Origin of the sequence: Streptomyces sp. NPDC051664, assembly GCF_044453545.1 — a bacterium.
Taxonomy (GTDB): Bacteria; Actinomycetota; Actinomycetes; order Streptomycetales; family Streptomycetaceae; genus Streptomyces.
On the sequence record NZ_JBITCU010000046.1, the window covers coordinates 1 to 43118 of the forward strand.

Annotated in this window: 46 protein-coding genes, 1 tRNA gene and 4 pseudogenes; 15 read left to right on the forward strand and 36 right to left on the reverse strand. The window is 66.8% G+C overall.

Translation table 11 applies throughout. The features are described from left to right. Positions 1-164 precede the first annotated feature (164 nt). Positions 165-710: a hypothetical protein gene (locus ACIA8E_RS38265; RefSeq protein ID WP_399305812.1), complete on the reverse strand. Its 546-nt coding sequence runs from the start codon at positions 708-710 to the stop codon at positions 165-167. Positions 711-1717: 1007 nt separating this feature from the next. Between ACIA8E_RS38265 and ACIA8E_RS38270 the strand changes: the two genes are divergently transcribed. Then, positions 1718-2008: a CPCC family cysteine-rich protein gene (locus tag ACIA8E_RS38270; protein ID WP_399305815.1), complete on the forward strand. Its 291-nt coding sequence runs from the start codon at positions 1718-1720 to the stop codon at positions 2006-2008. A gap of 217 nt (positions 2009-2225) precedes the next feature. On the opposite strand, the gene ACIA8E_RS38275 is transcribed toward ACIA8E_RS38270, so the two are convergent. The 3 genes from ACIA8E_RS38275 to dcd form a co-directional block, all read right to left on the reverse strand. Further along, the gene (locus tag ACIA8E_RS38275) at positions 2226-2951 is read right to left on the reverse strand and encodes a nucleotidyltransferase domain-containing protein (protein ID WP_399305818.1); all 726 of its coding nucleotides are present in this window, start codon (positions 2949-2951) and stop codon (positions 2226-2228) included. 101 nt (positions 2952-3052) lie between these two features. Beyond that, positions 3053-3562 carry a phosphoribosyltransferase gene (locus tag ACIA8E_RS38280; RefSeq protein WP_399305821.1) on the reverse strand — a complete coding sequence of 170 codons (510 nt, stop codon included), beginning with the start codon at positions 3560-3562 and terminating at the stop codon, positions 3053-3055. A 9-nt stretch (positions 3563-3571) separates the two neighbouring features. Beyond that, positions 3572-4147: a dCTP deaminase gene (gene dcd / locus ACIA8E_RS38285; RefSeq protein WP_030977663.1), complete on the reverse strand. Its 576-nt coding sequence runs from the start codon at positions 4145-4147 to the stop codon at positions 3572-3574. A gap of 477 nt (positions 4148-4624) precedes the next feature. Between dcd and ACIA8E_RS38290 the strand changes: the two genes are divergently transcribed. Further along, a tRNA-Gly gene (locus ACIA8E_RS38290) sits at positions 4625-4698 on the forward strand. A 51-nt stretch (positions 4699-4749) separates the two neighbouring features. On the opposite strand, the gene xerC is transcribed toward ACIA8E_RS38290, so the two are convergent. From xerC to ACIA8E_RS38355, 13 genes and pseudogenes are all read right to left on the reverse strand, one after another. Continuing rightward, a complete protein-coding gene (gene xerC, locus ACIA8E_RS38295) occupies positions 4750-5898 on the reverse strand; it encodes a tyrosine recombinase XerC (RefSeq protein ID WP_399305921.1) in 1149 nt (382 codons plus the stop codon). Between the two features lie 33 nt (positions 5899-5931). Beyond that, the gene (locus ACIA8E_RS38300) at positions 5932-6141 is read right to left on the reverse strand and encodes an excisionase family DNA-binding protein (RefSeq protein ID WP_399305825.1); all 210 of its coding nucleotides are present in this window, start codon (positions 6139-6141) and stop codon (positions 5932-5934) included. Continuing rightward, positions 6134-7297, reverse strand: coding sequence for an AAA family ATPase (locus ACIA8E_RS38305; protein ID WP_399305828.1), 1164 nt, complete (start codon positions 7295-7297; stop codon positions 6134-6136). Before ACIA8E_RS38305 ends, ACIA8E_RS38300 begins: the two co-directional genes overlap by 8 nt. After that, on the reverse strand, positions 7294-8196 hold the full coding sequence (locus ACIA8E_RS38310) for a bifunctional DNA primase/polymerase (protein WP_399305830.1): 903 nt from the start codon (positions 8194-8196) through the stop codon (positions 7294-7296). The genes ACIA8E_RS38305 and ACIA8E_RS38310 overlap by 4 nt, the downstream gene beginning before the upstream one ends. An 89-nt stretch (positions 8197-8285) precedes the next feature. Further along, a complete protein-coding gene (locus ACIA8E_RS38315) occupies positions 8286-8636 on the reverse strand; it encodes a hypothetical protein (protein ID WP_399305833.1) in 351 nt (116 codons plus the stop codon). Between the two features lies 1 nt (position 8637). Beyond that, complete coding sequence (locus ACIA8E_RS38320) at positions 8638-9249, reverse strand: hypothetical protein (protein WP_399305836.1); 612 nt, start codon at positions 9247-9249, stop codon at positions 8638-8640. 11 nt (positions 9250-9260) lie between these two features. After that, positions 9261-9449, reverse strand: a complete 189-nt coding sequence (locus tag ACIA8E_RS38325) for a hypothetical protein (RefSeq protein WP_399305839.1) — start codon at positions 9447-9449, stop codon at positions 9261-9263. 39 nt (positions 9450-9488) lie between these two features. Beyond that, complete coding sequence (locus ACIA8E_RS38330; RefSeq protein ID WP_399305841.1) at positions 9489-9740, reverse strand: hypothetical protein; 252 nt, start codon at positions 9738-9740, stop codon at positions 9489-9491. A 140-nt stretch (positions 9741-9880) separates the two neighbouring features. After that, positions 9881-12132 (reverse strand): annotated as a pseudogene (locus ACIA8E_RS38335) (cell division protein FtsK). Positions 12133-12229: 97 nt separating this feature from the next. Then, positions 12230-12616 carry an RRQRL motif-containing zinc-binding protein gene (locus ACIA8E_RS38340; RefSeq protein ID WP_399305843.1) on the reverse strand — a complete coding sequence of 129 codons (387 nt, stop codon included), beginning with the start codon at positions 12614-12616 and terminating at the stop codon, positions 12230-12232. Then, positions 12616-13263: a GGDEF domain-containing protein gene (locus ACIA8E_RS38345; RefSeq protein ID WP_399305846.1), complete on the reverse strand. Its 648-nt coding sequence runs from the start codon at positions 13261-13263 to the stop codon at positions 12616-12618. The genes ACIA8E_RS38340 and ACIA8E_RS38345 overlap by 1 nt, the downstream gene beginning before the upstream one ends. Continuing rightward, positions 13260-14273: a DUF2637 domain-containing protein gene (locus ACIA8E_RS38350; RefSeq protein ID WP_399305924.1), complete on the reverse strand. Its 1014-nt coding sequence runs from the start codon at positions 14271-14273 to the stop codon at positions 13260-13262. Before ACIA8E_RS38350 ends, ACIA8E_RS38345 begins: the two co-directional genes overlap by 4 nt. Next, complete coding sequence (locus ACIA8E_RS38355; RefSeq protein ID WP_399305849.1) at positions 14273-14566, reverse strand: hypothetical protein; 294 nt, start codon at positions 14564-14566, stop codon at positions 14273-14275. Before ACIA8E_RS38355 ends, ACIA8E_RS38350 begins: the two co-directional genes overlap by 1 nt. A 167-nt stretch (positions 14567-14733) precedes the next feature. Here ACIA8E_RS38355 and ACIA8E_RS38360 point away from each other — a divergent pair, with 167 nt between their 5' ends. Together ACIA8E_RS38360 and ACIA8E_RS38365 are read left to right on the forward strand one after the other, a co-directional pair. After that, entirely contained in the window at positions 14734-15090 is a 357-nt protein-coding gene (locus tag ACIA8E_RS38360; RefSeq protein WP_399305853.1) for a GntR family transcriptional regulator, read from the forward strand. 158 nt (positions 15091-15248) lie between these two features. Next, on the forward strand, positions 15249-16496 hold the full coding sequence (locus ACIA8E_RS38365) for an XRE family transcriptional regulator (protein ID WP_399305856.1): 1248 nt from the start codon (positions 15249-15251) through the stop codon (positions 16494-16496). Between the two features lie 206 nt (positions 16497-16702). On the opposite strand, the gene ACIA8E_RS38370 is transcribed toward ACIA8E_RS38365, so the two are convergent. Together ACIA8E_RS38370 and ACIA8E_RS38375 are read right to left on the reverse strand one after the other, a co-directional pair. Then, positions 16703-17479, reverse strand: coding sequence for a macro domain-containing protein (locus tag ACIA8E_RS38370; RefSeq protein ID WP_399305927.1), 777 nt, complete (start codon positions 17477-17479; stop codon positions 16703-16705). A gap of 100 nt (positions 17480-17579) precedes the next feature. After that, complete coding sequence (locus ACIA8E_RS38375) at positions 17580-18506, reverse strand: TIR domain-containing protein (RefSeq protein WP_399305859.1); 927 nt, start codon at positions 18504-18506, stop codon at positions 17580-17582. A 440-nt stretch (positions 18507-18946) separates the two neighbouring features. Between ACIA8E_RS38375 and ACIA8E_RS38380 the strand changes: the two genes are divergently transcribed. Continuing rightward, a complete protein-coding gene (locus tag ACIA8E_RS38380; protein WP_399305862.1) occupies positions 18947-19504 on the forward strand; it encodes a hypothetical protein in 558 nt (185 codons plus the stop codon). A gap of 630 nt (positions 19505-20134) precedes the next feature. Here the strand turns inward: ACIA8E_RS38380 and ACIA8E_RS38385 are convergent. After that, the gene (locus tag ACIA8E_RS38385) at positions 20135-20776 is read right to left on the reverse strand and encodes a hypothetical protein (RefSeq protein WP_399305865.1); all 642 of its coding nucleotides are present in this window, start codon (positions 20774-20776) and stop codon (positions 20135-20137) included. A gap of 325 nt (positions 20777-21101) precedes the next feature. On the opposite strand from ACIA8E_RS38385, the gene ACIA8E_RS38390 reads away from it, so the two are divergent. Further along, complete coding sequence (locus tag ACIA8E_RS38390) at positions 21102-22040, forward strand: hypothetical protein (RefSeq protein ID WP_399305867.1); 939 nt, start codon at positions 21102-21104, stop codon at positions 22038-22040. A gap of 671 nt (positions 22041-22711) precedes the next feature. Next, complete coding sequence (locus ACIA8E_RS38395; RefSeq protein WP_399305929.1) at positions 22712-22804, forward strand: DUF6233 domain-containing protein; 93 nt, start codon at positions 22712-22714, stop codon at positions 22802-22804. Between the two features lie 137 nt (positions 22805-22941). Here the strand turns inward: ACIA8E_RS38395 and ACIA8E_RS38400 are convergent, their stop codons facing one another. The 3 genes from ACIA8E_RS38400 to ACIA8E_RS38410 all read right to left on the reverse strand — a co-directional run bounded on the left by ACIA8E_RS38400 (position 22942) and on the right by ACIA8E_RS38410 (position 25175). Continuing rightward, positions 22942-23313, reverse strand: a complete 372-nt coding sequence (locus ACIA8E_RS38400; protein ID WP_399305870.1) for a hypothetical protein — start codon at positions 23311-23313, stop codon at positions 22942-22944. A 788-nt stretch (positions 23314-24101) separates the two neighbouring features. After that, positions 24102-24683 (reverse strand): PIN domain-containing protein, encoded by a 582-nt coding sequence (locus ACIA8E_RS38405; RefSeq protein ID WP_399305872.1) that lies wholly within the window; start codon positions 24681-24683, stop codon positions 24102-24104. A 45-nt stretch (positions 24684-24728) separates the two neighbouring features. Beyond that, positions 24729-25175, reverse strand: a complete 447-nt coding sequence (locus ACIA8E_RS38410; RefSeq protein WP_399305875.1) for a helix-turn-helix domain-containing protein — start codon at positions 25173-25175, stop codon at positions 24729-24731. Between the two features lie 688 nt (positions 25176-25863). Here ACIA8E_RS38410 and ACIA8E_RS38415 point away from each other — a divergent pair. Further along, the gene (locus ACIA8E_RS38415; protein ID WP_030988248.1) at positions 25864-26079 is read left to right on the forward strand and encodes a DUF6243 family protein; all 216 of its coding nucleotides are present in this window, start codon (positions 25864-25866) and stop codon (positions 26077-26079) included. A gap of 498 nt (positions 26080-26577) precedes the next feature. Here the strand turns inward: ACIA8E_RS38415 and ACIA8E_RS38420 are convergent, their stop codons facing one another. Beyond that, entirely contained in the window at positions 26578-26820 is a 243-nt protein-coding gene (locus ACIA8E_RS38420; protein ID WP_399305878.1) for a PepSY domain-containing protein, read from the reverse strand. A 149-nt stretch (positions 26821-26969) separates the two neighbouring features. Between ACIA8E_RS38420 and ACIA8E_RS38425 the strand changes: the two are divergent. Beyond that, a pseudogene (locus ACIA8E_RS38425) lies at positions 26970-27221 on the forward strand (transposase); the annotation flags it as partial. Positions 27222-27659: 438 nt separating this feature from the next. Here ACIA8E_RS38425 and ACIA8E_RS38430 read toward each other — a convergent pair. The 3 genes and pseudogenes from ACIA8E_RS38430 to ACIA8E_RS38440 all read right to left on the reverse strand — a co-directional run bounded on the left by ACIA8E_RS38430 (position 27660) and on the right by ACIA8E_RS38440 (position 30137). Then, positions 27660-28433: a polysaccharide deacetylase family protein gene (locus ACIA8E_RS38430; RefSeq protein ID WP_399305881.1), complete on the reverse strand. Its 774-nt coding sequence runs from the start codon at positions 28431-28433 to the stop codon at positions 27660-27662. A 273-nt stretch (positions 28434-28706) separates the two neighbouring features. Then, positions 28707-28892: pseudogene (locus ACIA8E_RS38435) on the reverse strand (site-specific integrase); the annotation flags it as partial. Positions 28893-28910: 18 nt separating this feature from the next. Next, on the reverse strand, positions 28911-30137 hold the full coding sequence (locus ACIA8E_RS38440; protein WP_399305884.1) for a PP2C family protein-serine/threonine phosphatase: 1227 nt from the start codon (positions 30135-30137) through the stop codon (positions 28911-28913). Between the two features lie 688 nt (positions 30138-30825). On the opposite strand from ACIA8E_RS38440, the gene ACIA8E_RS38445 reads away from it, so the two are divergent. Together ACIA8E_RS38445 and ACIA8E_RS38450 are read left to right on the forward strand one after the other, a co-directional pair. Further along, positions 30826-31431, forward strand: coding sequence for a DUF5994 family protein (locus ACIA8E_RS38445; RefSeq protein WP_399305887.1), 606 nt, complete (start codon positions 30826-30828; stop codon positions 31429-31431). Positions 31432-31478: 47 nt separating this feature from the next. Beyond that, positions 31479-31982: a DUF5994 family protein gene (locus tag ACIA8E_RS38450; protein WP_399305890.1), complete on the forward strand. Its 504-nt coding sequence runs from the start codon at positions 31479-31481 to the stop codon at positions 31980-31982. Positions 31983-32295: 313 nt separating this feature from the next. Here ACIA8E_RS38450 and ACIA8E_RS38455 read toward each other — a convergent pair whose 3' ends face one another. From ACIA8E_RS38455 to ACIA8E_RS38475, 5 genes are all read right to left on the reverse strand, one after another. Continuing rightward, complete coding sequence (locus tag ACIA8E_RS38455) at positions 32296-33411, reverse strand: ice-binding family protein (protein ID WP_399305892.1); 1116 nt, start codon at positions 33409-33411, stop codon at positions 32296-32298. Between the two features lie 539 nt (positions 33412-33950). Beyond that, the gene (locus ACIA8E_RS38460) at positions 33951-34076 is read right to left on the reverse strand and encodes a hypothetical protein (protein WP_399305895.1); all 126 of its coding nucleotides are present in this window, start codon (positions 34074-34076) and stop codon (positions 33951-33953) included. A 324-nt stretch (positions 34077-34400) separates the two neighbouring features. After that, positions 34401-34595, reverse strand: coding sequence for a hypothetical protein (locus tag ACIA8E_RS38465; protein WP_399305898.1), 195 nt, complete (start codon positions 34593-34595; stop codon positions 34401-34403). Between the two features lie 64 nt (positions 34596-34659). Next, a complete protein-coding gene (locus tag ACIA8E_RS38470; protein ID WP_399305901.1) occupies positions 34660-34881 on the reverse strand; it encodes a helix-turn-helix domain-containing protein in 222 nt (73 codons plus the stop codon). Beyond that, positions 34881-35372: a DUF2975 domain-containing protein gene (locus ACIA8E_RS38475; protein ID WP_399305904.1), complete on the reverse strand. Its 492-nt coding sequence runs from the start codon at positions 35370-35372 to the stop codon at positions 34881-34883. The genes ACIA8E_RS38470 and ACIA8E_RS38475 overlap by 1 nt, the downstream gene beginning before the upstream one ends. Before the next feature lie 585 nt (positions 35373-35957). On the opposite strand from ACIA8E_RS38475, the gene ACIA8E_RS38480 reads away from it, so the two are divergent. Further along, positions 35958-37631, forward strand: a complete 1674-nt coding sequence (locus ACIA8E_RS38480) for a PP2C family protein-serine/threonine phosphatase (protein ID WP_399305907.1) — start codon at positions 35958-35960, stop codon at positions 37629-37631. Then, positions 37628-38095 carry a response regulator gene (locus tag ACIA8E_RS38485; protein ID WP_399305909.1) on the forward strand — a complete coding sequence of 156 codons (468 nt, stop codon included), beginning with the start codon at positions 37628-37630 and terminating at the stop codon, positions 38093-38095. The genes ACIA8E_RS38480 and ACIA8E_RS38485 overlap by 4 nt, the downstream gene beginning before the upstream one ends. Here the strand turns inward: ACIA8E_RS38485 and ACIA8E_RS38490 are convergent. The 4 genes and pseudogenes from ACIA8E_RS38490 to ACIA8E_RS38505 all read right to left on the reverse strand — a co-directional run. Then, on the reverse strand, positions 38077-40365 hold the full coding sequence (locus tag ACIA8E_RS38490; protein ID WP_399305912.1) for an ATP-binding protein: 2289 nt from the start codon (positions 40363-40365) through the stop codon (positions 38077-38079). The genes ACIA8E_RS38485 and ACIA8E_RS38490 overlap by 19 nt on opposite strands. 184 nt (positions 40366-40549) lie before the next feature. Beyond that, a complete protein-coding gene (locus tag ACIA8E_RS38495; protein ID WP_399305932.1) occupies positions 40550-40864 on the reverse strand; it encodes an Ig-like domain-containing protein in 315 nt (104 codons plus the stop codon). After that, positions 40865-41332 (reverse strand): hypothetical protein, encoded by a 468-nt coding sequence (locus tag ACIA8E_RS38500; RefSeq protein WP_399305915.1) that lies wholly within the window; start codon positions 41330-41332, stop codon positions 40865-40867. Positions 41333-41589: 257 nt separating this feature from the next. Continuing rightward, positions 41590-42064: pseudogene (locus tag ACIA8E_RS38505) on the reverse strand (helix-turn-helix domain-containing protein); the annotation flags it as partial. 220 nt (positions 42065-42284) lie between these two features. Between ACIA8E_RS38505 and ACIA8E_RS38510 the strand changes: the two are divergent. After that, positions 42285-42956, forward strand: coding sequence for a DUF4097 family beta strand repeat-containing protein (locus ACIA8E_RS38510; protein WP_399305918.1), 672 nt, complete (start codon positions 42285-42287; stop codon positions 42954-42956). Between the two features lie 12 nt (positions 42957-42968). Beyond that, a partial coding sequence (locus tag ACIA8E_RS38515; RefSeq protein WP_399305935.1) for an ATP-binding cassette domain-containing protein occupies positions 42969-43118 on the forward strand: 150 nt, incomplete at its 3' end.

The window sequence follows — 43118 nt, forward strand, 5'->3', positions numbered from 1 at the left end:
CGCACGACGGCGCACCTCAAGCGGGTACTGGGAAGGACGTGCCATGACTCGATCCTCTCAAATGATCGAGTCCCTACCGAACCCGGAACGGTTCAGTGTGTGGGCCGAAGGCGGACGGGATGGGAGCTGGGGCGAGTGGTGGGCTGAGGGGCGTCAGCCGTCGGCTAGGCGGGAGGCGCGAAAGGGTTCCCGTTGGGCGTTGATTGACTGTCTCGCCGCGTCCGCGGTGACGGGACAGGAGTCCAATCCGGTCCGCGGTGCGCCAGCCACCATCGTTCGATGGTGTGGAATTTCTCCTCGAACCTGCGATCCCAGCCGAGGGCCCCAGTCATGGGTGCCCGCAGACGGGTACGGCAACCGCTGGCCTCATAGATCACGACGGTCCGCTGCCCCAGGGAAGACTCGGTGTGGACGCCTTGCACGTCGGACCACGGGATGATCTGGCGGCGCAGATTGTGCACGACGGCCGCCGATGGTGTGAGGGTGACCCCGTAGCGCGGGAAGACGATCATTGCCAATAACGGCATGGCGATCCACAGCCAAAGCGGGTTGGCAGCCCCAAGGCTGAACGGATCCCTTCTCATCCCGTCCAAGATCTCGGTGACAACACCGAGGACAGCAGCGGGCAGAAGGGGCAGCGCGCACTGGAAACGGGTCCGCCGGTAACGGATGCGCTCCGGCGGCGAAGCCTCGGCCTGCGCTTGCTTCACCAAACCCCACCCCACTGCACCGTGCAGCCGCCGCTGCGCATGATCGCCGATGCAGCATGTCGGAGCCCAGTCGCTCTGTCTAGATCCTCCGCGCAGCGTGCCCCCTGCGTGCCCGTTCAGCGGGAGACGAGCGGGGAACCACGGCTGGATGGGCACTCCCCCGCAGATCAACGACGCCGCAGCTCAGCAGGCGTCCGCGTACGGGGTCTTCCAAACTGGTGCACCGGTCGTCATTGAGGCTGCGCCTCAAGTGCGCTCGCATCTGGTGGAGGACGCAAGCGCCTGCCAGGATCAGGCTGTGAACGAGCCTTCGATTACCGCGAGATTGAGTAGAGCCCTCGACTGGGCAGGGCTGCCCCTGTCCGGCCTCCTTCTTTGGATCGGCGTCAGGGACTACCGCGCCGGCGGGTCCGTGGGTTGGCCAATTGGCGGAGCACTACTGGTTCTGGTCAGCCTTTGGGTGGTCTATCGCGGGATGCCTCGCCGGAGCAGTAAGACGACCGAGTCACCGTAGGCGTACAGCAGCTCCGTACCGCAACCCCAGCAACCGCCCCCGGCCGGTACCGTCTCTACGGGGCCTCGAGGCGGCCGGAATGGCCGTCGCTGACCGATCCGGCTAGAGCTACGGATCAGAAGGTGTCCGTGCCACAACCGCGCCAGATCGGGCGGGGAGTCACGGGGAACTGCGGCTACTGACGGTGGCCGATGCCAATAGCCGCCGAGTGATCTCACCGGCATCGAGCCCGAGAACTGTTCCGTCGCGGCTAACTGATCCGGTAAAGCCTGGGACTTTAAGGTGTGCCCGATCCGTGCCCGACAGGTCGGTAAGCCACGGTCAACAGCGGGTGCCAAAGCGAGCCCTAAGGTTCCCTCTGGCACCCATTGCCGCTGGTCAGGTCGCCAACCATGCCCATAGGCCCGGTGATTCCCAAGCTCATGGCTCCGCTGGCTGGGCAGCTCGTATCCATCCGCTCGCGATCGACGGCGATGCCAGGCAGGATGCCGTGATGAACACTCCGTTCCTCAACATCCAGGGGAAGGCCGAGGACGGTCCGCACCCCTGTCCCTGCTGTGGCTTCCTGACGCTCGGCGAGCGCAGCAACTTCGAGATCTGTCCGGTGTGCTTCTGGGAGGACGACGGGCAGGACGACCACGATGCGGACCGAGTTCGAGGCGGCCCCAACGGTCGGCTGAGCCTCACGGAAGCACGGAGGAACTTCCACGCGATGGGTGCTTGCGACGAGCGATGTACCCCGTTCGTACGCGCCCCACTGCCGACCGAACACCCCACGGTCTGACATCACCAGCTGACATCAACGTCGCCAGACGACAACGGATCACAGCGACTGAAGCTGGACCACGGACCGCCCAGCGAGCACAAGTCCGAGCCAGCCGCACGGATGAGGGATCGAACTCCTAAAGCGAGTGTCGCCGAGGTGCCTTCTACATGCGGCCGGCCAGACGGCAACATTGAGTGTGGGACGTCCGCCCAGAGCTCGAAATGTGGCTCGCGGATCAGGTGTGCCAGGGGAGTGCGTATCCTTCGCGCAGCGGTCCGCCGAGCAGATCGAGAACTTGCTCGGCTGCAGTCGCCAACGGTGCGGGGTCGGCGCGATCGGCGACGGCTTGATGGCCATCCAGCAGAGCCTTGCCACGTACCGGGTCCGCACTCAGCAGTCGGCGGGGCAGCCACTTGCCAATGCCCGTCCAAGCACCGTGGTGGGCAGTGAGCAGGTGTGCCGCCTCGCGCAGGGTGAAGTCGGCGAGGGAAAGCTGTTCATACCGATTGGCCGGCGGGGTGTCGACCAGGTCGTCCATGTAACAGGTGAGGCCGTAGCGACTTCGTTCCCTTTCAGCCGGCGTAAGGGGAGGAGGACCGCCCGCGAGCACCGCGCGGGCCTGTTCGCACGTTCGAGACAGGTGGCCGTGCGGGTCCATCAAGGGCAGGCCCTGGTCATAGATGAAAAGGAGCGTGCCTCGGCGGCGTGCCCTGTCCCACTCGAAGAGTTCCGGCACGTCCGCAAGGGTGGTCAGGAACAGCTCGGCGAGACGGCCCTCATGACGTATCACCTCACGGCGGCTAGTGTCCGAGTCCGGCAGAAGGACCGCCACGTCGAGATCACTGCTTGAGGTAGCGCGACCCTGGGCAACCGAGCCTCCTAGCACGGCACCCAGTGCGTGCGGGAAGCGCGTAGTGACCAACCGAAGAGCCTGGGCGGCAAAAGTGCCTTGATCATCCATGGCCGCTCATCGTGCCATCCCCAGAGGATGCCGACTAGGGGCCGATACGCCACGTAGTTCGCATCGAGGGGCTCGCTCGCTACTGAGGGGGTGGGCGCTGGTCAGAGCGCTTCCTTGTTCTCCCTGGGCGCCTCTCCCGACTTATGTACTGGAGGCAAGACACTCCACGGGAAGTTGATCCAGCGATCGGTCTTCTTCCACACGTACTCGCACTTCACGAGCGACTGCGACTTCTCGTAGATGACCGCGCTGCGCACCTCGGCAACGTGATCGATGCAGAAATCGCGGACCAGCTTCAGCGTCCTGCCCGTATCGGCGACGTCGTCGGCGATCAGGACTTTCTTGTCCGAGAAATCAATGACATTCGGAACGGGCGCCAGCATGACCGGCATCTCCAGGGTCGTCCCGACCCCGGTGTAGAACTCCACATTCACCAGGTGGATGTTCTTGCAGTCCAGCGCATACGCCAGCCCGCCCGCGACGAAAACCCCGCCCCGCGCGATGCTGAGCACCACGTCCGGTTCGTATCCGTCGTCGGCCACGGTCTGCGCGAGCTCCCGCACGGCATGACCGAACGCCTCGTACGTCAGGTTCTCTCGTACGTCATTCATGGTCCGGCATCACACCTGAGTCCGATGGAAGTTCATGAACGAACGCGAGGCCGTCGGCCCACGCTGCCCCTGGTAGCGCGACCCGTACCGCTCCGAGCCGTACGGGAACTCCGACGGCGAACTCAGCCGGAACATGCACAGCTGGCCGATCTTCATTCCCGGCCACAGCTTGATGGGCAGCGTCGCGAGATTCGACAGCTCCAGGGTCACATGCCCGGAGAACCCGGGATCGATGAACCCGGCCGTCGAATGCGTCACCAGCCCGAGCCGGCCGAGCGAGCTCTTGCCCTCCAGCCGCGACGCAAGATCGTCGGGCAGCGAGATGACCTCGTACGTCGAGGCGAGCACGAATTCGCCGGGATGCAGGATGAACGCCTCGTCCCCGTCCGGCTCGACCGTGCGGGTCAGGTCCGCCTGCTCGACGGCTGGGTCGATATGCGGGTAGCGGTGGTTCTCGAACACCCGGAAGTAGCGGTCGAGCCGCACGTCGATGCTCGAGGGCTGCACCATCGACGGATCGAACGGATCAATGCGGACCCGCCCGGCGTCGATCTCGGCCCGGATGTCCTTGTCTGAGAGAAGCACGTCCCGAGGATACGCAGAACGCGCGGGCCCGCCCCAACCGGACCGCCCCGCGCGCTCTGACACAACCGTCTGCCGACGCCTCTACCGCTCCTCGAACACCACCGGAACGGCATGCCGCAACCGGGCGCAACGCGGACAGCGGATAAGCCTCCCGGGACCGATCCGACCGGTCCCGAGCTGCTGCAGCGGGAACGAAGCGGTAGCGAAAATGTGCCCTTCGGCACAGCGGACGACGGTGCGCTCCATGGAGTCCATCAAGTCCCTTCCCCAACAAGCCTTGGACGAGAAAGCCACATTAGGGGATGAACAGGACGCCACTCCAGGCGGCACTCCGACTGCGTACGCTACGCCCCAACTCCCGCCCCCGGCAGCCGCATCCACACCTCGGACACGACACCCAGGCCCCCGGCTCACGCACCGGCGGCCTGCCATGGGGTAGAGTGTGCGACGATGAGCGTTGATCGACCAGCGCTCCGCGCGGGTGTAGTTTAATGGTAGAACATGAGCTTCCCAAGCTCAGAGCGCGAGTTCGATTCTCGTCACCCGCTCCATACAAAAGCCCCAGGCCAGCGGCCCGGGGCTTTCTTGTTGTCTAGACCGATCTAAGCGTCGCGCACCACCTCCGCACCACCTTGACCGTCTTTCCGCTGTTCAGCGCCCTTTCCCCGAGCGGCCCGGACCATCTTGTCCAGCCCGCGCGCCACCTCTTTCTGCCGCTCGTGATCCGAGTGCTGATAGATCAGCGCGGCCTTCTCGGACGACTGTCCTGCACGAACCATCGTGTCCTTGAGCGTTGCCCCTGAGCGCGTGGCGAGGGTGTGCCCGGTGTGACGAAGGTCGTAGAAGCGAAAGCTGTCGGGCATGCCCACCGTCCGTCGCGCCTTCCGCCACTTCCGCCCAAAGGATGAGCGGCGGAAGGGCGCTCCCTGCTCACCTACGAAGAGCAGTCCCTCCGGTCCCTTCTCCGCGTACCAGTCGAGATGCCTCCGCAGATCCAGGTGCAGAAAGGCCGGCAGGACGACGTACCGCTTGCCCGCCTCGGACTTGGTGTCGCCCACGGCGCGCTCCCCGGTGTTCAGCTCCGGTGCTGCCTTGCGAACCCGGACGGTCATCGCGTCCAGGTCCACGTCCTTGCGGCGGAGCTCCGCCTGTTCCTCCGGCCGCAGCGGACCGTAAGCGCCGAGGTAGACCATGAGGCGCCACCGAATGCCGACCGCCTCCGCGAGTGCATCCACTTGTTCCACCGTGGCGATCTCACGCTCGGCAGGCGACTCCTTGCCTGCGCCGCGGATGCGGCAGGGGTTGCGGCGGATCAGTTCGTCGTCGGCGGCGGTTTCGAGGATCGCTTTCAGCAGCCGGTACGACTTGGCCACGGTCGTTGCCCCGGTTGCCTTGCGTCGCTCTGCCCGCCACTCCCTGACCTTGGGAGCAGTGATCTGATCGAGGTCGACGCCCTCGAATCCCGGAAGGATGTGCAACCGCAGCAGTCGCCGGTAGAGCTCGTCGGTCGTCGCTGCAAGTTCCCGTTCGTCCACCCACTTCAGTGCGTACTCCCCGAAGTTGACTGCTCCCGCATCGGGGTCTCGCCAGTTCCCACGGGTGAGGTCAGCTTCCACCTGCGACAGCCAGACTTCAGCGTCCGTCTTCGTAGCGAAGGATTCCGGTGCTCGGCGCCGCTCCCCCGTCGAATCGAGGTACGAGGCGGTCCAGCGACCGGAGCGGTACTGCCGTACCGCTCCAAAGCGCCGCATGCTCTTGCCCTTCTTCGGACCCTTCTTCGGCACTTATGCAGCCCTCCTTGCACAGCGACGGGGACGGACCGGCTCGACAGTGTTGGCCTTGATGTACGCGAAGAGGACGCTCTCCGCGATGCGGACGTGCGCGCCCACCTTTACGAAGGTGATGCGCCGCTCGGCAACGAGCCGTCGGGGGAAACGCTCGGTCGTACCCAGAAGGTCAGCCACTTCAGGGATGGACAGATACCTCTCACGCAAGACGCTCTCCTTGCTGTGTTGGGCCGGAACCGGACAGCCCGGACAGCTCCTCTTCTGACTGTCCGGGTAGTTCTTGCTGGTCAGATGGGGTGACCGGACAGTCGGACAGCTGGGACACCTCCGGTGTGGCCTGTGTCCGCGTCTCGGTGTCCGGGAAGTACCGTCCGCCGCTGCCCTTGGTGACCTGTCCGTCAGCAGCCATGCGCGAGCACGTCCGGCGCACGGTGTCCGCATCGGTGCCCGGGAGCGCTTCCGCGATGTCACGCGGCTTGGCACCTGGGTTTGCCCGCACGTACCGCAGGATCGCGGCCCGGGTGTCGCCCACCGTGTGATCGGACGCCGGACCATCGAGCAAATGCCAGGCTCCGGACGCCTCTTGAAACTGCAGCGCATATTCGGCTTCGCTCACATCGCGGCCGGTGACGTGCAGGATGCCGTCGGCCTGTCCGCGGGCCCGCTTGAGGACGAGCGTGGCGTCTGCCGCGCCTGCGATGCCGTTGGTGCCGGAGACCTCAGTAAGGAAGTCCTCGGAGGCCATCTTGCGGACGTGGTGGACCAGGACGACAGCGATGCCGTAGTGATCCGCGAGCCGCTTCGCGTAGCCGACAGAGACGTAATCCGCGTCGTAGGCCGACACACCCTGCGGGGCCTGTCCGCGCATCTTGGCGAACACGTCGATGACGACCATTCGCGCGTCGGGATTGCGCTCCAGCCACTGCGCGATGGCTTCGCTACCGCCCTGAGGAAACGGAGGACATTCGGTCACCAATGTGAGCCCTGACGGTGCGGGCTGTCCGCCCAAGAGCTTGCCCATGCGGCTCTTCAGGCGGCGTGGTGTGTCCTCCAAGGCGAGGTAGAGCACCGGGCCGCCGCCGACAGGCACGGAGTCGAAAGCCTGTCCGCCGGCAGCCACAGACAGACCGAGTCCGAGGGACAGCCATGACTTGCCGACCTTGGGCGGTCCCGCGAGTAGCGTCACGCCTTCGGCGATGATGCCGGGAACGGCCCATTTCGGCTCGGGAAACTCAGTCGCCATGAGCTGATCAGCAGTCCACGAAGTGCGGGGCCGCTCCCGTACCTGCGACGTCGCAGGTACGGGCTGAGGTCCACTCGGAACGGAGTACAAGTGCAGCGGAGGAATCGGGTTGGCGCTCATGCCGCCACCGTCCGAGGCCGCTTGGCACCGGCGCGCAGACCGGATTCGATGGTGCGCAGCGCCTCACGCTGATCTTGTCCGACCTGCAATGCGGCAGCGGTGAGCCAACCGGTCACTTCGGCTTCGCCCAACTCTCCCCCAGCAACGAGTTGACCGAGGGCGACGGCGGCGACGTAAAGCGCGTTGTTGTGCCTGTGCGGCCCAGAGCCGGTGACGCGCTCCAGTTCCCCATTGACCGCGGACCGCAGCCACTTGCCGCGTCGGTCGGTCGAGAGATCTACGATCACGCGCTTCTGAGGCGGGAGCGGCGCGGGCCGCAGCAAATCCGTGAGCCAGTCCGGGAGAACAACAACGGGAACGTTCCTGGTGATCTCATATGGGTGGTTGTTGATGACGCTGCCGGGACCGACGACGTAGCCGCCGCCAGCACGTGTGTCCACCTTCCAACCGAGCTTGCCCGCACTGTTTCGCAGCTCCACTCCTGCGGGCGCTGCGAAGTACAGGTGAGATCCGCCGCTGGCAGTTCCCACACCAAACGTGTCCGGCGCGAACAGGGATTCGTCATGCTGCTCTCGCAGCATGCGGAACACGTCGGCTCCGTCCCGGACACCGCCTTCGGCCCATTCGACCGGCGGCACGTCGTTCGCGCCCTTGCTCGTGTCGAGGTCGACAACGACCAGACCGGAGGGCCCGGTGGCGATGCCGACGTTGTACGGGGCGTACGTCCAGCAACGGCGGATCCGCTCGCGATCGGTGGTGGCACGGCATTCCCACTCGGTAACCGCCGGACGCTTGTCTCCAGGGCGGAGCGGGAAGACGCTCCAACCCCGCTCCGCCGCATCGAGCGCGGCACGCAGCAGGCGTGCGCGAAGGCGTCCAATGCTCTCGGGATGGGTCATGCTGGGTGTCTCCTGTTCTGTCTTCGGATGGGCAGGGAGAACCGCGGCGGCGGGCGACCTTGCTGGGGAGTCCCGCCGCCGCGGCGTTGCTACTGGTGCTTGGCCCAGTGGGTGTACTGCTGGCGCACGTAGTGGCGCGGGTCGCAGATGACGGTGGTGTCGGCCAGGTCCATCAGGCGTCGGGCTGCTTCCGTGGCCACCTCACTCGCGTCACCCGGGGTCCCGGCGCGTTCGTCGTCGAGGGCGATGCGGTCGAGGACTGCGGCCTTGCGGAGCCAGAACTCCCGGCCCAGCGCAGTGCCGAACGGCTTGTCGGCCGCGGTCTGTGCGGTCCACCCGATCTCGCGGATGATGCTCGGGGCGAGCGTGTAGGCAGCTTCCGGTGTCGGCCAGTCGCCTGGTTCCGGGTGGTGCTCGGTGCTCGGGTGCAGCTGTTCCATCTCAGTGCTCCTTGGTGATGTCGAGGGCGGGGAGTTCGGGCAGTCCGGCGCGCGTGAGCGCAGCGGGGTCGTAGCCGGGAAGGGCCTCGCGGTAGATGAGGGCTTGGGCGAGCGCGGTGGCGTAGGCGGCTCCTTCGCGGGCGACCTCGATTTGTGCTCCGGCGCGCAGGGCTTCGACGCGTTCGGTGTGGGCGTGCTCTTCGCGCCGCACCGTTTTCTGCCGGTTATGGGCCACGGTGTCGCGGCGGTCGGTGCGCCAGTACCGGGCCGCGATGCCGTACGCCACGGCGGTGGCCAGCACCCAGAGCAGGAGCGGCAGGGACAACCCGTCGGCGTATCCGGCGACGCCTGCGAGGGCGAGGCCCCCGGAGGTGGTGAACGCGGTCGCGGCGAGAACTCCGTCACCTCCACCCCGTCCGGCGGCGGCGAAGGCGCCGGCCGTTGCGGCTCCGGCCGCGAGGACGACTATCAACGCGGCGTTGCCGACGGAGTGTTCGGCGCCGTTGGCGTTCCAGATCCGCCCGAGGATGAGCACGGTGGATGTGGCGACGGCCGGGGCAACTTTCGGGGCCGCGAGGGCGACCCAGTGGTGTTGAACGAGTGGTTCATTCATGGCGGGGTCTCCTACAGGTTGGGGATGGCGTCGATGACGGCGGTGGTGAGTTCGTTGATGGGTCCGGAGGCGCCGGTGGAGGCGAGGAAGAACCCGAACATGACGGCGATGAACGCGGCGCCGTAGCCGAGGGTGTTGGAGCGGAGCAGGAAGAACAGGACCAGTCCGAACAGCAGGACCAGCGAGACGGTGACGGCCACGACGGGCCCCTTTCCGGTGTGGTGATGCGGGACGGTGGGTTAGCGGGTGCCGTCGCGGTGGAGGCGGGCGGCGACGTTGTAGAGGTGGCGGCCGACGCGTATCCGCTTGCCGGTGGCCTTGCAGCGGCGGCAGTCCTTGCCGCGCTTGGTGCGGCCCTTGCGGTCGGTCTTGGTGGCGTGGCCGAAGCCGTGGCACTTGCGGCAGTTCCCGAACGGCGAGGCCGCACACAGGGATGCGTAACTGAGGGTGACGAAGAGGAGGAGTGCGCTAGCCAGCAGGGCAGGGGTCATGGCGGGGCCTCCGGGCCTGTTTCAGGGGTTTTTGCAGGTGGACCGCTATGCGCTAGCGGCCTGATCAGATGCCAGATGGGCCGCTATCGGGGCTGCTATCGATAGCAGGGTGTGGCGCTATCGATAGCAGCTCCCGCGGGTCAGCTCGCGTCCCGATTTCCGTTACGCTCCGCAACCACAGCGGTGATGTCGTCGCGCTTGATGCCGCGCTTGTTGACGAACTTGCCGTCGATGCGGCGGCCCACCTGCCCGGCCGCGATGCCGTACGGCTTGAGTGCTGCGGTCAGGTGCGCGGTCTGCTCCTCACCGGACATACGGACCCAGTCGCCGTAGCGCTCCGGCCGCAGGTCTGCGAGGCGTTCGACCACGGTCTCGTTCCACACCTTTGACTCGTCCGCGGGGATGACCGCGAGGATGTCCGGCAGCAGCGAGTCCGCGGCGCCCTGACTGGCCTCGAACGTCTCCCCGGCCGCGTGGCCGGTGAGGGTTCCGGCGGCTTCGCGCAGGCGGCGGGCCCGAAGCCCGATCACCTCGGCGGTGGGAGCGTCGACGTAGACGGACGAGACGATCCTCGCGTCGGAGCCTTCACCGACGAAGTAGTGGATGCCCTTGTCCTTCCAGCTGAACATCGTGGCCCGGATCCCCCGCTTGTAGCTGGACGTACCGAGCACCATGTCGTTCTCCAGCTGCCCCATGACTTTCAGGCACCACCGGGCCGACGCGTTCGCGCTGATCCCGGTGGGCAGGGCCTTGGCGTCCGGGCGCTGCGTGGCCAGGAGCAGGACGATGCCGGTGGCGGGGCCGCGCTTGACCAGGTCGGTGCAGATTTCTTCGAACTCCCCGCCGTGCTTGGGGTGCTCGAACCACACCTGGCACTCATCCACGCCGATCACGATCGGGTGCAGTCCGAGCTTGGGCTTGTTCGCCAGCTCGGACGTCACCTTCGACTCCGGGCAGATGTCCCGCGGCAGGGACCGGATCATCTTCGCCCTGCGGCGGAGTTCGGTGCGCAGTTCTCGCAGGTCAGCGAGCGCGTACTCGATGTCCTCGTCGTCGTCTCCGGCCCGGTGGCGGTGCGAGACGCGCTCGCCGACGGGGTCGAGGTCGCCGGTTCCCTTGAGGTCGTAGGTGTGCAGCTCGGCCCGGGTGTCGAGGGCTGCGATGAGCAGGAGCAGGCGCAGGAGGAATGTCTTGCCCATCCTCGGGATGGCGCCGATGACGCCTGCGATGTACATCAGGGTGATGTCGACCCAGCGTCCGCGCTGGTCAGTGCCGAAGGAGACCGGCTTGAACAGGTCGACGGAGCCGCCCTCGGTCAGGGGCCATGCGGGCTTGGTGGCGGTCGACATGTCCTGATCACCGACCCACAGCACCAGGCGCCCGGTGTGCTCGTCCGGGACCCCTTCGGGCCACACGCAGCCGAGCGGGCGGCGCAGACCGGAGGCGAGCTTGTCGCGGCGCTCGATCACGTCGGTGACGGTCACGCCATAGGGGAGGTCGCCTTCCGCACGCCAGCCGGGGCCGTCGCGGGTGATCGGGGCGGTGAACGTGAACCCGTCCCGCCCCTTGCTCTGCACCTGGTTGATCGCCGTGATGCCCAGCGCGCCGAGGGCCCGCAGCACGATGTCGGACGTGAGTTTCGGTGCCTTGGTCATCTCCACAGCCCGGGTGATGACCGGGGCGTCGGCCTGCGTGCCGGCCGAGCCGAGCGCCATCAGCACCGCCCCGACAGACAGAGCCTGCAGCCAGCCGGGGGCGAGCACGTAGATGGCGAGCGCGGCACCCAGCCCGACGAACATGGCCAGCACCGTGATCAGAGTCCGCAGCCTCACCCGGCCGTCCCGCTGCCGGGACAGCTTCAGATACTCGGCAGCGTCCTCGCGCCGGACCGAGGCAAGTCGGACCGGCTCGCCCTCCCGGTCGGCTACCCACCGCATCGTGCCGCCCACGAACTTCGCCGCACCCCGCGGCGACTGGAAAGCGAGGCGGGCGGCGTAGTACGGGGACCGCAGCGCGTGATACCCGGCCAGGTGCCCGTAGTGGCCTGCGGCCCACCGTGTGGCGGTCCGTAGCTCGGTGGTGGAGCGCAGCCAGAGCGGCACGATGGCGCGGCGCTTGGTGCCCATGAGTCGGCCCAGGAAACCGGGGCCGACCGGCTGCGGACCGGCTGCGGACCGTCGACCATTGCCCGCTCGGTCGGGTCGCCCGACTCATGCCCCGACTCACCGGGGCAGGAGTCGGCCGACGGGCCGGTGCGCGGGTCGGCCGACTCGGTACGGGCCGACCGCACCCTGTCGAGGTCGACCACATCCGCATCGGAGTCGGACCCAGGGTGGGTGGCCATGTCGGCTTCGAGTCGGTTGAAGAGTTCGTTCTCGTCGTCGTGATTCACTGACTGTCCTTCCCGGACAACTGGGGTTGGAAAGGGGTCCGGACGGCGCTTTGGACGGCCTACCGTCCGGACCCCGCTTTGGTGGGCGCTGTGCAGTTCAGGCGGCGCGCTGTTCTTCGGGGTAGGCGCAGGCTGGGCACATGCCGAGCGAGGTCGGAATGCAGTACCCGGCATCCGTGCGGCACTTGGGGCAGGTTCGGCGGGCGGTCATCGCTTTGGCGAGTGCGGCGGTACGGCCCGGTGTCATGGGGCGTACGGGCTTGGCCAGGTCGAGGCGGTAGAGGTAGGCGACCGACACCCCGGCTTTGCGGCGGCGGGAGCGGCGCATCACCTGCGCGGCGACAGGCTGACCACCGGGTCGCAGTCCGCGGGCGCGGAGCTGGCGGCGGGTGGCGTAGCCGTCGGGGGCGTACTTCCACGGGAAGGTCGGTATGCCGTGCAGGGTGCCGGTCGGGTCGTAGCACTTGCCGAACGTCGGGGACATCAGGCCGCCACCCCAGGGGCCGCATCGGCACCGGAGCCGCGGCGGCCGGCACGGCGTCCGGACCAGGTGGCGAAGAGCCTGCCGAGCCCGGCTCGGCGTACCCCCGCCCGGCCCTGCTTGGCCGCGTACATGGCCTCATCCGCCCGGCGGAGCAGCCCAGACAGGTCCTCGCCCGGGTGGTCGGCGGCGCGGACCCAGCCGAGCGACACCGTGGTCTGCACCGCCGGGTCAAGGCCGTCCGCGGGACGGGCGAGCACCCCGTGCAGGACCGCGAGCAGGTCGGCGGCGGTGCCGTGGTTGTCGATGACGACCGCAGCGAACTCGTCACCGCCGAGCCGTCCGGCAACCCCGTGCCGGCCGACGTAGTGGGTCAAGCGGTCCGCGGTCGCCTTCAGCAGCGCATCCCCGGCTGCGTGGCCGAAGCGGTCGTTGATCTGCTTGAAGTGGTCGACGTCCGCGAGGGCCACGACCGCTTGCGGGTTCTTGAGCAGGGTGGTGGCGCGGCGGGTGAAGCCGTCGCGGGTGCGGAGCCCGGTGAGCGGGTCACGGCGGGCGGTGTGTAGTCGGCGGAACATCCACACCGTGTGGACGGACCATCCGGCCACGAGCGGACCGGCAGCGGCAAGGGTCGTTAAGAGGCTGCTCATGCCGCCACCGCCCCGGTGCGGTCGCCGTTATCGTCCTGCTCGGTGTCGGTTTCGAGGCCGTGCAGCGGGGTGGCTGCGGCCCGTTCGGCCTTGAGGGTGTCGCGCAGGGTGCGGGCGGTGGCCTGCGAGACGTGTACCGCGGTGCGGATGCCGTCCGCAGTCAGCGCCGCGTCCGGCCAAGCGGTGGTGATCTCCCGCGCCTCGGCCAGGACCTGCTCCGGGGTCCGTTTGCCCTTCGCCTTGCTCTGGGTGCGGCGCGCGGGCCGCTTCGCGGACGGCTTCGGCTTGGCCTCGGGGCCGCCGTTCTGCTCCGGCTGCGGCTTCTCGGTGGGCGGCTCTGCCTCACTCGGAGGATTGGCCTCCCCGAGCTTCATCAGCACCCGTTCCGGGCGGGGCGTCTTCGACCGCCACAGGCGGCCGTGTCGCTCGCGCAGCTCGGCGCGGGCCAGCTGACGTTCCCGCTCCCGGGACAGCGCATCGGCGTAGGAGGTGATCTCCCACAGCGTCATCCGGCGCCACAGGGCGAATGTAGAGGGAAAAGCGAGCAGCCAGCGTGAGGCGCGAATCTTGTCCATGCGGCGGCCGGTCACCGCGCCGATCCGTACCGCGTAGATGTGGGCGCCGATCTCGGAAAACACCACCCACAGCAGCGGCATCGTCCCGTGCGCGACCTTCGCCCATGTGCCGTGGCCGGCCGAGACGTTCAGGCCGCAGGTCACCAGGGTGAGGACCCAGGGCACGAACCGCACCCAGGCCAGCGCCATGTCCATCCGGATCAGCAGCAGGTTCGCCACCGAGAACACCGGGATGGACACGTCCATGCCGACCGGCACCATCCACGGCTCACTGAACCCCCACCGCAACGCAGCAGCGGACACCGCGTCGAACGAGGAGATCAGACCCAGCGCGCCAACACCCGCCGCAGCGAGAGCGCCTAACCCGGCCAGTCCCATCTCCGGGCGGGTCAGCGGCGGAACCACCGGCCGATCCGCGGACTGCGTGGTGGGCATCATGCTGCTGCCGCCTTCCGGGACGGCCGACGGCGGCCGACCGGCCGCGGCAGCGGGATCACGTTGAACAGCTCCGGCGCGAATGCCTCGATTGCCTCGGCAGCGACCCGGCTCACGCGGTCGGGCAGGTCAGGGTTATCGGCGAGGATGTCGCGGGCCGCGTCCATGCGGGCCGCCCGCTCCATCTCGCTCTCGCCCTCCACCCCGAGCCACAGCTCAACCGGGGTGCCCAGGGCCAGTTCCACAAAGTCGGTGTCCGAGACGACCTCGTGGCCGCCGATGAATGCGCGCATTGAGCGCTCCTGAGAGTCGAAGTAACAGGGAGAGGGTCAGGCGGCGGGCGACCTTGCTGGGGAGTCCCGCCCCCTTCGATCTGAAACTAGCATGCACCAGTGCGCGCTAGTGCACAACCCTGCGCGACACAGCGCTGTAGTGCGCGCTAGTGGTTACCCTCAAAGGCATGAGCGTTGTGTCGCGCGACCCAAGACCGAAGCCCGTGGTACTGGCGCATGTCATGCGCGGCCGCATCGAGAGCGGCAAGTACCCCGACGGCAAGCTGCCGACTACTCGCGAGCTGGCCCAGGAGTTCGGGTACGCCGGACAGACCGTGCGAGACGGCCTCGGACTCCTCGTACAAGAGGGACTGATCTTCTCGGCGGGGAACCGCGGATACTTCATTGCTGGTGACAGCGAAGCGCCGCCGACTCGTAAGACGTCGGGCGTAGACGAAGAGATCAAGAAAATGCGCCTCCAGATTCAAGCTCTAACCGCCCGGGTGAAGGCACTCGAAGAGGGCTCCCACTCGGGTGGTGCGTGATCTGGCATAACCATGCAGCGCACAGGGGCTGTGATTTAAGTGACAGGAGGGGGGTCAGGGATGTGGGCAGGGGACATCTCAGGCGTCACCGCGTTGTCCTCTTGCCTGTCCCCCCTGCTAGCGGACCAGACTCGCGGTAGTCACTCGGAGGAGGACACATGAGCGACGAAAGGCCCGTGTGGGCACAGCGGATCGCGGCTGAACGGACGGCGCGTAGCTGGTCGCAGCTCGACGCGGTGAAGGCCATGCGGGCCCACGCTCCTACGGAACTGCCGGCCGACGACAGCATGGTTCGCCAGTGGAAGCGCTGGGAGGCCGGAACGAAACCGGGAGACTTCTACCAGCCGATCATCGCAGCCATGTTCGGCACAGTGACACACGCGATCTTCCCCATCCCGGGCCGTAGGAACGGCAATCGGGAAATTCTGGTGGCCAGCGGCATGGAAACGCTCGAAATCGTTAGCCGACTGAACAAGTCAGATGTCGATAACGCCACCCTTGAAGCACTTCGCATCACGACGGACCGCCTATGCTCCGAATACCCTTACATGCCGAGCGAGCAGCTCCTCATCGAGGGTCGACAGTGGCTGAAGCGAGTAGTTGACCTTCACTCAAAAAGCCTCACCTTGGCCCAGCACCGTGAGGTACTCGCACTCTCCGGTTGGCTCGCGCTACTTGTGGGCTGCGTCGAGTACGACACCGGCGCCAGGCATGCAGCCGAATCAACCCGGCGCGCTGCCCTGTCCCTAGCTTCCGAGGCCGACCACGCCGAGGTAGCAGGCTGGGGACACGAGATGCGCGCTTGGTTTGCCCTCACCACCGGCGACTACCGTGGCGTCATCGCGGCGGCACAGGCAGGCGCCCAGGTAGCGCCTCATCACAGCGTCGCCGTACAACTCGCAGCGCAGGAAGCGAAAGCTTGGGCACGGCTGGGGGATCGCCGGCAGGTCGAGGTCGCTCTCGACCGTGGCCGACGTCTTCTCGAAGGGATGCCCCATCCCGAGAACCTCGATCACCACTTTGTCGTAGACCCAGCGAAGTTCGATTTCTACGCCATGGACTGCTACAGGCTGGTCGGCGAAGACAAGCTCGCACAGACTCTCGCCGGCGAAGTACTCCGGGCAGGCACCGACTTCGACGGCACGGAGCGGTCTCCGATGCGCAACGCTGAAGCACGGGTGACGCTCGGAGTAACTGCCGCACGCAGTGGTGACCTTGACCAAGCGCTGATTCACGGTGAACGCGCGCTTCAGGGGCCGCGGCAGTCTGTGCCTTCGCTCATCATGACCAGCCGAGAACTCGCAGCAGTCGTCAGGGAGCGCTACGGTGCAGAACCGGCCGCGCAGGAGTACCTGACCCATCTGCGCGATCTTGGACAGACCGCACCTGGATTCCTGCCGTCATAAGCCGCGCGCACAAGCACGGCCAAGCCCCCGGACACCGCTCCGGGGGCTTTGAAGTGTCCCAGCTGTCCGACTGTCCGGTTAGAGACCTGACCTGCGACGATGCAAGGGACACCCCGGGCAGGAGCTGGCGAAGTCACCCCTCGTGAGTCGTGGGCGCTGGAGGCGACGTCCTTCTCTCAGAAACCTTCTCCATCTCCTCAAGCAGACTAGAGAGAATAGAGAAAAGCTCTCACTTCATTCATATCAAGACGGTCTTGATCTTGTGGATGAACGACGATCGTGAGCTCCTTCGCGATCACAGATTGGCGCGAGCGAGCAACAAATGAAAGCGTCACCATTTTTACTATGCTTTCATAGTCTAGGTTATCCACCCGCGCAAGGTCGGACCCGATTACCGGCATCGACACTCGATCGCGACCCCCGTTCATTGATATCTCATCCCAGAGACACCGCATGCTGTCCCATAGGGAATCGACACTGGATCGCGCCACGAGATCGTTACTCAACCTAGAGTAAGCGATGCAATAGTAGTTCCTCTCGTCTCCTATTGTGACAACCGTCCCAATGGGGTAACGCCTAAGATTTCCTTTCGGCTTATCCGATCTCAGCTCAACCGATTCAATCGACTTCCCTCGCAGAGCGACACTTAAGTCACGATTTAGGCGAGTGAGATCATCCGAATACAGCCGTCGAGCAAACTGGCCCTGAACACTAGTCTCTGAAATCGCTTCTCGAACCCCTACGCCCGTGTCAAATGTATCCGTAAAACCTATTACAAGCTGAGACGTTTCAGCAAACAGATCCCCCTTCTTCACAGTGACCTTAAATGAGGGATTAGAGAATTCGCGACTAATGAACCCCTTAGGCGAGGATCTGAAGATGCCCCAAATAACGGAAAGGGCGAGCAGAGCTAGTAGCACTCTCCAACCCTTCAATGGACCCACATCGACAACAGTAAGCACCAGTTGAACGGCCCCAGACATAGCGGCGAACGCCACGGAAGCGTTTACGAATGCGAGGGTTAACCCTCTCCTGGTTCCCAACGTCGCAAACAAATTTCGCCTGGAATGCACTCGACCTCCACTAGAACGGCGCCATGGACACCCACTGACCCTTCCTCCCGGGCAATGCGATGGTCCCTCCTATACGGTATTTAGAAGCGACGGCTTGAAGTTCTTCGACTTGCGCTTGAGCTATTTCCAACCCCTCTGGGGTGACTGTAAATTGCACATCATTTTCCGTCTTAATTCTCATTTCCATCATATGCTCCTGACCAACTACCCGCGCGACAGCCCCCGCGAATCGATTAATACGCTGGCGCTGCAGCTCACGCTCATCCTGAGCCCTCGCCTCATAAGGATCATAATCAATAGTGTAGCGAGTCGAACTATTGACGTCCCTCGAAGATTGCACCCGCGACTCCAGGCTGCGGATTTGGAGCGTCTGCTCTCTGACTAGTGCAACCAATTCGTTCAAGATGTCGGGCGTTTCTCGAACGGGTGTGTCATTTTCAGGTTGCGCCGCTCTAACTTTAATCAGGGACTCATCGAGATCAGTCCAGAATCTGTTGAATACGACTTCGAGGCGCTCGCCATCGACATTCGGATCACATTTAGAATTCATGCTCTTAACCAGGGCCCAGACATCGCTCTTCGAACTACTCTCCGTCGCCTGAAACTGGGCCACAGGGCCCGTTAGATCCTTCACAGCGAGATCTAGCAAGAAAGGAGCCAACATACTTTTACCCAATTCCCGAGATAGGGCCCCAGATTCAAAATTTATCCACGGGGCCGACTGATTCTCTCGAGTTACACAAACGATTCCGTACGTACAGTCGTTAAGCTCATTTGCGATCTTGTCGAGCCCCCTCTCACCTTTCGAAATATCCTGGGAAGAAACGAACGGCTCGATGGCCTGATTCATGTACGGAAGCCAATCGCGGAGCGCCTCCGCGCACATCCTTGACGCCTGCCCCGACCAACTGATAAATACGCGCATGCCGATTCCCATCTCGGTAAATCCGTTATCAAATCACAATCATGCCGATGGATCACATCACTTGTCTTGTGATCAGCGAAACTCCCTGAACCGTTTTCTCTCGCAGTCACTTGGGGGCTCAACGTCGGTTCGTTCGCTACCGTTCGGCGCCGGCCGCGAAGGGCAAGTGCCCCCTGAGGACCGCCCGGGGCTGAGACCGCCCAAGGGACGGACATGGGCGCCGCGCGGCGAGCGCCCGGTGGTGCACTGCCTTGCCGTGGCCTACTACTCCAGTTGTAGATCATGATCACGGTTGAGCTGCTGCTTGTCGCAGGTAGTGGCTGTCGCGGGCTCGGGCCTGGTGGCGTCGTCGCCAGTGGGACCAGCGGTGGCGGTGCGCTGCAGCGTGGGCGGGCTGAAGCCATTTTGCGCACGAACTTCCCGCACCCGCCCAGGCCGTGCAGAGTTTGCCCATGACAGGTGAGGTGGCAACAATCATCGCCGCGGCGATAGCGGCAACAGGCGCGCTCGTCGGAGTGTTCAGCGGCATCATCGTTGGCCGTCGCCAGGTAACGGATCAGGCATCCGTCGAGCACGGGCAATGGCTTCGGGGGCAGCGTCAGGAGGCATACACCGTGTTCCTGGCTGCTTGGGACGCGGGCATCTGGGAGTTTGGAGAGATGATCCGGGAGCCATACGCCTTGATCCATGCGGCTGAGACGTACGAGGGGGACGGGTTCGAAGAGATGCAGAAGCATCTATACGAGAAGTCGTTCCTGACATGGCAGAGCATGCAGCGGCCCCTGGAGCGAGTGCAGTTGCTCGGTCCCGACAGTGTCGACGAGGCTTGCACCTCCCTGGCCGCTGCTGCGGATGCCCTGGAGACAGCTGCGCGAGTCAACTCTGGCACCCCCGAGTGGCCGGACTACAGAGCGATCGGTGATGCTCACGACCTTGCTCAAGAGGCCCGGGAACAGTTCCTGAAGGCATCGCGCCAGGCAATGCGCACCCCGCCTCATCCCAGCCGGTGACCACGCGATCCTCCTCGCCTTCAGTCTCACCGCAGATCGGTCGGACAAGATGAGAACGCTTCAGAAGCCTGAAGTTGCGTCATTCGGTGGCGGGACTTCTGCGCAAGGAGAGACATCCTGGCTACCGGGGTAGGGACCCGGCGGGGCTCAGAAGAGCTCGCGGGACGTCGCACAATCCGCGCCGCGCAGCAACGAGACGACCGAGTCCCCGGCCGAAGCATCCGGGGACTCGGAACTGTCCCAGCTGTCCGACTGTCCGGTTAGACCTCTGACCTGCAACAACGAGGCGGACAGTCAGAGTGAGCGCTGTCCGGGGTGTCCGGTTACAGACGGCTGTAACATCCCCGGATGTTGCAGCCCGGTGGCGAAGCCACCCCTCGTAGGTCGCGGGCGCCGGAGGCGCCTTCCTTCTCTCAGAAACGCGCACCACGTCGCACCACCTCCGCACCATCTGCGGCGGAGAACCACGGTCAACGGCGGTCAACCCCACCGAGGCGCGAAGTAGGCATCGACTCCATCCCTGCAGGCCAGAGCGCCCACAGCGGGACGTCTTCTCAGGATTCCCAAGCTGAGAGCGCGAGGCCGTTGCTCGTTGTCCATCCTGGGGACCCATGGCCGCAGGAACTCACATCAGCCGAGCCCGGGGGGCGACGGCGTGCCTGCACTGTTGCGCTCGGCGCGGCGCCGGAGCCGGTCCTCCTCCTGGGCCTCCGCAATGGCCTCCCACTCGTCCCGCTTGGCCTGCATGGAATCCCGCGCCTCCCGGAAGGCGTGGTTCGGTTCGGGCAGCGCCTCTTCCCGCTGCCACGCTCCTACGCACTCCACAGCATGGGCAATCATCCCGCGCAGCACTCCAGCACGGGAACGGCCGTGGAAGGCATACACCAGCCCGCTGTCCCACTCCTCCAGCAGGTTCATGGTCTCCTTGAGGCGGTGGCGCAGCTTCTTGTCCCGGATGACCCCGATGGCCAACCGGGCCGGCGCAATGAAGTCTTGTAGCTTCTCATCCCACGCCTGTCGTGCCGCCGCTACGGCGGCGGTCGCCCCGGCCTCCATCCCCGGCTCCCATTCGCCTGGGATCTCCCGGACATGCCTCTGAAGAACACCAAAGGTCTCGGCCAACGTGGCAACGGCTTGGTCCTGCTTGGCCTGGAGGCGGGCCGAGCGGGCATCGGCCAGTGCCTTAGCCTGCGCCCGGTGTGTACCGAGGTATGACAATCCCGCACCCACCAGGGCGCCGACGAGTCCGGAGACGGGTGAGATCCAGTCCATGGCCGCCAGTCTGCGGGATGGTCTATTGCTCTGGCAGCGTGATCACAAACGAGGAGGCGGCTGCAATATCCCTGGGTGTTGCAGCCCGGTGGCGAAGCCACAGCGCTGGTTCGACTGACGCCGGACCGCGGGTCGGTATGCATCCGGTGTGACGTTGGCAAAGGCCGGTGCGGCTTGGCAAAGCGTGCACAAAGAACACCACCTGCCGTACAACCCGTTGCCGGGGTCGCAGGTCAGAATCACGCGAGCCAACAGGCTCCTAGATCACTTGGGCCCCGCGTGACGACTTCTGCACCGCGGGACCCCTTCTCCACATGGGGAACACATGCGCATACGTGCCACCCTGGCCGCCGCGACGGTCTCCGGCGCTCTCGCCCTGGCCGCTTTCGCCGTGCCGGCCGCGCAGGCGACCGACGGAACGGGCCTGGCGCAGGCCCACAAGCTCGCGCAGCAGGCCTCGGGTCACCAGTCGGGCATGCAGGCCCGCTCGCTGACGGCCGCCGACTCCGGCGACCCGTACGTGCTGAACGCCACCTTCTCGAACATCAAGGTGAACAGCAGCAAGTCGGCGATCGTCGTCGGCACCACCAACACGGTCCACGTCTCGTACAGCTTCACCTTCACCCACGGCTCGGACGCGGACCCCACCGCCGACGACTTCGTCTCGGGCATCGACCTCTACCGCAACACGGACGACGGGAACTTCCTGTTCGGCGACGCTCCGGCGACCTGCACGGCCGCCTCGTCGACCGTTGCGAACTGCAAGGGCAGCATCGACATCAACCCGCAGGAGGAGCTGACCAACACCGACGCCGGCGCCCACTGGACCGGCGAGGCGTTCGCCACCGCCTACAACGGCCAGGACCCCAGCGACCCGAACGCCGACTGGAGCAAGGTCGGCACCGCGTACCAGGACGCCGTGTCCTCCAACGCCCTCCAGCGCTACTCCAAGCTCACGGTCAACGCGTCGCCGGAGCCGGTGAAGAAGGGCGGCACGCTCACCATCACGGGCGCCCTGACCCGCGCGAACTGGGACACCCACAAGTACGCCGGCTACACCGTCCAGCCGGTGAAGCTACAGTTCCGCAAGAGCAGCTCGTCGTCGTACCCCACGACCTACCTGAAGACGGTCACGTCGTCCTCCACGGGCTCGCTGAAGACCACGTACACCGCCACCTACTCGGGCTACTGGCGCTACAACTTCCTCGGCACCTCCACCACCCCGGCCGTCAAGGCCACGGGTGACTACGTCGCCGTTCAGTAGCGGTCCCCTGGCACGACAACCCGACCGTGGTCATGCGGCGCGCGGCCGCGGCAAGGGCCGGCCTCCAAGAGCATGGCCGCATCTCGCTCCCAAAGCGGGTGTCAGCCCACGCGTCCTGAGTTGAACCTGCTGCGAGGTCTCGACTGCCGGCCGAGCGGGCAAGTAGTCTCGTTCGTCGCCGTTTGTGGCCGTTCAACTCTCCTGCAGGCAGTTCAGGGGCCAGTCTCCTGCAGGCAGTTCAGGGGCCAGGCCCACGGACGGCCGTGAACCAGGACGAACGGGGCCGTGCAGAGTTGGAAAGCATGTCGGGGCAACCCCGCCCATTGCCGCCAGAGCCGCTCGGTTAGCCAAGACGAGCACATTACGTCCCGAGCCCCTGCCCTAGCGGTGGGGGCTCGGCCGCGCCCACGCCACTACAATCGAACACGTGCCCTATCTGCCGCCCGATCTGCCTCGCCTCCGCACCCTGCGGACCTGGCACGCCATGTGGGTGGAGCGCATCGACTAGGCGATCGCGACGGTCGAGCAGCGGGAGAAGGAGCGGCAGCAGGGCGCCTGAGCGGCGGCCGCCCACACCGGACTGGATCGTTGAGCTCAGCATCGGGGTCGGCGCCCGTCCCATCGAGGTCCCCGTCGGCGGCTGGTGAGCCGCCGGAAAGCGACACCGCACCATCACCCGCGAGCAGGCTCTCGCCGCCCTCACCGACGGGATCCGGGCCTGCATCCACTGCCGGCCGGACGTCGAGCTCGGGGTCCTCGGGTAGTCAGCGACGCAGGCGGGAAACCGTCAGTGTGTGCGCGGTAGAACTTTCGCTACGCCGACCTCATCTTTACTCTGCCGGAGGCATCTCCCGATGTCCCCAGACGTAACCCAGCCCAGTTCACCTATCCCCGAGTTGGCTCAGTATCCGCCGTAGCCGTAGCCGTACCCGTTGCCGTAGCCGTACCCGTTGCCGTAGCCGTACCCGTTGTCGTAGCCGTACCCGTTGCCGTAGCCGTAGCCGTACCCGTTGCCGTAGCCGCAGTACCCGTTGCCGTAGCCGTAGCCGTAGTACCCGTCGCCGTAGCCGCAGTACCCGTTGCAGTCACCCCACCAGCCGCACCGGTCGTAGGAGTGGCTGGCCGCGGAGGTCGCGTGGGCAGGGGCGGCCGCGGAGGTCGCGTGGGCAGGGGCGGCCGCGACCGCCCCTCCGGCACCAACAGCGGCGCCACCAGCCAGCATCACACCGGCGGCGGCTACAGCGAGGGAACGCTTGATATGAGGTGTTCGCATGAGTCTCTACCTTTCCTTCCGCCACCGAAGATCGAAGACGGGTGGCCGCAGCGCATGCAAGGCATACGGTGCGGTTCGCAGAGGTCACAGCTCGAAGCGGGAGCACGTCTCGTCGCTGATTGGTTCCGGCCCTTCCGGAATCTTGCTGCCCGGGGCGTGCCCCGGTTGCGACTCTCACAGGCATCACGTTAGTAGCACATACCCTCTCCAGCATCTTGAGCAGAAATCTGCTCAATTCCGCAGGTCAGCGGTCGGCGCTCAGGCCCGAGCCATGACGTCCCCCCTGACGCCGTCCCTCTTCGACGGTGACGCCCCAAAGGCCCACACCACCCGCATGGAGTATGGGCAGAGAAGTGGAGAGACAAGGCGATCGGCGCGCCGAGGGCGGGCCAGACGATTCAGTCCGTCGAGCAGCGCGGGAAAGCGAGATTTCCCGGGCCGTCGTCGCGCAAACGTTGCCTGATCCGGCCTGGTAGGTCGCAGTCGCCGGAGGCGACTTCCTTCTCTCAAAAACACGCACGACGTCGCACCACCTTCGCACCATCTGCGGCGGAGAACCACGGTCAACAGCGGTCAACCCCACCGAGGCGCGAAGCACGCATTGACGCTATCCCTGCAGGCCAGAGCCCCCACAGCGGGACGTCTTCTCAGGATTCCCAAGCTCAGAGCGCGAGTTCGATTCTCGTCACCCGCTCCATACAAAAGCCCCAGGCCATCGGCCGGGGGCTTCTTTGTTGTCTGGTCCGCTTCAGGGGTTCGGCACCACCTTCGCACCGCCAGCCCTCGCGTCACCTCATTCGGCGCCCGAGGTGTCCCGTCAGCAGGTCGGCGAAGACGGGTAGGCCAGCCTTCGCGAGACGGGCGACGGCATCAGCGAGGGTGACTGGCGAGTTGCGCTTCTCTCCGACAAGTCTGACTACCGTCTCCGCCACTTCGTGCGGCAACTCCTTGTACAGCCCGCACAGGTACGAATCCGGGTCGATTACTCGCACTCCACGCTCGGCCAAATCATCGGCAGGGAAGTCGGCAAGGTTCCACGTGATCAGCGCGTCGGCACCGGCCGCCACCGCTGCCGCTGCCGCCGAGTGATGCCGGTCGTCGGGGTCATCACCCGGCATTTCATCCACGAGGTACCCGTATACCGCCGCCTCGATCTCGCAGTCGGGGAAGAAGCGCCGGACGGCTTGGGCAACTGCGGCAGCCGACTTCGCCGAACGCTTTCCCTCCCGGACGATGACCCGCTCCCACTCCGCGAGCAGCCGTTCGGACCACACAATCTCGTGGATAGCGTCCTCGGTGAGAGCCAACATCACGTCCATGACCGAGAACGGAAACAGGACGTTGGTGTCCACAAAGACCCGCGCTGCCACGCTCCCCGTCATTCTTCACTTCGACGGCTACTCGTGACGCCCGGATCAATAGGGCAGATCGACGCCCAAGACATCTGCGATCTGGCGCCGCCCCTCTCTGCGGCGCTCACGCTGCCGCTGGAATGCCAGCACGTCCGCAAGGCGGACCACCCGGTGGCTACTGCCCGGCAGGTTCGCCGAGGGGATGTCGCCGGCATCAAGCAAGCGTGCGACGAACGGCCGAGACAGACCCAGAAGCTCAGCGGTCTCAGCGGGCGACAGCTGCACCTCGGACGCCAAGACCGTCACCGCATGCCCACGGGCAAGCTCACCGGCCGAGGCCAGAAGCAGGCGGACCAGCTCCCCAGGCAGCACGAGTTCGCTGCCATCCCGGGTGCGCACCAACACCTCGACCGCCTCCGGCGCCATCCGAGCAGTCGCCGCGAGCGCGCCCTGGTGAGAGGGATTCGGCTCTACCTTCTCGGCACGGGCAAGAACGCTGGAACGAGCCATGGCCGCCTCCAATCACTGACCTCACCGACCGATTCATCTGAAATAACTGTAACCTGAGGGTTCGGTGCGGGCAACCCCAAGGGAGACGGGATCTGCCGCTTCCCGCCGGAGCTACTTGGCCTGCTCACCGATCTGCGGGCCATCGACCCGTGGAGGCCCTCCGAACGAATACGTGAGCAGCACAGGCAAAGCTGACGCCCACGCCACCGGGTATCCCGGCGAACCACACCAGCGCGCTGGGCAACGCACGCCCCCTGCCAATGCCTCCCCCTGTCACCGCGCAAGAGGTCGTGCCACAACGTGCCAGTAGGAGCGGTAAACAGCGGTCACCAAAGGAATTGACGTAGCAGTCAGGACCTGACCATCAGTTGTCCGCCCGCGGCAGCCCAGTAACGCCCATCTGGACCTGCCCCGGGCGGGCGGCGACCACGGGCGGGTGCGGGCGGTGCTGAGATTCCCGGAAGGAAACGGTTGACCCCGGGCGCTCGCCGAAGGCCCGGCCGACGCCGGGGCGGCGAAAAGGTTGGTGTGCGGGGCCGACGGAACCAGGTAACGTCTTTGTCATGTTCTTCCAGACGCCGATTTACGAGTGAGAGCGTGATGGGCCCCTGCTGACGTCCTTCGACGTCGCCGCCCGTCCCCCACCGATGAATCCGTAGATCACTTCACATCAATACCGGGAGAACCCGTGACCGTGAGCAAGAACATCAACAACCCCGTGGGCATGGGCGGCGGCCAGCGCAAGAGGCTGTCCCGCGCCGAACGGCAGAACAACGGTCCGCACCGCAACCTCGACCGCCAGGGTGCAGCCGACCAGAAGGCGGAGCTGGTGCGCAAGATGCGTGAGAAGGCAGGCGCAGCTGAGGGCGCCGGGCAGGCGGGCGACGACACCGCACAGAGCTGACGCACCGCCGCCGCAGGCCGGCACCGCACGGGGCAGGGCCCGGACCGCGACGCGCGGTCTGGGCCCTGCTGCCGTATCGGGGCACTGATGCCGTACCGGGCGCGGCCGGTCCCGCTCAGCTCTCGGCCGACGACCCGCGTCTCAGCTGACCACCCGGGGCAGCCGCAGATTCGGCAGCCCCGTCACCGCCACCACCCCGAGCTGCACCAACAGCTCAGCGCGTTCCCCGTGCCCAGCCCGGGCGACACCGCAGCTAAGGCACACGCACCACGCCGCACCACCTCCGCACCATCTGCGGGGGATAGCCGCGGGCAGCAGCGGTGAACGCGGCTATCGTGCAAGGCAGGCTGTTGACCGTACCCGTGCAGGTCAGCGCTTCGAGGAGGGGCAGCCTTCTCAGTATTCCCAGGTTCAGAGCGCGAGTTCGATTCTCGTCACCCGCTCCAGCAGGAAGCTCCAGGCCAGCGGCCCGGGGCCTCCTGTTTTTCCGAACATCGTCTACTTGTCAGGTTGAGTCTTCTGTCCCGTGGCGGCGTCGATGAAGGCGTCGCCTCCGTTCACGCCTATCAGCCAGACCGGCCGCCACTTTCCTCCTACTGGCTGGGCGAGGAGCTTAGCGCTCGTCGGCTTCGCGCCGGCCTGTTCTTCCACGCGCCTCATGGCGTCCTTCTCCGTAATTTCCGTCGGTGGCAGCACGGGGTCCTTGATGGGCTTGGAAGTGAAAGCAGAAGCTGCGGTCATGGTGACACCCCAGACCGCATCGCGCTTGAGCCGCTGGACGGGCCGCTCTCACAGCCGTCCAGGGCGTATATGTCGTGATCTACCGGCGCTACGTCCACGACGTGATGATGCCGAAGCGCCTCGAAATCACCGTCACCAAAGCGGGCCGCATGGCCGACGGCTACCGCGAGTCGTCCGGGTCCTGGGCGGACCTGCTGCGGGACGCCGCACGCCGGGGCATGCGCGCTCCCGTCCTGGCGGTCGGCGATGGCGCCCTGGGCTTTTGGCAGGCTCTCGCGGAAGTCTTTCCCGAAACCGCCACCAGAGGTGCTGGGTTCACAAATCCGCGAACGTTCTCGATGCCTGCCCGAAGTCGGCCCAGCCCGGCGCGAAGAGGGCCTTGCAGGAGATCTGCAACGCCGATCAGCCCAGGTCGCGGCCTGTAGCAACACCTGCGTCCGCACCAGAAGAAGCGGTGAACCACGGTCAACGGATGCCCGGACTGCCTCCGTCGGCAGTGGAGGCATGGATCGTGTAGCCCCGTCCGCGTTCGGTCGCGTGGACCGATACCCAGGTCAGGAGGTCGTCGATGTCGACCGCGTCCAGGACCTCGTACTCGTGTGCAGCGACAGCCGGCCTGTCCCAGAAGTAGACGCGGTAACAGGCATGTTCCTGCTCCAGGCAGTGTCCCGGGGGTCGATGGCGCGGATGTCCACGCGCGGAGCCCAGAGCAGAGAGCGGGCTACTTCAGCTTGACGGTCTTGCTGTGCCAGGCGCCGACCAAGCCGCCACCGACTCAACGGGTGGGTTCTGCTGGTGCCGGGGGGCCGGGTCTGGACGTCGGTGCGGTCAAGCCTCATTCACCGCACGGGGAAGCCGAAGGAGTAGCCCTGCTGCTTCAGCCAGGGCAGGACCTCGCGCAGAGCGGCCAAGGTCTGGGAGCGATCCCCTCCCGCGTCGTGGAAGAGGACGGTCGGCCCGTTGGAGATCTCGCTCTTGACGGTGGCGACCATGGTGTCCACGCCGGGACGCTCGAAGTCTTTGGAGTCGACGTTCCAGCCCAACGGCCGCATCCCCCGGGACGCGGCGAGTTGCCGGCTGTACGGGGTGAAAGCACCGCCCGGGGCCCGGTAATACTGCGGCCGGACGCCCCCGGACGCCTTGGTGATCATGCGTTCGGCATCCAGGATCTGCTGGGACTGGTAGGCCTCGGACCGGGCGTCCATGGTGGTGTCGTGCGAGACAGTGTGGTTGCACAGCCGGTGCCCCGCCGCCACGACCTCCTTGACCAGGTCCGGGTATGCCTGGGCCTGCGTGCCCACCATGCAGAACGTAGCCTTCACTCCGTTGTCCTTCAGCAGTTGCAGCACCTGCGGCGTCCAGACCGGGTCCGGTCCGTCGTCGATGGTGATGTTGACGCCCCGGGCGCCGCGGTCCGAGGCGTGCGCGATGTCCGCCGCCACCTTGGCCACCTGGCCCTGGGCGTCCGGTGCTGAGACACGCGCTTGCGGCTGCCGCCCTCCGGCGGTGTCGGCCTGCGCGGTCCACACCGAGGTGGCAGCGGCCGCCACCGTCACCCCGAGCGCCGCCGCGAGAAGCCGACCGTGCCATCCCCTTCCCTTGTGCATTGCCATGTCCGCCCGCCCCTTTGTTGTCTCCGCCGATGCCGTGCACCCATGAAGACAGACGAACGCCCCGGCAAGATCCCTCGGTTACCGATCACGGACAAACCTGCAGGGGGCCAGCGACAAACGCAGGAGTTCCGCGACAGGTGAGGGGGCGCAACGGCCTCGACAAGGTACCGGCGAGGGCGGCGGACGCGGGTCCGCACGGATTCCGGTGGAGGCACACACGCATCCGTCGAACGGCTCGCGAAGCCGGTCGGCATGACCATCACCGGGCAGAATCGGCTTGCCCCACTCCCCCACGAACAGCGGTCCGTCCGGCTGCATCTCCGCGTACCGGGCCAGATGCCGCTTGAGGTCCTTCTCCAGAAAGGCCGGCAGGACGAGGAACCGCTTCCCCGCAGCAGACTTGGTGTCGCCCGGTGCCCGCTGACCTGAGGTGAGTTCGGGCTCGGCGATCCGTGATCGGGTCTGACGCGCGGGCGCTCAGTCAAGGACCGCGAGGTGGTCGGCGGCGCCTCCGTGCCACTCGATCATGAAAAGGGTGGCGTCGTCGCTGGTGCGCCCGCGCCGTTCCCACTTCAGCGTGTGGGAGAGCCGGCGCAGATCCGCCCGCAGCCCCTGCGGCGGCTCCTCCCCCAGGCGGTTCACGCAGCGGATGAGGCGTTCCTCGCCGAACTGCTCCCCGCCGTTGACGTGTTCCTCGATGATGCCGTCGGTGTAGCACAGCACCCGGTCGCCCTGCTGAAGCGTGTGCTCTCTGATCCGGGGCTCCTCACCGCCGAAGCCGACGGGCAGCGTCGTCGCGCTCTCCAGCTGCTGCACGACCTGGCCGTCGCGGATCAGCAGCGGCGCGGGGTGGCCCGCGTTGACCAGTTCCATCTCACCGGTGGCGATGTTCACATGCATCAGCTGCGCCGTGACGAAGTGGTCGGGACCGAACTGCCGCGAGATGGCATCGTCCATGGCCGCGTACTTCTCGGCCAGGCTGACAAAGGCGCGCCGGGCATGACGGTAGGCGCCGATGGCCACGGTCGCCATCGTGGCGGCATCCAGGCCGTGGCCCATCGCGTCGATCACGGCCGCGTGCAGGATGTTGCCGTTGAGGGCGTAGTCGAAGCTGTCGCCGGCGACGCGGTAGGCGGGCTCCAGGATGCCGGCTACCTCGACCTGCGGCACGGACATCGACGTCGGCGGCAGCAGGCTCCACTGGATCTCCGCGGACACGCTCATCGGCTCACGGCGCCGGGCCCGGAAGAACTCGTCGGTGTAGGCGCCCTTGGTGACCAGCATGTCGGCGACCAGGCCGGAGAGCCGACTCAGCAGCCGCCGGTCGTCGTCACCGACGGCGTCCAGCGTGAGGGCCATCACGCCCACCGTGTCGCTGCCGTCCAGCAGCGGCAGGTACATCCGCACTCCCGAGGGAGTCTGCGGCACCTCGACGACGTCCCCGCGCAGGAACGCCCGGCCGGCGGAGGAATCAATGATCGGCTCGGGCTGGCTGACGTGCAGTTTCCTGCCCGGTAACGGCACCAGCAGCTCCTGCGCGTAGTCCTGGAGCAGGATGGAGACGTCACGACCTCCGATCCTGGCCACCTCCTCCGCGACCAGCGGGGCGATCAGCTGCGGCGGCAGCAGCCGTGCCCTGTCCAGCAGCAGACCGAGCAGCCGCTCGCCAAAACCCTCCGAGCGATCCAAGCTCTCCTCGCCCATGGCCGGTATGCCACCTTCTTCCTGCCACCGCCCCGGTCACCGCCTCCGCACAACGTGACCTGGAACGCCCGCCCGATCGGCTGATTACGCCAAGCGCGGCATGTCGGCCCATGTCGTCGGCGGTCGGCGGTTCACTCGGGGCTATGAGCAAGGCTGGGCAACCCGGAGGCCTCCCGCACAAGTAGGCCTCTGAGGGGGAAGCGCCGTTGGTGCTTCCCCCTCAGCTGTTCATCAACCGATGGTTTCCGGCGAGTCGGCGTACGCGGTCGGGGACATGAGCAGGGGTGCGGCCAGGGCGGCTGCTGTCAGCGAGGCGGCGGCCAGGCGCCGAGCGCCGGGCGCCGGGCGCCGGGCGCCGGGCGCCGGGCGCCGGGCGCCGGGCGCCGGGCGCCGGGCGCCGGGCGCCGGGCGCCGGGCGCCGGGCGCCGGTAGAGATGATCACGGTGGGGGTAACGAACCGCCGGTCACGAGCGGTGTTCCTTCCAGGTGTGGTGACCGGAAGGTTCCGGCATGTCGTTCGATCCGTCGGGGGCCTATATCCCCAGGGCTGTCGTACTCCGCCGGATGCCCCGCCGGAGTACCCTGGACATACCCGGAACATTCCGTACACGAGCTTCCGAGCCCGTGTCGTTCTTGGCGACTCACAACGCCGGGCCGGTGTACACCGGCCCGGGGCAGGGTTCGTGTCATGACTGCGACCATTCTGTACACGTCCGCGGTCGACGACCGGACCTTCTCTTTGTCCTCGTTGCCGCCGCGCCTCTCGCTGGCCCCGACCGGCACCGATCCCGCTCTGCTGGACGGCGCGTGGTGGCCGCGGTCGCGCGATCTGTCGGCGGAACTTCCCGCGCTGACAGCGGTGCTCGACCCGCTGTGGGGGCGGATCACCCGCGTGACGGTGAACCCCACCTTCTGGCCCGTGATCCCACGGAAGGTGCCCGTCCGGGGCCATGTGGTCCACGTCGGCTGGTTCAAGCCCGAACAGGATCCGAACAAGTTGCTGCTCCTCTCCTACACCACCGGCCGTTGGGACCTGCTGGTGATCCCACCGCAGACGGACCCGGGTACCGCCGCCCGACTGCTGACCGCAGCCGCCGATCCGGTACGGAGCCTCACCGCGAGTGGGCTGATGCGGGAGGCCGAGCTCTTCCGGGCTGCGGCCGAGGCCGACTGGGACCTCGTCCGGGAGACGGTCTGGGACTCCGAAGGCGGCCACAGCGCCGGTCCGGCCTCGCGACGCAGTGTCGGAGCAGTCGCCGCCCGGGCGCCGGGCGGCCCGAAGGAAGGGATGTGAGGCATGGAGATCTTCATCGACGTGCCCGCCCGGACGAGTGGCTTGCCATGACTTCGGATGCGCATGTCCCTGGCCATGCCGATGACGCGGCACCGCTCCTGCTCCTGTCGGACACGAGCGGTCGGCCGATCGTTCCCGGGGCTGCGGTGCTGCGGATGGAGACGACCTCCAATCGTGAGGGTATCTTCGACGGTGCGTGGTGGCCGCGTACCCGCGACATAGCGTCCCAACTGCCCCGGCTGATCGATGCCTTGGTCGCCAGGCTGGGACCCATCGCGCGGGTCGGTCTGGACGCGAGTGCGTGGGACGATGCCCCGGGCCACCTCGTGATCGGTGGCCGGACCGTCCGTATCGACTGGTCCGCCGTCGACGACAGCACGATGATCGTCACGCGTGGCGATCAGGACCACTTCTCGTTCCTGGTGATCCCGCCCCAGGCCAGTGCCGCCGCCGCGCGCGCTGCGATGGCCATGGCCGTGCAGGACGGAAACTGCACGCCTGCGGAGCAGATCCTCATGGGCGTGGGCATCATCCCCACATCACCGAGTTGATGCGGACATGGAAGCGGCTCCGACGGTCTCGCCACCGGAGCCGGCCCTTCCAGGGCGCCACACGTGAGAGTGTGCGTCCTTACTTTCAGAATACACCGCAAATCGACCTAAAGCGGATTCGTTTCCCGTCTATTCCGAATTGCCGTGCTGTTGGCCTGCCTGCGCCACAGGTAATGAGCATTGCTCTGGGAGTCCGACCGGGGCGTGTGCGCCCCTGGAGGGTATGTCCAGGGGCGCAGTCACCTCGCGGACGTATGGCGCTGCTTCTCAGAGGCCGCCGCCGTTGCGATACAGCCATGGGAACGAGCGGACGCTACCAAGCCTTGTGACTGTTGTCCTTGTGGCCCTTGTCCTTGTGGCTGTTGTCCTTGTGGCTGTTGTCCTTCTTGCCGTTGTCCTTGCGACCGTCCCCCTTAGATCCCTTGTCTCCCTTAGGGCCCCTGTCTCCCTTGTGGCCCTTAGAGCCCTTGTCTCCCTTGTGACCCTTCGGACCCCTGTCTCCCTTGTGGCCCTTGTCTCCCTTATGACCCTTCGGTCCGGGAGGCCCAGGAGGCCCGGTCGGTCCAGGAGGCCCGGAGGGGCCGGTCGAACCGGTCGGTCCAGGAGGCCCGGAGGGGCCGGTCGATCCGGTCGGTCCAGGAGGACCAGAGGGTCCGGTGGACCCAGTCGGTCCAGGAGGCCCGGAGGGGCCGGTCGATCCGGTCGGTCCAGGAGGCCCGGGCGGGCCTGTCAGGCAGACCGCCCTCGTGATCACGTTGTGGTCCAGCGTGACCTGCCCATTGCGCGCCAGCGCCCGGCCCTCGATCGCCGTGTTGGTGGTCACCGTGATGTCCGTCAGGGCCAGAATGTTGCCCTTGAAGAAGGAATTGGTGCCGAGGGTGGCGGAGCTCCCCACCTGCCAGAACACGTTGCAGGCCTGCGCTCCGTTGATAAGCAGGACGTTGCTCGACGAAGCTGTGGTCAGAGTGGATCCGATCTTGAAGATGAAGACGGCGTTCGGGTCACCCTGGGCGTCGAGAGTGACAGTCCCGGTGAGACCCAGCGACGACGAAGCGCTGTAGACGCCGGGAAACAGCGTGGATCCGCCGATGTCACCCGGGGAGGTCAGGACGGTGTTGGTCGGCCTGCTGGCCGCGTCGTTGTACGCGATGGTCAGGTCGGACTTAGCCTGAACGGCGGCAGCATCGGCGACGTGCTGCACTCCGTTGACGACTCCGGGCGGAAAGCCCGTCACCGAGCTCCCAGGGCTGAGTCCCAGGTCGCCGTTGACGACCGTGTTGGGGACCGGGGGGACGACCACATTGGTGACCGTTGTACCGGCCAGGACCGCGTAACTCGTGGCGGCCCCCAATCCCACGGACGCCTCAGCTGCGCTCGCAAGGTTCGAGATCAAAGTCATCGTCAGCACCAGCGCGGCCGCGGGCAGCATGGCGACAGTTGCTTTGAATCTCCGTGTTCTCCGCCTGCCAGGAGGGGTGCAGGGGATGGCGTCCAATGCCATGGATGAGTCCTTTCTTGTCACCGTTGAGCTCAGTCGCCAGGCTCCCTGGCGCTCGAGGTGAGCTCTGGTCAGTCACAGGCGCTGTACTCGCGACGAGGTCCCACGGACTCGTGATGCACCGTCACCCGCCTATAGAAACTACTCATATACATGCAAAGAGGATTTTATTTGGATTAAAGGACTCGCGCTGGCATGGCGTTCGCCCTACCAGCGGAGGCAAACGGATCAACTGGGCTACCGACGCAGCAGCAATGCCGAGCGCAGTCACGCCGCAATCCCTGGCCTGGCTGGGGGTACAGCAGCGCGGCACTCCCGACAAGCGCTACCGGTGTCGCAGCTGTCCGGCCAGGGCCGTGACCAGCAAGAACGGCCCGGACAGTCAGCACTGGACCTGTCCGGGGTGTCCGATTTACAGACGGCTGCAACACCCAGGGCTCCGGCGTAGTCGCGTGACGTCCGTTTCGTGATCATGTGAGTCCGAGGAGGTCGAACGGTCGGCCGGCGTCGCGGGCGTTGCGCCGGAAGCCGGCGACGATGCTGCTTTCCCCGGCGAGGCGAAGGGCGCCGATGGCGAGGTTGCGCCAGGTCGCCATGGCGCGGGGTGCGGAGCCAGTTCGCAGATGGGAGGCGTCCTCGGCGTCACGTCCCTGACGTGGTGCAGGGCTTCGATCTTCCAGTGGCTGCGGATCAGCCGGACGAGCTCGGCGGGTGTGGCCTGTTCCGTAGTGAGGCCGGTGACCGTGTAGACGGTCTTGTTGCTGACCTTGCCGGTCTTGCGGTCCACTCGGCGGCGCTTGAGCCGGACGGCCTGGCGGGCGCCGAGAAAGAGCAGGCTGTTCACCGTGCAACACCTTGATGCGGCGGATCTCGCCGCGGCCGTGGCCGGTGTCGCGGGTGCGGCCCTGCAGCGGCGGGATCTACTTCCAGGGAAGGGACTTGAGCCGCTTGTGGAGCTTCTTCCGGTTCCCTTTCACGGTCACGATGCAGTGAGCGCCTCGGCCGAGCAGGTAGTTGGCGTGCTCGCGCCGGGTGTGCATGGCGTCGCTGGTCACGACCACGCCCGCCAGGTCGGCGAGGTCTCCAGCAGAGGTTGGAAGCGGGTGATCGTCCATGCGGTCCGCGTGCCGTGTCGCGGGCCGGTGGTGCCAGGCGCTTTCACGCCCGCCCTGGGGCACGTCATCCGCCCGCGGCGTCCTCGGCCTCCCAGCGCAGCAGGTCGCCCGGCTGACACTTGAGCACCTCGCAGATCGCGGCGAGCGTCGCGAAGCGCACCGCCTTGGCGCGGCCGTTCTTGAGCACCGCCAGGTTGGCGGGAGTGATCCCTACGCGGTCCGCGAGCTCGCCCACGGACATCTTCCGCCTGGCCAGCATCACGTCGATGTCGACGGCGATCGGCATCAGATCACCTCGTCCAACTCAGCCTGCATCTGCGCCGCTTCGACGTCGCGCGCGACGGCCTGGGCGAGCAGCATCCGCAGCACGAGCACGATGAGCGCGACCCCCAGGATGGCCACGCCAATCCCGCCCATGATGACGGTGACGCCCGGATCCTCCCGCTGGCCCGGCGCATTGACGGCCGTGACCGCGAACCACACGAGGGCAGCCGCCACGATCGCGCCGATCACGCCGTCCACGTACCGGAAGGCGGTGTGGGAGAACACGGTTCCGCGTCGCACCATCGTCACCAGCCGCCATACGCAGACCAGGGCGACCTGGACCGACACCATGCCCAGGATCGTGATCACGCGCAGCGGGGTCAGCGGGAGCGACCCGTCCTCCGGGTCACTCCCGCTGACCAACGCCCACACCATCCCTGCCTGTACGAACACGGTGCCGGCCAGCACCACCACGAGCACGGCGCGCAGCGCACCCACTGTCAGCTTTCCCATGGCCCATCCTTCCATCGATTTACGATGGGAATCTATCGAATCTCGATAGATGAAGCAAGGGCTGGTACGGAGGCCGAGCGGCGGTTTCGCGCCGTGGCGGGACGCCGCCGCCCCCCATGGCATGGCGTCCTCACAACCCGTCAGATTGAGGCTTCAGCCTCCACTCGCTGCGACAGGGCGGCCGGGAGTCCCGAGTGCCGAGACGCATTTTCCAGTGACCTGCGCCGCACGCCTCGGGGGTGCAGGCCCGTCTGTGCTCGGGCCCCCGCCCGTGCGCGGAAGGGCCGTCGGAGCGATCGGCCCCATGGAGGCAGCACCGGGCGGGCAGCGCCCCTGCGCGTGCGGGCCCGTGGCGATCGGCCTCGCGCGTCTCGTGCGGAGCGCCGCTGCGGAGGCCGCGCCTGGAGGCGCTCAGCCGCGGCGTGGCATAGCGTTTCCCCTGACGGGCCGGAGCCGACAGTGGCAATACGGAACGGCGGATCAGCGGTGGAGCAGCACGACGGCAAGGCTTCCTGTCAGGCGGACGACGGATGGTGGTCCGGCCGGCTGCATGAGCTCTGGAGTCTCGCCGACAGGGCGCAGGACGTGGCGGAGCTGGCCGACCCCCTCTACGACATGCTGCTTCGTATGCCCGGTGTGCTGGCCGTCGTGGGCACCCGCTGGAGCGGTGGGCTGCTGCACCATCTGCGTAGCGTCACCCTTGCGGAGCCGACGCCATCGTTCGTGGAATTCGAACAGGACTTTGGCGAATCTGCCGCCGCCGGGGCTCCGGGCGGCGATCCGGCTGTCACGGTTCACGCAGTGTCGGCGCTCGACGGCGCTATGCCGCATGTCCAGGTTCTGGCGGCAGCGGGCGCGCGGTGTGTGGCCTTGTGTGCCGTGCCGCTGGGGCAGGGCGGCTGGACGTCGTTCATGGTCGGCACCGCAGACAGGGACGCAGTCGATGTGACGCTACGGGCCCGGTTGAAGCAGGTGGCCGAGGTCACCATGGTCTCCAACAGGCGCATCGTGGCGCGGCGCGAAGGTGAGCTGCGTCAGGTGAGTGACGCCTTCCTGGCGGAGGCGTCGTTGCAGATGGATTCGAGCCTTGATGTGGAGAGGACCGTGCGACGGGTGGCTCGGACGGCTGTACCCGCTGTCGCCGAGGGGTGCGTCGTGCATCTGCGTCTTTCCGGCGGACTGACTCCCGTGGCCTTCTCACATATGGACGCGCTCGAGCAGCAGTGGCTCGGTGTGGTCGCGGCCGAGGACCTCTGGCTCACGGATGTGTTGCAGCAGGTCGTCGACCGCGGGCAGGGGCTGGTGTTGCAAGGTGACGAGCTGGCAGGAGGACCCTTCGGGACCACCTCGTCCGGGTCAGGGCGTGCTGTGCGTGCGCTCAGTGTGAATCCGCTCAAAGCCCGGGGGCGGGCTCTGGGCACTCTGACGTTCCTCTACCACCGGGTGGACATCGCCGAGGTGGCCTCGCTGTTCCTTGCCGATCTTGCAGACCGGGCCGCGTTGGCCATCGATACCAGCACCCTCTACGAACAGCGGCGCCAGCACGTGGTCTCCCTCCAGCGGCATCTGCTACCGAGAGAGCTACCGCGGATTTCGGGTCTCACTCTGAGTTCGGCATACGCAGTGGGCGATGAATCGCTCGATGTGGGCGGTGACTTCTATGACGCTGTCCCGGGGGCGCAGGGCGGTGTGACGCTCCTTATCGGTGACGTCTGCGGGCGCGGGGCGGAGGCTGCGGCACTCACTGGTCTGGCCCGCCATACCTTGCGCACCCTGCTCGAGAACGGCAGTACGCCCGAGCACGCGCTGGGACGGCTGAACCAGGCTCTGGTCAGGGAGGGCACGTCCCGCTTCGTGACAGCGCTCGTGGCGGTGCTGGTGTCGGACGGAAAGGGATTTCGCCTGCGTTATTGGAGTGCCGGACATCCGGCGCCTCTGGTGCGACGTGAGGACGGCGCTGTGGAGGAGCTCGCGGCCCACGGGGATCTGCTGGGCGTGCTGGAAGAAATCGAGTACGGATCCGGGTCGGCGCATGTGGCGCCGGGGGACGCGCTGGTGCTGTTCACCGACGGGGTGACCGAGGCGAGAGCGGCTGACGGGACGTTCTTCGAATCCTGCCTGCAGGACGCGGTGGCACAGCAGGGGGCCGGTGAGGCCCAGGGGTTCGCCGAACGGCTGGCAGCGGCTGTTGTGGAATTCCGGGCAGAGGGTGCGGACGACATCGCCGTGCTCGTCGCACAGGCGGAGACGGTCGCGTGAGCGGGTCAGCCGGAGATCCGAGGATCGATCACGACTTCGTCTGGGTGGTCGAGGATTCGGCGGAGGACGCTGAGGCGATTCAGCGGGCGCTCGGGCGCACTCATCCTGGTCTGACGCTGGAATTCATCGACAGGGGGGCCGGAGTCGCCGATCGGTTGCTGGAAGCCACCCGACGACCGGGGCTCGTCCTCCTGGATCTGCACATGCCCGGTCTCAGTGGAGCCGCGGTGCTCCGATCGATCCGCTCCATGCCTGAACTGAACAACGTGGCCGTGGTTGTCTTCACGTCGTACACCGCGCCGGACGAGGTCGACGCAACCTACGCGGCAGGGGCCGACAGTTACATCTACAAGCCGGTCAACTTCGAGCTCTTCCGCACCGTTCTGAAGGGGGCCGTCGACTACTGGCAGAGAAGAGCGAAGGGCGGGGACGAGGGCCCTGCCGCTCAGTCGCCGCCTTCGTGAGCCAGAGTGAAGTAGAAGCTGGTCCCGCGGCCTGGTTCGCTTTCGAGCCACAGCTCGCCGCCGTGCCGTTCGACGATCCGTTTGACGATCGCGAGACCCACGCCGGTGCCTCCACCGCGCTCGTCCTGCCCATGCAGTCTGCGGAACAGCTCGAAGACCTCGCCCTGATGGTCGGCCGGGATGCCGATGCCGTTGTCGCGGACCACGACGGTCTGCTGGGGGGGCCCGCCTGCCGGCGTGCGGAGTGTGTCGACCAGGACCTCGACCGTGCGCTCTCCTTGATCGGCGGCGTACTTGGCAGCGTTCACCAAGAGGTTGACCAGGACCTCGTAGAGCCGGTGCTCATCGGCGTACACCTCGGGTAGATCCCTTCTGACGACCTGCACGTGGGCCTCGGCCAGACGTTCCCCGGCCACCTCAAGTGCGGAGTCCAGCACCCGGTCCAGTGGGACACGGATGCGGTGCAGCCCGCCTCGGCCCAGCCGGGCGAAGTGCAGCAGCGAGTCGAGCAGGTCATCCATCCGGCCGGCCAGTCGCCGCATGGTGAGCATCCGTCGGACAGTCGTCGCGTCGAGGTCCGCTGCGGCATCCTCGATGACGAAGGTCGCGGCGTTGAAGATGCCCCGCAGTGGTTCCTTGAGGTCGTGGGCTGCCGCATGGGCGAACGAGTCGAGGTCGGAGTTGGTGACGCGTAGCTGTTCCGTAAGCGCTGTCAGTTCGGCCTCGTGCCGGAGTACGAGACCGGTCAGCGTGCGCCAGAGCTCCTGCGCGGTGGCGCGGTCGGTCGGCGTCCAGGGCAGGCTCCGTCCACGTACCACCGCGCGGAAGACGGCACCTGACCCGCGAGGAGTGAGCCGCTCGCCTCGCGGGCCGACCTGGACGGGTTCGGAAGGGTCGGTGGCCCATTGGCGGGCGGTGGGACGGTCCCTGCGGAACCAGGCGAGGAAATCGCCCGAGCGGCTCAGCGTCACCATCAGGATCCCCGCCGGACCGCTTTCCGTCAGGTCGCCGCCGGGTTGGTCCGGTTCCTCGGACAGGCGGTCCGTACTCCAGACCGTGCCCGGTGACAGCCCTGCCGCGCGTGCCTGGAGGGTCTCCAGCAGAGCGGGCGCAACACTCATCCCGCTGGAGGTGCTGCGTCCGCCGCGGCAGAGCGCCGCACCATCGGCGTACAGCAGTGTTCTGAGGGCGTCGTCGCCTGCCAGAAGCGAGTCCTCCAGATCGGACGTGACCCGGGAGATGATCTGATCAAGCCGCTCACGGGACGCGGTGAGCGCCTCCGCCTGCTCTCGTTCCTCGATGACCGCGAGTTGCAGGGAGAAAGCGACACCGAAGAACTCACATACCGCCCGCAGTTCCGGGGGAATGGTGGCGGGGGCGTCGCCATGACAGGCGATGAGCCCCCAGAGCTCGCCCTCCCGGAGGACGCTCACCGACATCGACGACTTCACGCCGATGTTCCGCAGGTACTCCAGATGAAAGCCGGACACGGTGCGCAGTACGGAATTCGACAGGTCCAGTGGCAGGCCCGAGCCGGGCCGTCGCGGGGGGTGCAAGCCCACACTGACGTCGTCCACGTCAGCGATCACCCGGATCCAGTTGTCTCGGTAGAGCCGCCTCGCCTGGGGCGGGATGTCACTGGCGGGGAACCAGAGCCCCAGCCAGGGCTCCTGGCCGTCGGTGAGTTCCTCCGCGACCACCTCTCCTGGCCCGTCCTCGCCCTCGAAGCGGTAGGCGACCACACGGTCGAATCCGGTGAGTGCCCGGATCTCATGGGTGGCCGCCTGGCAGCACTCGGCTGCCGTCGTCGCCGACCGAAGCCGTGTCAGGGCTCGCCGAACCCCCTGGTAGTAGCGCGAGAAATGCGGCAATGCGACGGCTCGCGGCTCGCACTCCAGGATCAGAAAGGGCCCCTGCCGGTGTGCGGTCACGTCGAACATCCGGGGGGCGCCTGCCACGTCGATGGAGACAGGGAGAACCAGGCTTGCCGCCTCGTGCTGAGCGCTGACCTCAAGAGCCTCGGCCCAGTCCTCGGCGGACAGCACCCGCGTGATGGGTCCCCCGACCAACTCCTGGGCCGCGATCCCCAGCAAGGAACCGGTGTTCAGAGCTGCGGTGTCCACGGTGCCGGTATCGGCCTCCACGGCGAGCAGGGTGCCGTGGGACTGGATCCTGCCCAGCAGATGAATGGGCTCCTGAACGCATTCGCTGAGGTCGAAGCCCAGGGCCGCCGCGGCCTCGGCCTCCCGCCCCGGGTCCGGAAGGGACATCTCTTCTCCCACGCACCGTGTTCTCGATCCGGTCTGGTCGGCCGTCCGGGAAGGGCGGTCCTTCTTGCCCTTCCCGCCAAGCGACGGCAGGGCGCCGCCTGGTGTCATTCGTGCCAGGCGGCGGGCCGCCGCCGTCATGTGCGGGCGGGACACCCTCGGCGTCCCGCCCGTCCCCGATCCCCGATCAGGAGATCCGCTTGTTCATTACGCCCCTTTCCCGGACACCCGGGGCTGTTGATGCCAGGGACCTGTGGAGCCACTGGAGCCACTCCTCGTAAAGACGGTGCCGTAGTTTGACGGTCACTGGTTCGCTGGTGGCGATGGCGCCGGTCGAGCCCGTGGCGATGGCGACGAAGGTGTGCTCACCACCCGTACGCCTCGTTCGCCCGCTGCAACTCCAGTCCCCGGCATCGTTCACGGTGGCCGAGCAGATCTGCTTCCTGCCTTCGATGACGGTGACGGTGTCCCCGGCTCCGCCAGTACCGGTGAATGTCAGCAGTCAACCGCCTCGTCCCGCCCATTCGCCGGCAACGTGCCCGCGCTCGCCGCCGGCACCCGGGCATCCGTTTCTTCCGGTGCCGCCGACGCTGACGGTGTAGGTGGTGGCGGCGGTGGTGACCGGCAGCGTCGTGACCACCCGCGCCCCCGTCCCTCCCACCACCGACGGCGTGATGGAGTTGCAAACCGCGCTGACTGCGCTGTCCGAGCCACCCGCGCCGTCCGCGGTGATGGTCACCACCGCCTCCGCCGGGACCGTGTACTCCTCGGAGGCGCCGGTGACGGCGAACGTCTTGGTCACCGGCGCAGCCGCCGGCGCGGCGACGGCAGGAGGAAGCAGCCCCGCCCCCGACACCAGCGCGCCCACCACCACACCTCGCCGGCCACGCCCGCCCGCCCGCCCGAGCCACCACCACGACCCGGACCTGCGGCCGCCGATGGCAGGCAGCGCACTCCGCCACCCCTGCACGCCTCGTACCTCACCGACGGGCCTTGACCTGAAAGAACCAAGCACCATCTGCCCTGCATCTCTCCACGGGAAAAACCCGCCGCCAGACGCCGAATCGACCACAGCGGACGCAGCGAAAACCCACTACACCATCACCACAAACAACACAAACTCACACAAAGCTGACCGGAGAATAACGTGAGGCACGCAGATGTGACGGGAGGTCACCTTCGCGGCAAGCCGGGAGGCCAGCCCCCAGCGCCGTGCGCGGCCGGCCCGAAGCGCTCGCGACGGCGGTCGTCGCGTTCCCGGCGAACGAGGCCCTGGCCCTCGAGGAACGCGACCGCTTCAGAGGCGGACGCCGGGCTGACCCCGGGGCGCTGGGCAGGTTCGGACGCGGTGAGGCTGCCCGCGTCGGTGGTGTAGAGGCAGACGGCACCCGGGACATCAACTTGGGCGCGCTCGCTTGCGTGAGGACGGCGGTGAACATCTCCTCGTACTCGCGCGTCCGTGGGCCTGCGGGGCGCGTCCGCAACCCGGGGGCGGCCTGCGCGCACCGGTGGGTGCGGCGTTCGGTCGCGCGGTGGGCCAGGTCGGCGCGGTAGGCGGCAGGGCCGCCGTTCCGCATCACCTCGCGCGTGATCGTCGAGGCCGGACGGTCAAGACGTCCGGCGATCTCCGCGGAGACGAGGCCGTCGGCGGCCCCAGCGCGACCTGCCGGCGTTCGGGCTGGGTGAGCCTGACTCCCGGCATCGCGATCCCTTCGCGCTCCTTGATGCCTCCCTATAGCGTTCACTTTTGATTCATTGCAACGAACGGGTATCCCTCGTTGCATTAGCTCTCCGGACCGTTGCAACGAATTCCCGGCTACCACCTGCACTGATAGCGATTATGCGCAACAAGCCTATTGAAGGACTCTTGAACGCAACGTAGCTTTTCCATCATCGGAAACACCGCACCGAAGGAGAGCACGATGCAGAAGTTCGACACCCCCGCCCCGATCTCAGCCGTCCTGGACGTCCCCGCGGGACGCATCCGGTTCATCGCTGCCGACCGGGCCGACACCGCGGTCGAGATCCTGCCCGCGGACGCCTCGAAGGGCCGCGACGTGAACGCGGCGGAGCAGATCACGGTCGAATACGGCGACGGCGTGCTGCGGGTCGAGGCCTCACCGGCGAAGAACCGGATCCTCGGTAGCTCCGGATCCGTCGAGGTGACCATCCAGCTGCCCGTCGGCTCCCGCATCGCGGCGAAGGCGGCCAGCGCCGAACTCAGGGGTGTCGGCCGGCTCGGGGACGTCGCCTTCGAGGGCGCGCAGGGCTCGGTCAAGCTCGACGAGACCGCGAGCGCCCGCCTCACCCTCCTCGCCGGTGACGTCTCGGTCGGCCGCCTGGGCGGCCCCGCGGAGATCAGCACCAAGAAGGGCGACATCCGGATCGCCGAGGCCGTGGGCGGCACGGTCGTGCTGCACACCGAGGCCGGCGAGGTGTCGGTCGGCGCCGCCCGCGGGGTCTCAGCCTCCCTGGACGCCGGCACCGCCTACGGCCGGATCCACAACGCGCTCAAGAACACCGACGGCGCCGCCCCCGGCCTGAACATCCACGCGACCACCGCCTACGGCGACATCGTCGCCCGCAGCCTCTGAAGGAGCACCCTCATGAGCAACTTGGCCATCGCGGCGAACGGGCTGCGCAAGTCCTACGGCGACAAGATCGTCCTCGACGGGGTCGACCTGACGGTCCCGGAAGGAACGATCTTCGCGCTGCTCGGTCCGAACGGCGCCGGCAAGACCACCGCCGTCAAGATC

Bases quoted from the DNA above. Each gene is read 5' to 3' on its own strand.
- ACIA8E_RS38270 (WP_399305815.1), top strand. From the start codon at position 1,718: ATGAACACTCCGTTCCTCAACATCCAGGGGAAGGCCGAGGACGGTCCG.
- ACIA8E_RS38275 (WP_399305818.1), bottom strand. From the start codon at position 2,951: ATGGATGATCAAGGCACTTTTGCCGCCCAGGCTCTTCGGTTGGTCACT.
- ACIA8E_RS38280 (WP_399305821.1), bottom strand. From the start codon at position 3,562: ATGAATGACGTACGAGAGAACCTGACGTACGAGGCGTTCGGTCATGCC.
- xerC (WP_399305921.1), bottom strand. From the start codon at position 5,898: ATGCGGCGCTTTGGAGCGGTACGGCAGTACCGCTCCGGTCGCTGGACC.
- ACIA8E_RS38305 (WP_399305828.1), bottom strand. From the start codon at position 7,297: ATGAGCGCCAACCCGATTCCTCCGCTGCACTTGTACTCCGTTCCGAGT.
- ACIA8E_RS38310 (WP_399305830.1), bottom strand. From the start codon at position 8,196: ATGACCCATCCCGAGAGCATTGGACGCCTTCGCGCACGCCTGCTGCGT.
- ACIA8E_RS38315 (WP_399305833.1), bottom strand. From the start codon at position 8,636: ATGGAACAGCTGCACCCGAGCACCGAGCACCACCCGGAACCAGGCGAC.
- ACIA8E_RS38320 (WP_399305836.1), bottom strand. From the start codon at position 9,249: ATGAATGAACCACTCGTTCAACACCACTGGGTCGCCCTCGCGGCCCCG.
- ACIA8E_RS38330 (WP_399305841.1), bottom strand. From the start codon at position 9,740: ATGACCCCTGCCCTGCTGGCTAGCGCACTCCTCCTCTTCGTCACCCTC.
- ACIA8E_RS38340 (WP_399305843.1), bottom strand. From the start codon at position 12,616: ATGTCCCCGACGTTCGGCAAGTGCTACGACCCGACCGGCACCCTGCAC.
- ACIA8E_RS38345 (WP_399305846.1), bottom strand. From the start codon at position 13,263: ATGAGCAGCCTCTTAACGACCCTTGCCGCTGCCGGTCCGCTCGTGGCC.
- ACIA8E_RS38350 (WP_399305924.1), bottom strand. From the start codon at position 14,273: ATGCCCACCACGCAGTCCGCGGATCGGCCGGTGGTTCCGCCGCTGACC.
- ACIA8E_RS38355 (WP_399305849.1), bottom strand. From the start codon at position 14,566: ATGCGCGCATTCATCGGCGGCCACGAGGTCGTCTCGGACACCGACTTT.
- ACIA8E_RS38360 (WP_399305853.1), top strand. From the start codon at position 14,734: ATGAGCGTTGTGTCGCGCGACCCAAGACCGAAGCCCGTGGTACTGGCG.
- ACIA8E_RS38365 (WP_399305856.1), top strand. From the start codon at position 15,249: ATGAGCGACGAAAGGCCCGTGTGGGCACAGCGGATCGCGGCTGAACGG.
- ACIA8E_RS38370 (WP_399305927.1), bottom strand. From the start codon at position 17,479: ATGTCTGGGGCCGTTCAACTGGTGCTTACTGTTGTCGATGTGGGTCCA.
- ACIA8E_RS38375 (WP_399305859.1), bottom strand. From the start codon at position 18,506: ATGGGAATCGGCATGCGCGTATTTATCAGTTGGTCGGGGCAGGCGTCA.
- ACIA8E_RS38380 (WP_399305862.1), top strand. From the start codon at position 18,947: ATGACAGGTGAGGTGGCAACAATCATCGCCGCGGCGATAGCGGCAACA.
- ACIA8E_RS38385 (WP_399305865.1), bottom strand. From the start codon at position 20,776: ATGGACTGGATCTCACCCGTCTCCGGACTCGTCGGCGCCCTGGTGGGT.
- ACIA8E_RS38390 (WP_399305867.1), top strand. From the start codon at position 21,102: ATGCGCATACGTGCCACCCTGGCCGCCGCGACGGTCTCCGGCGCTCTC.
- ACIA8E_RS38400 (WP_399305870.1), bottom strand. From the start codon at position 23,313: ATGCGAACACCTCATATCAAGCGTTCCCTCGCTGTAGCCGCCGCCGGT.
- ACIA8E_RS38410 (WP_399305875.1), bottom strand. From the start codon at position 25,175: ATGGCTCGTTCCAGCGTTCTTGCCCGTGCCGAGAAGGTAGAGCCGAAT.
- ACIA8E_RS38420 (WP_399305878.1), bottom strand. From the start codon at position 26,820: ATGACCGCAGCTTCTGCTTTCACTTCCAAGCCCATCAAGGACCCCGTG.
- ACIA8E_RS38430 (WP_399305881.1), bottom strand. From the start codon at position 28,433: ATGGCAATGCACAAGGGAAGGGGATGGCACGGTCGGCTTCTCGCGGCG.
- ACIA8E_RS38440 (WP_399305884.1), bottom strand. From the start codon at position 30,137: ATGGGCGAGGAGAGCTTGGATCGCTCGGAGGGTTTTGGCGAGCGGCTG.
- ACIA8E_RS38445 (WP_399305887.1), top strand. From the start codon at position 30,826: ATGACTGCGACCATTCTGTACACGTCCGCGGTCGACGACCGGACCTTC.
- ACIA8E_RS38450 (WP_399305890.1), top strand. From the start codon at position 31,479: ATGACTTCGGATGCGCATGTCCCTGGCCATGCCGATGACGCGGCACCG.
- ACIA8E_RS38455 (WP_399305892.1), bottom strand. From the start codon at position 33,411: ATGCTGCCCGCGGCCGCGCTGGTGCTGACGATGACTTTGATCTCGAAC.
- ACIA8E_RS38460 (WP_399305895.1), bottom strand. From the start codon at position 34,076: ATGGCGACCTGGCGCAACCTCGCCATCGGCGCCCTTCGCCTCGCCGGG.
- ACIA8E_RS38465 (WP_399305898.1), bottom strand. From the start codon at position 34,595: ATGGACGATCACCCGCTTCCAACCTCTGCTGGAGACCTCGCCGACCTG.
- ACIA8E_RS38470 (WP_399305901.1), bottom strand. From the start codon at position 34,881: ATGCCGATCGCCGTCGACATCGACGTGATGCTGGCCAGGCGGAAGATG.
- ACIA8E_RS38475 (WP_399305904.1), bottom strand. From the start codon at position 35,372: ATGGGAAAGCTGACAGTGGGTGCGCTGCGCGCCGTGCTCGTGGTGGTG.
- ACIA8E_RS38490 (WP_399305912.1), bottom strand. From the start codon at position 40,365: ATGTCCCTTCCGGACCCGGGGCGGGAGGCCGAGGCCGCGGCGGCCCTG.
- ACIA8E_RS38510 (WP_399305918.1), top strand. From the start codon at position 42,285: ATGCAGAAGTTCGACACCCCCGCCCCGATCTCAGCCGTCCTGGACGTC.